57 protein-coding genes (2 of these 57 cut by a window edge) are annotated in these 57671 nt (G+C 58.4%); 24 read left to right on the top strand and 33 right to left on the bottom strand.

Annotation, left to right across the window (positions count from 1 at the left end):
- Positions 1–1252 carry the 5' portion of a 4Fe-4S binding protein gene (locus tag A8B84_RS10240; protein WP_064229098.1) on the bottom strand. The gene continues 728 nt to the left of window position 1, outside the view, so 1252 of the gene's 1980 nt are visible here — the first part of the coding sequence; the start codon lies at positions 1250–1252; its stop codon lies off the left edge, out of view.
- A 143-nt stretch (positions 1253–1395) separates the two neighbouring features.
- Here A8B84_RS10240 and A8B84_RS10245 point away from each other — a divergent pair, with 143 nt between their 5' ends.
- From A8B84_RS10245 to A8B84_RS10280, 9 genes are all read left to right on the top strand, one after another.
- On the top strand, positions 1396–1974 hold the full coding sequence (locus tag A8B84_RS10245) for a DUF3305 domain-containing protein (protein WP_064229099.1): 579 nt from the start codon (positions 1396–1398) through the stop codon (positions 1972–1974).
- The gene (locus A8B84_RS10250) at positions 1974–2618 is read left to right on the top strand and encodes a DUF3306 domain-containing protein (protein WP_064229100.1); all 645 of its coding nucleotides are present in this window, start codon (positions 1974–1976) and stop codon (positions 2616–2618) included. The genes A8B84_RS10245 and A8B84_RS10250 overlap by 1 nt, the downstream gene beginning before the upstream one ends.
- A 109-nt stretch (positions 2619–2727) precedes the next feature.
- A complete protein-coding gene (locus tag A8B84_RS10255) occupies positions 2728–3339 on the top strand; it encodes a molecular chaperone (RefSeq protein ID WP_064229101.1) in 612 nt (203 codons plus the stop codon).
- A gap of 40 nt (positions 3340–3379) precedes the next feature.
- Entirely contained in the window at positions 3380–3571 is a 192-nt protein-coding gene (locus A8B84_RS10260) for a twin-arginine translocation signal domain-containing protein (RefSeq protein ID WP_008177284.1), read from the top strand.
- A gap of 91 nt (positions 3572–3662) precedes the next feature.
- On the top strand, positions 3663–6548 hold the full coding sequence (locus A8B84_RS10265) for a formate dehydrogenase subunit alpha (protein WP_064229102.1): 2886 nt from the start codon (positions 3663–3665) through the stop codon (positions 6546–6548).
- A 15-nt stretch (positions 6549–6563) separates the two neighbouring features.
- Entirely contained in the window at positions 6564–7172 is a 609-nt protein-coding gene (gene fdh3B / locus A8B84_RS10270) for a formate dehydrogenase FDH3 subunit beta (RefSeq protein WP_064229103.1), read from the top strand.
- Between the two features lie 87 nt (positions 7173–7259).
- Positions 7260–8435, top strand: a complete 1176-nt coding sequence (locus A8B84_RS10275; protein ID WP_064229104.1) for a formate dehydrogenase subunit gamma — start codon at positions 7260–7262, stop codon at positions 8433–8435.
- Positions 8432–8557, top strand: a complete 126-nt coding sequence (locus A8B84_RS21985) for a hypothetical protein (RefSeq protein WP_264753899.1) — start codon at positions 8432–8434, stop codon at positions 8555–8557. The genes A8B84_RS10275 and A8B84_RS21985 overlap by 4 nt, the downstream gene beginning before the upstream one ends.
- Entirely contained in the window at positions 8541–8789 is a 249-nt protein-coding gene (locus A8B84_RS10280) for a sulfurtransferase TusA family protein (RefSeq protein ID WP_264753894.1), read from the top strand. Before A8B84_RS21985 ends, A8B84_RS10280 begins: the two co-directional genes overlap by 17 nt.
- Positions 8790–8816: 27 nt before the next feature.
- Here the strand turns inward: A8B84_RS10280 and nei are convergent, their stop codons facing one another.
- The 8 genes from nei to A8B84_RS10320 all read right to left on the bottom strand — a co-directional run bounded on the left by nei (position 8817) and on the right by A8B84_RS10320 (position 17398).
- Positions 8817–9662 (bottom strand): endonuclease VIII, encoded by an 846-nt coding sequence (gene nei, locus A8B84_RS10285; protein ID WP_064229106.1) that lies wholly within the window; start codon positions 9660–9662, stop codon positions 8817–8819.
- Positions 9663–9930: 268 nt separating this feature from the next.
- The gene (locus A8B84_RS10290; RefSeq protein WP_064229107.1) at positions 9931–10218 is read right to left on the bottom strand and encodes a hypothetical protein; all 288 of its coding nucleotides are present in this window, start codon (positions 10216–10218) and stop codon (positions 9931–9933) included.
- 156 nt (positions 10219–10374) lie between these two features.
- The gene (locus A8B84_RS10295) at positions 10375–10773 is read right to left on the bottom strand and encodes a RidA family protein (protein ID WP_064229108.1); all 399 of its coding nucleotides are present in this window, start codon (positions 10771–10773) and stop codon (positions 10375–10377) included.
- 14 nt (positions 10774–10787) lie between these two features.
- Entirely contained in the window at positions 10788–11555 is a 768-nt protein-coding gene (locus A8B84_RS10300; RefSeq protein ID WP_064229109.1) for a DUF3726 domain-containing protein, read from the bottom strand.
- The gene (locus A8B84_RS10305; protein ID WP_064229110.1) at positions 11552–13282 is read right to left on the bottom strand and encodes a hypothetical protein; all 1731 of its coding nucleotides are present in this window, start codon (positions 13280–13282) and stop codon (positions 11552–11554) included. Before A8B84_RS10305 ends, A8B84_RS10300 begins: the two co-directional genes overlap by 4 nt.
- Positions 13283–13285: 3 nt before the next feature.
- On the bottom strand, positions 13286–14905 hold the full coding sequence (locus tag A8B84_RS10310) for a BCCT family transporter (protein WP_064229111.1): 1620 nt from the start codon (positions 14903–14905) through the stop codon (positions 13286–13288).
- Between the two features lie 37 nt (positions 14906–14942).
- Positions 14943–15944: a membrane dipeptidase gene (locus A8B84_RS10315; RefSeq protein WP_201257887.1), complete on the bottom strand. Its 1002-nt coding sequence runs from the start codon at positions 15942–15944 to the stop codon at positions 14943–14945.
- 11 nt (positions 15945–15955) lie between these two features.
- Complete coding sequence (locus tag A8B84_RS10320) at positions 15956–17398, bottom strand: aldehyde dehydrogenase family protein (protein WP_064229112.1); 1443 nt, start codon at positions 17396–17398, stop codon at positions 15956–15958.
- A gap of 124 nt (positions 17399–17522) precedes the next feature.
- On the opposite strand from A8B84_RS10320, the gene A8B84_RS10325 reads away from it, so the two are divergent.
- The 3 genes from A8B84_RS10325 to A8B84_RS10335 all read left to right on the top strand — a co-directional run bounded on the left by A8B84_RS10325 (position 17523) and on the right by A8B84_RS10335 (position 19918).
- Positions 17523–18410, top strand: coding sequence for a LysR family transcriptional regulator (locus A8B84_RS10325; RefSeq protein WP_064229113.1), 888 nt, complete (start codon positions 17523–17525; stop codon positions 18408–18410).
- A 144-nt stretch (positions 18411–18554) separates the two neighbouring features.
- On the top strand, positions 18555–19505 hold the full coding sequence (locus A8B84_RS10330) for a hypothetical protein (protein ID WP_064229114.1): 951 nt from the start codon (positions 18555–18557) through the stop codon (positions 19503–19505).
- A 92-nt stretch (positions 19506–19597) separates the two neighbouring features.
- Positions 19598–19918 carry a hypothetical protein gene (locus A8B84_RS10335; protein ID WP_064229115.1) on the top strand — a complete coding sequence of 107 codons (321 nt, stop codon included), beginning with the start codon at positions 19598–19600 and terminating at the stop codon, positions 19916–19918.
- Between the two features lie 12 nt (positions 19919–19930).
- On the opposite strand, the gene A8B84_RS10340 is transcribed toward A8B84_RS10335, so the two are convergent.
- The 6 genes from A8B84_RS10340 to A8B84_RS10365 form a co-directional block, all read right to left on the bottom strand.
- Positions 19931–21733, bottom strand: coding sequence for an AMP-dependent synthetase/ligase (locus A8B84_RS10340; RefSeq protein ID WP_064229116.1), 1803 nt, complete (start codon positions 21731–21733; stop codon positions 19931–19933).
- On the bottom strand, positions 21730–22539 hold the full coding sequence (locus tag A8B84_RS10345; RefSeq protein ID WP_064229117.1) for an ABC transporter ATP-binding protein: 810 nt from the start codon (positions 22537–22539) through the stop codon (positions 21730–21732). The genes A8B84_RS10340 and A8B84_RS10345 overlap by 4 nt, the downstream gene beginning before the upstream one ends.
- An 8-nt stretch (positions 22540–22547) precedes the next feature.
- Positions 22548–23756, bottom strand: a complete 1209-nt coding sequence (locus A8B84_RS10350) for an ABC transporter substrate-binding protein (protein WP_064229118.1) — start codon at positions 23754–23756, stop codon at positions 22548–22550.
- A 71-nt stretch (positions 23757–23827) separates the two neighbouring features.
- Positions 23828–24871: a branched-chain amino acid ABC transporter permease gene (locus A8B84_RS10355; RefSeq protein WP_064229119.1), complete on the bottom strand. Its 1044-nt coding sequence runs from the start codon at positions 24869–24871 to the stop codon at positions 23828–23830.
- A 1-nt stretch (position 24872) separates the two neighbouring features.
- Entirely contained in the window at positions 24873–25751 is an 879-nt protein-coding gene (locus A8B84_RS10360) for a branched-chain amino acid ABC transporter permease (RefSeq protein ID WP_064229120.1), read from the bottom strand.
- Positions 25751–26566 (bottom strand): ABC transporter ATP-binding protein, encoded by an 816-nt coding sequence (locus tag A8B84_RS10365; RefSeq protein WP_064229121.1) that lies wholly within the window; start codon positions 26564–26566, stop codon positions 25751–25753. The genes A8B84_RS10360 and A8B84_RS10365 overlap by 1 nt, the downstream gene beginning before the upstream one ends.
- 251 nt (positions 26567–26817) lie before the next feature.
- On the opposite strand from A8B84_RS10365, the gene A8B84_RS10370 reads away from it, so the two are divergent.
- A complete protein-coding gene (locus A8B84_RS10370; protein ID WP_064229122.1) occupies positions 26818–27612 on the top strand; it encodes an enoyl-CoA hydratase/isomerase family protein in 795 nt (264 codons plus the stop codon).
- Here the strand turns inward: A8B84_RS10370 and A8B84_RS10375 are convergent.
- Positions 27592–28770, bottom strand: coding sequence for a GGDEF domain-containing protein (locus A8B84_RS10375; protein WP_227512787.1), 1179 nt, complete (start codon positions 28768–28770; stop codon positions 27592–27594). The genes A8B84_RS10370 and A8B84_RS10375 overlap by 21 nt on opposite strands.
- Before the next feature lie 152 nt (positions 28771–28922).
- Here A8B84_RS10375 and nfsA point away from each other — a divergent pair, with 152 nt between their 5' ends.
- On the top strand, positions 28923–29660 hold the full coding sequence (gene nfsA, locus A8B84_RS10380) for an oxygen-insensitive NADPH nitroreductase (RefSeq protein ID WP_064229124.1): 738 nt from the start codon (positions 28923–28925) through the stop codon (positions 29658–29660).
- Positions 29661–29663: 3 nt separating this feature from the next.
- On the opposite strand, the gene A8B84_RS10385 is transcribed toward nfsA, so the two are convergent.
- The 4 genes from A8B84_RS10385 to A8B84_RS10400 are packed head-to-tail and all read right to left on the bottom strand — an operon-like array spanning position 29664 to position 35432.
- On the bottom strand, positions 29664–32480 hold the full coding sequence (locus A8B84_RS10385) for an FAD-binding and (Fe-S)-binding domain-containing protein (protein ID WP_064229125.1): 2817 nt from the start codon (positions 32478–32480) through the stop codon (positions 29664–29666).
- Positions 32477–33148: a LutC/YkgG family protein gene (locus A8B84_RS10390; RefSeq protein ID WP_064229126.1), complete on the bottom strand. Its 672-nt coding sequence runs from the start codon at positions 33146–33148 to the stop codon at positions 32477–32479. Before A8B84_RS10390 ends, A8B84_RS10385 begins: the two co-directional genes overlap by 4 nt.
- Positions 33145–34596 (bottom strand): LutB/LldF family L-lactate oxidation iron-sulfur protein, encoded by a 1452-nt coding sequence (locus tag A8B84_RS10395; protein WP_064229127.1) that lies wholly within the window; start codon positions 34594–34596, stop codon positions 33145–33147. Before A8B84_RS10395 ends, A8B84_RS10390 begins: the two co-directional genes overlap by 4 nt.
- A complete protein-coding gene (locus A8B84_RS10400) occupies positions 34593–35432 on the bottom strand; it encodes a (Fe-S)-binding protein (protein WP_064229128.1) in 840 nt (279 codons plus the stop codon). The genes A8B84_RS10395 and A8B84_RS10400 overlap by 4 nt, the downstream gene beginning before the upstream one ends.
- 217 nt (positions 35433–35649) lie before the next feature.
- Between A8B84_RS10400 and A8B84_RS10405 the strand changes: the two genes are divergently transcribed.
- Complete coding sequence (locus tag A8B84_RS10405) at positions 35650–36426, top strand: FCD domain-containing protein (RefSeq protein WP_064229129.1); 777 nt, start codon at positions 35650–35652, stop codon at positions 36424–36426.
- Between the two features lie 33 nt (positions 36427–36459).
- On the opposite strand, the gene A8B84_RS10410 is transcribed toward A8B84_RS10405, so the two are convergent.
- The 4 genes from A8B84_RS10410 to A8B84_RS10425 form a co-directional block, all read right to left on the bottom strand.
- Positions 36460–37200 (bottom strand): ParA family protein, encoded by a 741-nt coding sequence (locus A8B84_RS10410; protein ID WP_064229130.1) that lies wholly within the window; start codon positions 37198–37200, stop codon positions 36460–36462.
- 167 nt (positions 37201–37367) lie between these two features.
- Positions 37368–38123 carry a putative 4-mercaptohistidine N1-methyltransferase gene (locus A8B84_RS10415; RefSeq protein WP_064229131.1) on the bottom strand — a complete coding sequence of 252 codons (756 nt, stop codon included), beginning with the start codon at positions 38121–38123 and terminating at the stop codon, positions 37368–37370.
- Positions 38124–38160: 37 nt separating this feature from the next.
- On the bottom strand, positions 38161–38991 hold the full coding sequence (gene eutC, locus A8B84_RS10420) for an ethanolamine ammonia-lyase subunit EutC (protein ID WP_064229132.1): 831 nt from the start codon (positions 38989–38991) through the stop codon (positions 38161–38163).
- On the bottom strand, positions 38984–40387 hold the full coding sequence (locus tag A8B84_RS10425; RefSeq protein ID WP_064229133.1) for an ethanolamine ammonia-lyase subunit EutB: 1404 nt from the start codon (positions 40385–40387) through the stop codon (positions 38984–38986). The genes eutC and A8B84_RS10425 overlap by 8 nt, the downstream gene beginning before the upstream one ends.
- Positions 40388–40462: 75 nt before the next feature.
- Here A8B84_RS10425 and A8B84_RS10430 point away from each other — a divergent pair, with 75 nt between their 5' ends.
- Entirely contained in the window at positions 40463–41239 is a 777-nt protein-coding gene (locus A8B84_RS10430) for a crotonase/enoyl-CoA hydratase family protein (RefSeq protein WP_064229134.1), read from the top strand.
- Here the strand turns inward: A8B84_RS10430 and A8B84_RS10435 are convergent.
- Positions 41205–42077, bottom strand: coding sequence for a hypothetical protein (locus tag A8B84_RS10435; protein ID WP_064229135.1), 873 nt, complete (start codon positions 42075–42077; stop codon positions 41205–41207). The two genes, A8B84_RS10430 and A8B84_RS10435, sit on opposite strands and share 35 nt — an antisense overlap.
- A 70-nt stretch (positions 42078–42147) precedes the next feature.
- Between A8B84_RS10435 and A8B84_RS10440 the strand changes: the two genes are divergently transcribed.
- From A8B84_RS10440 to A8B84_RS10450, 3 genes are all read left to right on the top strand, one after another.
- Positions 42148–42804 carry a metallophosphatase domain-containing protein gene (locus A8B84_RS10440; RefSeq protein WP_064229136.1) on the top strand — a complete coding sequence of 219 codons (657 nt, stop codon included), beginning with the start codon at positions 42148–42150 and terminating at the stop codon, positions 42802–42804.
- A gap of 121 nt (positions 42805–42925) precedes the next feature.
- Entirely contained in the window at positions 42926–44755 is a 1830-nt protein-coding gene (nadN, locus tag A8B84_RS10445) for an NAD nucleotidase (protein WP_064229137.1), read from the top strand.
- 136 nt (positions 44756–44891) lie between these two features.
- Positions 44892–45899, top strand: coding sequence for an LLM class flavin-dependent oxidoreductase (locus A8B84_RS10450; protein WP_064229138.1), 1008 nt, complete (start codon positions 44892–44894; stop codon positions 45897–45899).
- Here A8B84_RS10450 and A8B84_RS10455 read toward each other — a convergent pair.
- The gene (locus tag A8B84_RS10455; protein WP_082905142.1) at positions 45896–46447 is read right to left on the bottom strand and encodes a glutathione peroxidase; all 552 of its coding nucleotides are present in this window, start codon (positions 46445–46447) and stop codon (positions 45896–45898) included. The two genes, A8B84_RS10450 and A8B84_RS10455, sit on opposite strands and share 4 nt — an antisense overlap.
- A 139-nt stretch (positions 46448–46586) precedes the next feature.
- Between A8B84_RS10455 and A8B84_RS10460 the strand changes: the two genes are divergently transcribed.
- The 5 genes from A8B84_RS10460 (at position 46587) to A8B84_RS10480 (ending at position 50796) form a co-directional block, all read left to right on the top strand.
- Positions 46587–47126: a YqiA/YcfP family alpha/beta fold hydrolase gene (locus A8B84_RS10460; protein WP_064230058.1), complete on the top strand. Its 540-nt coding sequence runs from the start codon at positions 46587–46589 to the stop codon at positions 47124–47126.
- Between the two features lie 141 nt (positions 47127–47267).
- A complete protein-coding gene (dctP, locus tag A8B84_RS10465) occupies positions 47268–48296 on the top strand; it encodes a TRAP transporter substrate-binding protein DctP (RefSeq protein WP_064229139.1) in 1029 nt (342 codons plus the stop codon).
- A 108-nt stretch (positions 48297–48404) separates the two neighbouring features.
- Entirely contained in the window at positions 48405–48998 is a 594-nt protein-coding gene (locus A8B84_RS10470) for a TRAP transporter small permease (RefSeq protein WP_064229140.1), read from the top strand.
- Between the two features lie 35 nt (positions 48999–49033).
- The gene (locus A8B84_RS10475) at positions 49034–50317 is read left to right on the top strand and encodes a TRAP transporter large permease (RefSeq protein ID WP_064229141.1); all 1284 of its coding nucleotides are present in this window, start codon (positions 49034–49036) and stop codon (positions 50315–50317) included.
- A gap of 38 nt (positions 50318–50355) precedes the next feature.
- Complete coding sequence (locus tag A8B84_RS10480; protein ID WP_064229142.1) at positions 50356–50796, top strand: universal stress protein; 441 nt, start codon at positions 50356–50358, stop codon at positions 50794–50796.
- 4 nt (positions 50797–50800) lie between these two features.
- Here the strand turns inward: A8B84_RS10480 and A8B84_RS10485 are convergent, their stop codons facing one another.
- The 7 genes from A8B84_RS10485 to A8B84_RS10515 form a co-directional block, all read right to left on the bottom strand.
- Entirely contained in the window at positions 50801–53062 is a 2262-nt protein-coding gene (locus A8B84_RS10485) for a GGDEF domain-containing protein (protein WP_064229143.1), read from the bottom strand.
- 76 nt (positions 53063–53138) lie between these two features.
- Entirely contained in the window at positions 53139–53447 is a 309-nt protein-coding gene (locus A8B84_RS10490) for an antibiotic biosynthesis monooxygenase family protein (protein ID WP_064229144.1), read from the bottom strand.
- A gap of 62 nt (positions 53448–53509) precedes the next feature.
- A complete protein-coding gene (locus A8B84_RS10495; RefSeq protein WP_064229145.1) occupies positions 53510–54361 on the bottom strand; it encodes an ABC transporter permease in 852 nt (283 codons plus the stop codon).
- A gap of 16 nt (positions 54362–54377) precedes the next feature.
- Complete coding sequence (locus A8B84_RS10500) at positions 54378–55238, bottom strand: ABC transporter permease (RefSeq protein ID WP_064229146.1); 861 nt, start codon at positions 55236–55238, stop codon at positions 54378–54380.
- A complete protein-coding gene (locus tag A8B84_RS10505; protein WP_064229147.1) occupies positions 55235–56329 on the bottom strand; it encodes an ABC transporter ATP-binding protein in 1095 nt (364 codons plus the stop codon). The genes A8B84_RS10500 and A8B84_RS10505 overlap by 4 nt, the downstream gene beginning before the upstream one ends.
- Positions 56330–56334: 5 nt before the next feature.
- Positions 56335–57414, bottom strand: a complete 1080-nt coding sequence (locus tag A8B84_RS10510; protein WP_064230059.1) for an extracellular solute-binding protein — start codon at positions 57412–57414, stop codon at positions 56335–56337.
- A 157-nt stretch (positions 57415–57571) separates the two neighbouring features.
- Positions 57572–57671, bottom strand: the 3' portion of a protein-coding gene (locus A8B84_RS10515) for an extracellular solute-binding protein (protein WP_064229148.1). 941 nt of this gene lie beyond the right edge of the window; the window shows 100 of its 1041 coding nt (coding positions 942–1041); the start codon falls outside the window, past its right edge — the gene reads right to left on this strand; the stop codon is at positions 57572–57574.

A 57671-nucleotide genomic window follows, 5' to 3' on the forward strand; every position in this document is an offset into this window, starting at 1 on the left:
TCAGTACCTCGGCGTAGCCGGCGCCGAACGCCGCCATGATTTCCGCGTGGCCGATCCGGTCTACATGCTCCAGCCCCATCGGGATCAAATCATCGGCAAGGCCATTATCGTACCTGGCCAGGTTGGCAATGGCATCGTTACCCGCACCCAGAGTGTGGAACACCAGGCGTGGAGATTCGTGGGTATGCTCACGATAGACCTTTGCCATCACTTCCGCGACCTTGGTCAGCGCCTCGAATGGCGTCTCATTCATGGTCACCGCAGAGGTGGGACAGACGGCGGCACAGGAGCCACAGCCGGCGCAAATGTCCGAATCAATCTGAATATGGTCGCCAAAGGAAAAAATGGCTTCCGTCGGGCAGACATCCAGGCAGCGGGTACACCCGGGTTTGTTCGCCCGGGAGTGCGCACAAAGGGACTCTTCCAGTCGGAAATACACAGTTTTCTCGAACTCACCGACCATTTCCCGGGCCGTCAGGGCAATCCGCTCCAGCTCACCGGATTTTTCCGGGTCGGCCCAGAAGTAGCCGTTGCGCTTCTCGTGGCTGGGAAACGCCGGGGCGCCGCCACGAAGATCGATAAATACATCGCACTCACTGCGGGCGGTGGGCTTGGCTGCTTCATAACCCAGTTCACCGCGCCCAGCCGGATGCAGGGGTTGCAGGTGGGCAAACTCCAGCTTGAAGTTGCCGAGTGCGCCGTAGGCGCCCGTCAGCTGGCCTTTGGCCACGTCGTAAGCGGGGGATGGCAGCTGGATGGGGCCGGCATCGTTAACAATACAGGTAACACCCAGCTCGTCCTGCACCAGCTCGGCCATCCGGATCGCCTTCTCGGTGGGACCAACAATGCAGCACACGCCGCTGGACTGAATGGTTTTTGCAGGTGCCATTGGCGCCGGCAATTGGGCGGCGGCGATCAGCGCCGCCTGCTTCGCATGCAGGCGCTCGGGCTTTGCATCGGGCGCACTCCAACCGGCGCGATCCCGGATATCAATGGTATGCAATGGCGCGGAATGCTGGATCTCAGCGTAAACGTCCTCCGCGAGCCGCTCGAACAAGGCCGCCTGCTGGCCACAGGCAATAAGCACGTCGTTACTGGCGCCCAAATGCTCGGCGGCAATGCTCATTTCGCTGCCGCACAGCTGATCTACTGCGATCACCTGCTCTGCGCCAGCCGCTTTCTGAAGCGCCTCGGGATTGAAAGACTGTGATTTGTCACAGCTACATAACAGTAGGGTCTTGTATGCCGTCATCAGGAGTTTGACTCTTTCGTTGTTTTTTTACGTATACGTTTCCGTATCGCTTTTCGAGCATGCCACAGGCATTATCTTTTGGACAATTGGATAATCATTTGTGCCCTGCTAGTTTTACGCTATAACAAAAAAAGAGAAGCACCATGAGTAGTCGTACAGAACAGTGGAAACGCGAATTGAGGGTCGGCGCTGTCGTTCGCCGTTCTCCGGGCGTCACTCGCTGGGTAAAAGAAATCTGGAAGCCCGTTGCCGTTATACCGGGTGCACCTGATGCATTCTGGAAAGAACTGGTGCGCGAGGAAAACGTCGTCGATTACCACGCCGGCACCGTTACGATGGAGCTTTTCCGGGCCGATGTCGAAGGCTACCTGGTCTCGCTGAACATGGCCGTTCCATCCATCTGGATCATCATGGACAGAGATGTAACGAGCCAGTCTCCCTCCGGATGGGTCCTCAGCACCATCACTGCCAGCGCCCATGAGGCACTGGACGCCCTGGATAGCGGCGAAAGCATTGTCGAGGCGGTTCCCATTCCCGAGTCGATGGCGGCCTGGATCAAAGAGTTTATCGACATGCACTACATCGAGGAGCCGTTCAAGAAACGCCGCCGAGACGAGGTTCGTGTTGATGGCGCCGAGGATGCCAAGGGCGACCCTCGCATTCGCCAGGAAAGCGACGTTTACCGTGCTCCTGCGAACATCAAAAAGCCGAGAATTCAGTAATGGCCGAATCAAGACTCCAGCGCTGGGCGCGCAAAAAAGCCGAAGCCGGTAAGCGGCCAGAACCATCCCCGCCTCCGGTTGTCGAGTCCGAACCGACACCGGAAGAGCAAGAGCTCGCAATCAACGAGCAACTACCTGAACAGGAGTTGCTCGAGAAATACGGTCTTCCGGATCCCGAAGCCATCGAACTGGGCACGGACATCACCGGCTTCATGCGGAAGGAAATCCCGGAGTTCCTCCGCCGAAAGGCCCTCAGGGGCCTGTGGAAATCCAACCCGGTGCTTGCGGTTCTCGATGGCCTCAATGATTACGATGAGGACTACACACTGGCCTCGACAGCCGGCCAGGCAGTGACAACTTTGTACAAGGTTGGAGAGGGACTCGTCGACAAAGCCAAAAAGGCCGCTGACGTTGTGGAAGACCAATCGGGCAAGCAGGCGATCTCTTCGTTGGCAGATCCTGACTCGAAAACTGTTGAGGAACCGGAGCCCGAGGACAGCCCTGAGCTGGAGAACGGCCCCGAGCTGGCGGAGAAGGCGACACCGACGGAACCTCCCGAGCAACAGCTTGCACAAGAAGAAACCAGCCAGTTGGAAGAGGAACCGGAACCTCGGTTCCGTCCTCGAATGCGTTTTGACTATTAGCAGAATGCATTTCAGCTATTAGCAAATTAAAGGCCGGTCGGGCCACTATTCTGAGTTATGTACTAGACTAGTGTGACAGACCGCAAATAATAATTAGAAGGAAGATGAGTTGAGTAATACTGCGGAAATCCCGTGCCCGCGTTCGGTCTCCGAAGAGGATCGTGCCCGGGCCCAGATCTATCAGTTGCTGGGCGTCCTGCTCGCAGACCCTCCCTCCAGTGAACTGTTACAGGGGTTGGCGTCGCTACAGGGCGACGAGAAGCCTCTGGGTACGGCCTGCAAAAATTTGGCCGCCCTTGCCGAACGTACCAACCCCTACGATGCCGAGCGAGAGTTCAACAACCTTTTTGTTGGCCTCGGCCGAGGCGAGCTGCTTCCCTACGCCAGCTATTACTTAACCGGTTTTCTGAATGAGAAACCTCTGGCGGAGCTGCGAACCGACCTCAGGTCCCGGGGTATCAAAGCCCGTAGTGACGTAAAAGAGCCCGAAGACCATATCGGCACCTTGTGCGAAGTCATGGCGGGCATCATCACCGGAGAGTTTCCCTGCGACAGCGGATTGCAATCGCAGAAAGCGTTTTTTGATGCCCACCTTGCCAAGTGGGCAGCACTGTTTTTTACCGACTTGGAAGAAGCGCAAAGCGCGGTTTTTTACGCGCCAGTCGGCTCGCTTGGGCGAGCCTTCATGGCGGTAGAAGCCGATGCCTTTGCAATTCAGTAACCGGGATCTGAAGGTCCCATAACCCAGGGGGAGGTGTCCAATGGACAACCCGAAGCGTGAAAACAGCCGTCGCCGTTTCCTGCAAATGGCCGCAGCCGCAGCTCCAGCTGCCGTTGCCATGACGGTTGCACCGAACGCCGCAGCCGAGGTCGTCAGACAAGACGCACCGAAAAGCCGCGGTTTACGGGATACCGAACATACACGTAAGTATTTCGAATCGGCTCGCTTTTAACGGGGATTTGAGTTGATCGAGGTTGCGAAAGGCCCTTGAGAGACTCAGCCATCCGGAAAAACGAGAATAATAAAAGAGAGAGGTATACGACATGTTAAGGAAGAAGACCAACGGGGTAGCGAAAGGCCCCCGTGCAGGCTCTTTGCTTTCTTCTCTCGCTGCCAAGACTCTGGACCGTCGTCAATTCCTGACAACGTCTGGCGTGGCAGTGGGTGGTCTGGCGGCACTGTCGCTGACATCGGGACGGGTTGAAGCTGCGGCTCCGGAAACCGGTGGCGGAGAAGTGGTCGTCAAGAAATCGGTCTGTACGCACTGTTCGGTCGGCTGCACAGTAGAAGCCGAAGTTCAGAATGGCGTGTGGACGGGCCAGGAACCTGGCTGGGACAGCCCCTTCAATTTGGGTGCTCACTGCGCCAAAGGCGCATCCGTTCGGGAGCATGCCCACGGCGAGCGTCGTCTCAAGTCGCCCATGAAAATGGTCAACGGCCAGTGGCAGAAGATTTCCTGGGATACCGCCATCAACGAAATCGGCGACAAGATGCTCGAGATCCGCGAGCAAAGCGGTCCCGATTCGGTCTACTGGCTGGGCAGCGCAAAGTTCAACAATGAGCAGGCCTACCTGTTCCGTAAGTTTGCGGCCTACTGGGGCACCAACAACGTGGACCACCAGGCCCGTATCTGCCACTCCACGACCGTGGCCGGCGTAGCCAACACCTGGGGCTACGGCGCAATGACCAACTCCTACAACGACATCCACAAGTCCAAGGCGATCTTCATCATCGGGGGCAACCCCGCCGAAGCTCACCCGGTCTCGCTGCTGCATGTACTGAAGGCGAAGGAAGAAAATAACGCGCCGCTGATCGTCTGCGACCCGCGATTCACCCGTACAGCGGCGCATGCCGACGAGTTTGTGCGTTTCCGCCCGGGCTCCGACGTTGCTCTGGTGTGGGGTATTCTCTGGCACATCTTCGAAAACGGCTGGGAAGACAAAGAATTCATCCGTACCCGTGTGTACGGCATGGAAGACATTCGTGAAGAAGTGAAGCGCTGGAACCCCGAAGAAGTTGAACGTGTAACCGGCGCACCGGGCGCACAACTTGAGCGTGTGGCCCGTACTCTGGCCAACAACCGGCCCGGCACGGTTATCTGGTGTATGGGTGGTACCCAGCACACCAACGGTAACAACAACACCCGCGCCTACTGCGTACTCCAGCTGGCCCTTGGCAACATGGGCGTAGCCGGCGGTGGCACCAACATCTTCCGGGGCCACGACAACGTTCAGGGCGCTACCGACCTTGGCGTGCTCGCCGATACCCTGCCCGGCTACTACGGTCTGGCCGCTGGCTCCTGGGCTCACTGGGCACGGGTCTGGGAAGAAGATCTCGACTGGCTGAAAGGCCGCTTTGCGGTATGGGACAAGGATGGAAAGTCCCGGGCAATGATGAACGAGAAAGGTATTCCGGTATCCCGCTGGATTGACGGTGTTCTGGAAGCCAAGGAAAACCTGGAGCAGCCGGACAACACCCGGGCCATGGTGCTGTGGGGCCACGCGCCCAACTCCCAGACTCGGATGACGGAAATGAAGGAAGCCATGGAGAAGCTCGACCTGCTGGTTGTAGTGGATCCGTTCCCGACCGTTTCTGCCGTTCTCCACGATCGCAAGGAAGGCGCCTACCTCCTGCCCACCACCACGCAGTTCGAGACCCATGGTTCGGTAACAGCGTCGAACCGTTCTCTGCAGTGGCGTGAAAAGGTTGTAGAGCCTCTGTTCGACTCCAAGGTCGATCACGAAATCATGAAACTGTTTGCGGACAAGTTCGGCTTCACCGATCGCATGTTCCGCAACATCGCCATTGATGGCAATGAGCCGTCGATTGAGGACATTACCCGCGAGTTCAACCGTGGTATGTGGACCATTGGCTATACCGGCCAATCCCCGGAGCGCCTCAAGAAGCACATGAAGTACCAGCACCACTTCGACAAAACCACCCTGCGGGCGGTTGGCGGACCTTGTGATGGTGACTTCTACGGTATGCCGTGGCCTTGCTGGGGCACTCCGGAGATGAACCACCCGGGTACAGCCAACCTGTACGACATGTCGTTGCCTGTCTCCGAAGGCGGCCTGACGTTCCGGGCCCGCTTTGGTGTTGAACACAACGGCCAGAATATCCTGGCAGACGGTGTTTACTCCAAGAACTCGGAAATCAAGGACGGCTACCCTGAGTTCACCATGCAGATGCTGATGGACCTGGGCTGGGATGGCGATCTGACGGCGGAAGAGCGAGCCAGCATTGAAGCAGTGGCCGGCCCGGCAACAAACTGGAAGACAGACCTGTCCGGTGGTATCCAGCGCGTGGCCATCAAGCATGAGTGTGCGCCGTTTGGTAACGCCAAGGCCCGTGCCATTGTCTGGAACTTCCCGGATCCGGTGCCGCTGCATCGTGAACCGTTGTACACGAACCGTCGTGACCTGGTGGCAGACTACCCGACCTATGAAGACAAGACCTTCTGGCGGGTACCGACCCTGTACGAGTCAATCCAGAAGAACGACTTCAGCAAGGAGTTCCCGATCATTCTCACCTCCGGCCGTCTGGTCGAGTACGAGGGTGGCGGTGACGAAACTCGCTCAAACCCCTGGCTGGCAGAACTGCAGCAGGATATGTTCATCGAGATCAACCCTCGCGACGCCAACAACCTGAATGTCCGCGACGGCAATGACGTCTGGGTATCCGGTCCGGAGGGCGCAAAGATCAAGGTCAAGGCCATGGTCACCGAGCGTGTCGGAGAAGGCGTGGCGTTCATGCCGTTCCACTTCGGCGGTCATTACCAGGGCAAGGACCTGCGGGACAAGTATCCCAAGGGCGCTGACCCCATCGTTCTCGGTGAATCCACCAACACTGTTCAAACATACGGGTACGACTCGGTCACGCAGATGCAAGAGACCAAAGCCACCCTGTGTTCGATCATGCCGGCATAACAAGAGGTGTAGACCATGGCACTTGAAGGACAAGCAAGAGCAAAATTCCTTTGCGACGCCGAGCGCTGCATCGAATGTAATGCGTGCGTAACGGCCTGTAAAAACGAGCACGAGGTCCCCTGGGGAATCAACCGTCGCCGAGTGGTAACCATTGAAGATGGCAAGCCAGGAGAGCGTTCGATTTCGGTAGCCTGCATGCACTGTTCAGACGCGCCCTGTATGGCCGTCTGCCCGGTGGATTGCTTCTACCAGACCGAAGACGGTGTTGTGCTGCATTCCAAAGATCTGTGCATTGGCTGCGGCTATTGCTTCTACGCCTGCCCGTTCGGCGCACCACAGTTCCCGCAAGCGGGCAACTTTGGCAGCCGGGGCAAGATGGACAAATGCACCTTCTGTGCAGGTGGTCCTGAAGAAGACAATTCCACAGTTGAGTTCTCCAAGTACGGTCGTAACCGTATCGCCGAGGGCAAACTGCCGATCTGTGCGGAAATGTGCTCAACCAAAGCCCTGTTGGCCGGTGACGGCAACGAGGTAGCGGACATCTATCGTCAGCGTGTTGTGAACCGTGGTTTCGGTTCCGGCGCCTGGGGATGGGGCACAGCCTACGAGAAGAAGGGTGCATAAACTGGCCTGACTCATACGGGGCCCTTCGGGGCCCCGACGTCGGTCAAGGCAACAATTTCTTCTTGTTGATTCCGTTGGAGTGCTCTAATGAAAACAAAACTTTTTAGTGCCGCCATGCTCGTGCTGGCGACGCTGCTCTTCAATCCTGTCTGGGCACAAGAATCCCCGACGGTTGATCGCACAGCGACCGGGGGAGCCCAAACCCTCGAAGACATAATGCGCCGCCAGAAACAGCTGGAGACGGACGATTCCTTCCGGTCTGAAAACCTGGGCAATCCCGCAGACGCGGCACCGATTACAGACCAACTGGGTACCAGGGGCGGGGTTTCCGACTCTGACAACTGGCGCGCAATCCGCTACAACGAGATTGAACCCACAACGCAAGTGAGGGGACCAGCGGCTGACGTCCTTATTCAGGATGGCGGCATGCCCTGGTGGAAGCTCCGGGAAGGCCCGATGATTACCTACGGCGGCGGTGCCCTGCTCGCAATCATTGGCCTGCTCGTGGTGTTCTACTTCGTTCGCGGAAGGATCATGATCGATGGCGGTCCTGCTGGTACCACCATTGAGCGCTTCAAGGCCGTTGAACGTTTCGGACATTGGCTGTTGGCGGGATCGTTCATAGCACTCGGCATTACGGGGCTATTAACCCTGATGGGGCGGAGCTTCCTGATTCCTGTGATCGGGCATGATGCGTTTGCCACACTGGCCACCGGCTCCAAATGGCTGCATAACAATGTCGCTTGGGCCTTCATGCTGGGCCTGGTTATGACCTTCGTAATGTGGGTTGCCCACAACATTCCCAACAAACTGGACTGGCAGTGGATCAAAGCCGGCGGCGGTATCTTTACCAAGGGCCACCCCTCTGCCAAGAAGTTCAACGCTGGCCAGAAGATCATTTTCTGGACGGTGATGATTCTGGGCGTCTCGGTTTCCCTGTCCGGGCTATCGCTGCTGTTCCCCTTCCAGATGCCGATGTTTGCCGACACCTTCGGGGTCATCAACAGCATCCTGGGAACCAGCTTCCCGACGGACCTGGCGCCCCATGAAGAGATGCAATACGCCAACATCTGGCACTCGATTGTGGCGTTTGTGATGATGCTGGCCATCATTGCCCACATCTATATCGGCTCGGTTGGTATGGAAGGTGCCTTCGACGCCATGGGCAACGGTCAGGTGGATCTTGAGTGGGCCCGCCAGCACCACGATCTTTGGGTCGCTGAAGTCGAGGCTAAACAGGGCAAAGGAGAGTCGTCATCGTGAAAGTCATGATTTCCGCATTTGTCGCAGCTCTGGTTATTGCCTTTGCGGCACCGGTGGTTCTGAACCAGTTCGGCTGGTCTTCAGCGCAGCAAACCAGCACTGAGAGTGTGCGCCTTGACTGATAAGTCCGAGGTATACCAGATCGACGCCGTCGGTCTGGTATGCCCTCTTCCGATTCTACGCTTCAAAAAACGGACCAGAGACCTGCCCAGCGGAACACAGGTCGACTTTCTTGCGGATGACCCCACCGGCCGCCAGGATCTTCAGTCCCTGTGTGACATAACGGGGCACCGTATTGAATGGATGCGGGAAGAAGAGGCGGGCGTTACCCGCTATCGTATCTGCCTGGCCTAGTTCGGAAATACCGGCAGATTCCGACCATCAACTCAGCTCAACTCCCTGACAGACCGGGCAGAAATAGAGGCGACGGCTGGCCATCATGGTTTTTACAAGGGCTGAGGCGCAGTCATGGCAGCGTTCGCCATCGCGGTTAAACACCATGTGACGACGCTGCCCGAACGTCCACCCTTCCTTTTTAAGCCGGTCTGCACGCTCGGGAGGATTGGTGATGCCCTTGAGCTGATAGGTTCGCTGCACCAGAGTCAGGATGGCCTCGGCCAATTTCGACTGCTGATCGGCGTCCAGATCACGGGGCCGTGCCCGGGGTGAGACACCCGCTTCAAAGAGGATTTCCGAACGGAGGTAATTACCGATTCCGGCAACGAACGCCTGGTCCAGCAGCAAACCACCCAGGTTCCGGCCCCGGAAACGCTTATCATCAAACACCGCCAACAGTTGAGCGACGCTGACATCCTGATTGAGAGGGTCCGGCCCCAGCCGTGACAGATAGGGTACCTCATCTAATTCATCGGGCCGAACCAGTTGGATGTCGGAGGCACTGTACAACCGGGCCGCTTTCTTCGGACCGATAATGGCAAATCGCAGTTGCCGATTTGTACTCGGTTCCTGATCGGGTTTGCCCATGCGCCACTTGCCATACAGCTGGTTATGGCTGTAAACGCACCACGGCCCGTCTTCATCTGTGGCCTCAAAAAACACCAACACGGCTTTGCTCCGGGCCTCCACCCTCTCAACTTTGCGTCCCCGAAGGGCACTCTCGAAAGGTTTCAGGTGTTCAAAGGCAAAGAACACAGATTGCGCTGTCTTGCCGCCTACAGCCTTGTCGATTTCATCGACCATGCGCCGTATTTCGGGACCCTCGGGCATACTCGTTTCCGCTCCTGACAAGTCTCTCTGAATCACAGGTGAGCTAAACCCTACGTTGCTTACAGCAATTCGGAGTTGTCGGGTCACAAAGTTTTGTCATGAGCCGGGACGAGAGGGGGCCAGCGGAGTGGCTGCCGGCTTCAGGTCAGTGCGATTATCTTGGCAAATTCATGGCTGTAATGGAGCGATATGGTCTCCACCACAGACATGAACAATGGCAGGATTTACTGGTCAAGCGACAGCGTTGCTACACCCAGTTTCAATAACCTTAACTCTTGTCTCCCGGACCGACCAGATCAGAGAGCTTTTCGCGTAGGGAATCAATATTGTCTTCGCCGCTTTCCTTGAGCTCATCCAATTTTTTGCGGCCATCCGAGATCTTTTCTTCAACCGAGCGCAACGCATCCGAGGCGCTCTGCTGGATATCCGCGCTGGCCTTCTCGTTCTCGGCTTCTGCTTCTTTGGCTTTGGCCTTGGCTTTCAGGGAATCGGCCTGCTTTTCCCACTCTTCCAGTTGTGTTTCGGCTTTTCTGATCAGTTCGTCTTTCAATGACATAAGTGCTCTCCCTTGAGGAGTCGATGAATTGCCTACAACTCCGTACTTGGGCGAGCAATCTGGAAAAACAACCCACAAAGCCGATCGACAGCTGATTGCGTGGCCGCTATCTCGGAAAACCACGAGCCGTCCACATCGGCCCACCGATTCTGACAGTCAGGATGCGGGCCCGGTAGCCGCGTACGCCACAATCTCCACTAGCATCTCCTCCCGTGCGAATCCCGAGGCTATGATCGCAGCCCGATTCGGATAGGGTTCCTGAACGTACTCGGCATAAACCTGATTTACAGCGGCAAGGTGATTCCGATCGGTCACGTAGATGAGAGCCTGGGTCAGGCTTGCCATGCCACCGCCTGCACACTCCAGGGTGTGTTTGAGGTTTTCCATGGTTTGCCGGGCCTGGGCTTCGATTCCGCCTGCCACCACCTGACCGCTGGCGTCGATTGGTATCTGGGCGGTAAAGAGAATGCCGTTCGCGCTTACCGCCCATTCAAGGGGAGCTTTTGAGCGAGGAAGCTGGGTAGCAATGGGGGTAATCGTACTGGTCGCATTCATGGTTGCTTCTCTGTTCAGTCGTTATCACTGGTACCTGCACCGGCACCGCTCCGGGAAGCATCGGTTGCCTCAACCAGCAGTCGGTCGGCCAGGGATTTCAGGTTGTGCCAAAGTTCGTCATCAACATCCATGCCCTCCACCAGCGCCCTGTCTCTCTGTCTTTCGAGATCTTCTTCGGTCTGGCGCATCAGATTGGTCAGCTCGTATTCCGAGCGCAGGCTTGGCAGTAAATCAACATGGTTCGCCATGATCAGGGTAATGCCATCGTTCTTCTCGGTGTCATCCGGCGTATTCTCAAGACTGTAAAGACAGATCTCAGGCACTGGGTGACCAGCCTTGAAGCCGACCACCAGCTCCGTCAGGGGGTCGTGGGCATTGCGCCAGAATGCCGTGACATTCATGCCCCGGCGGGCAAGCCGCGACAGGTAGCCAATAATCAGGATGCGATTGTGACAGTGGCGAACCTTGGTAACCGACAGCCCTCGGCCCCGTGCCCTGGCATATCCCAGCTCCACAGCAAGGCTCGCGTTCCCGAGAATACTGTGGTTGTGGGCATCAAGAACACTGAAGTCTTCATCCTGGTAGACCAGGGTTGGCGATTCGTTATGATCTTCAGCCAAAAGAAACCTGAGACCTTTTTTCAGCGCTTCGACCCCGCCCAGGCCATGAGCCTCCATCCAGGCGACCATTTCGGCCGCGTCAATGGCATCACCCTCGGCAAAGCCGATTCCGATAAATGCTTTCCGGCCTATGCCCTGCAGTTCGTTGAAGGAGACTTTCATGACAGGTTCAGCTCCGGTTCCACGGGAAAGCTCCAGTCGTCGAGCTCAGCGAGTCTCGCCTTGTCTGTGCCATGGTCACTGAAGAGTTCGCAAAACAGCGGTGCACCCTGGAACAGGGTTACCCGGACCCAACGATCGGATTTGGGATCAAACCGGCTGGCACCGAAGAACGACAGCTTCGTTCGCAGCAGATGCATGGGCTTCATGTCCCGGTGCCACAGGTTGGCCTGGATCTCACCGTAGGGTGTGGCGGCCATGGTCTGGATCCTCCGCACACATTCTTTCTGCCGGGGATGGGCCATCAGAAACTCGACCACCGAACCCCGGGGGCTCCGGTCAAGAAACGCATCCAGCAGCTGATGGGTGCGATGAATCCTTGGCCCGATGGCAAGGGGCATCTCTTTTTCCGCGCCCGGTTCGCAGGCGCGCACGCCCAGTCTTGGCTCTTCCTTCTCGGCAGAGCGGTACCAGAACCAGTACTGGTGGTCCGGATTCTTGGGGTCGTAGTCCAGCGCCCAGCCAAACCGGGCCTCAATTTCCTGCTTCAGCGTTGCTGCCCGCATTTCCGGCTGCAGTTCCAGTATTTCCTCACAGCCGAGCTCATCCTCCACCGCATCGATCAGATCCGGGTACAACTCGATCAACAGGGTATTGATCAGTTCCTGGGCCTCCAGTGAACACTGCTTGTCGGCCCAGGCCAGCAGATCGCTCCACAGGGTCGGAGTGGCCGGGGTTCTTTCCAGCCATTCGACAACCGAATCAATGGAGACAACAGTCGCCTCATTGCGCCGGGTCTGCTCGGCATCCTCGGTGACAGTTTCCAGAAAGTGCCTGTGGGCCCTTTTTAGCAACGCCAGAAGTTCACGCCGGCTGGCGTCATCGGGCAATTGTTCACGGGCATAGGCCAGAGCCCGCTCACGGCAGTAGACCCACTGCTGAATCAGTTGAGGGTGGTTGATCAGAAACGGCGCCATACCAAGCCCGGTGGAATTACCAATCCCCAGGTAACGCTGCAAGGATGGATGCAGGGCAACAGCCCGCTCCGGCGAACGATTCCTGGCAAGATGCTCAACCTGTTGCACTGAGAAGTGGCGCAAGAGGTAGACCGCAAACATCTGCGCCGAGAAGGGCCGGTTGAAATCCGGGTTGTTCTGCAAGCGTGCGTAATCCGCAATGCCGAACTTGCCGTTCCCGTAGACAGCGGTTGTGCGGTACAGGTAACCGACCCGTGTCAGCCAGGCCGGGTCGGGCTGCTGACCCGAGGCCAACGCATCAACAAAGTGACCAAAGTTCCTGAGGCTCTTGTTGGCACGCGACAGCACCAGCAATCGAGGATGCTGACGGCCCGCCTCCTGCAGCGGCACATTTGCCGCCATCTGCTCAAGAAGACTGTCTTCCACTTCCCCTTCCAAAAGGGCAAAGGTGACATCCCAGGCCTCCGCGATCACACGGTCAGACCGGAGTTCCGGATCCAGATGCTGTGAGAACACTACACCATGATAGGTGTGGTTCGGGGTGTTCAGACGGTAGATCACAACCCCGTGACCCTCGGCATCCAGGTCAAAACGAACCGTGGTAACTGTCCAGTCTTCCCGTGCCATCTGGCGAACCAGGCTGCGGCAAAAACTCAGACGACTGGCGTGAAGGCTCCCGAGCCGGACCAGGTTCATCACCTGGTCGGCCGGTCGGAGGTGGAGCTCGGGCTGTGCATCTAACGGAGTTGCCATGTTTCAGACTCCTGAACTCTCGGACGAGCCCGTGGTAGCAACAACCAAAGCCACTTCACCCTTGGGCGGAACGATGCCCTGCTCACGGGCCATGGCGTAGGCAGATTTGGGGCCGATATACAGCGATGGCAGCAGAATCAATGACACCGGGATGGCCGTAATCACAATGAACTGCTGCAGCGCACTGATCTGCCCCGCCCCCATATACAGCAGCACTGCTGCCATCAGCGCCATGGCGACGCCCCAGAAGGCACGCACGATTGGTTCGGGCTCATCATGGCCGGCGCTCACAACGGCAATGGCGTAGCTCATGGAATCGCCGGTAGTAGCGACAAAGATAGTCGTAAGCAGCAGAATCGCCAGCGCCATCATGGCTCCACCAGGCAGAGCTTCGGCAATGGTGAGTGTGGCAACATCGAACTGGAAGTTGTTGAGGGCCTCGGTCAGATCGATCGCGCCGGTAATCTGGTAGAAAATCCCGGAACCACCAAGCAGGGTGAACCAGATGGTGGTGGCAACCGGCGCCATGACGCCAACCGCGAGAATCATCTGGCGGATGGTGCGTCCACGGGAGATCCGGGCGACAAAGATTGCCATCAACGGTCCATAGCCCAGGAACCAAGCAAAGAAGAACACCGTCCACCACTGCATCCACCAGCCTTCAGCGGTGCCCGACGTTACCGTGGCCATCGCGAAAAAGGAGCTGATGTATTCGCCAAAGCCCTGGGTGTAGGCATTGGTCAGGAAAAGCGTCGGGCCAAAGATGAAGATGACGGCAGCAATGGCCAGGGCAAGAAACACGTTGAAGCGACTCAGCAGCTGAATTCCCCGGTGAATACCGGTCATCGCTGAAGTCACATACACACCGGCAAGGACACCGAGAATGATCAGTTGGGTGCCATAGCCTTCGGCAAAACCGAACAGCTCATGCAGACCAAAGCTGACCTGGGTGGCAAGAAAACCGATCGGGCCAACGGTGCCGGCAACCACCGCGATTACACAGGCAGCGTCCACGCAACCGCCGACCCAGCCTTTCATCACCCGATCACCAAACACCGGATACAACAGGGTTCGCGGTTGCAGAGGCTGCCCCTTCACGTAGTGGGCGTGGGCCAGAACGATGGCAGACAGTGTCCCGAGAATTGCCCAGGCCAGAAAGCCCCAGTGCATGAAGGACTGGGCCAGCGCAGGCGCCACCGCCTCGGCTGTGGCTGCTTCCGTATCGAATACCGGAGGCGTAACAACGAAGTGGTAAACCGGCTCACCCGCCGCGAAGAAAACGCCACCGCCGGCGAGCAGGGTGCACATGATAATGGACAACCATTTGAAGGTGCTGAGCTCAGGCGTATCAAGATTGCCCACTTTGGCACTGCCTGCAGGCGAAATCGCTACTCCCATCGCAATCAGGAAGGTGAGCAGCAACAGGAGCTGGAAGTAAGAGCCGAGATATTTGGCGGTCCAGGCGAAGCCGTCGCTTATCAGCCCCGCCGTCCACTGAATGTCGTACAGAGATAGGCCGAGAAAGAGCAGGATGAAGCCCACGCTCAGGCCCAGGACAATTGGATCGCCGAAGCGCTTGATGCCCGTTTCCGGGATAGCTATGGAGCTGGCTGAGTTTGTCATGACGATTACCTGTTGTTGTTTTTGGAACAGTGTGTAATCAGAACGCGGCGTTTACGGCGGGCCGCGTGCCCTCGGTTAACTGCTTGAGCCAGTTTCGGCCCATGATTTTGTCAATTTCCTCGTGGTTGAACCCCTTCTGACGGAGGCCCTCCACAATATTCGGAAAGTGACGGTTGTCGCTGAACCAGGACAGCGGAGAAGGCCATCCGGCATTCGACTGGCTACCCTCGCCGTAATCCATGGCTTTGGTCCAGCGCCCGTTACGCATCCACGTCAGCACCGATTCCGGCTGGGCCTGGCAAAGGTCCGTACCCATGCCGATGTGATCGATCCCCATCAGCTCGGCGGTATCGGCCACCATGCCGCAGAATTCGTCCAGCGTGCAGTCAGGCCCGTTCCTGAGGTGGAACGGATACACTGAAAAGCCCAGAATGCCGCCGCTTTCGGCGATAGCGCGCAACACCGTATCGGACTTGTTGCGCTTGGCAGGGTGGAAGCTGGCCGGATTGGCGTGGGAGATAATGACCGGCCGCTCTGACAGCTCAATCGCTTCCAGCGTGGAGCGCTCCGCGCTATGAGACATATCGATCAGCATCCCCACCCGGTTCATCTCCCGGATCGCCTGCCGGCCAAACCGGGTAATGCCGCTGTCTTCTGCTTCGTAGCAGCCACAGGCCAGAAGACTCTGGTTGTTGTAGGTAAGCTGCATGATCAGCAAGCCCAACCGGCGCATGATGGCCACCAGGTCGATATCGTCCTCAATCGGCGAACAGTTCTGGGCCCCGAAGAAAATACCGACCCGGTTTGTTTCCCTGGCCAGTTCGATATCGCTGGCCTCAAAAACCGGCATGATCAGGTCGGAGTGCTCCTCGAAGCGACGCTGCCACTCGCCGAAACGCAGAAGGGTTTCCCGGCAATTTTCGTGGTATACGAGCGTGGCGTGCACTGCATCAACGCCGCCCTCCCGCATTTGTTCAAAGATGGCTCTCGACCAGTTGGAATACTGCAGGCCATCAATGGTTAGCACAGACTTTGACATGGCTGCAGACCTCAGGCCTTGGTGTAACAGGTTTTGATCACCGTATAGAACTCACGGGCATACTGGCCCTGTTCCCGGGGCCCGAAGCTGGAGTCCTTTCTGCCACCGAACGGCACGTGATAATCGGTGCCAGCAGTCGCCAGGTTCACCATTACACAACCGGTCTCGGCCCGGGCCTTGAAGTCAGAGGCGCGTTGCAGGGAGCGGGTAATCAGGCCGGCGGTGAGGCCGTAATTGGTATCGTTCAGAGTCGCCAATGCCGCGTCGTAATCCGGAACCCGAATGACACAGGCAACGGGACCGAACACTTCATCGCGGTTGATGCTCATGTTGTTGGTGGTGTTGGTGAACAGCACCGGCTGCATGTAATAACCGTCTGCATCCACGTTGACGTGGTCACCACCGAAGGCCATGGTCGCGCCCTCTTCCAGCGCCACGCTGACCCAGCGTTGATTGGCTTCCAGCTGGCTCTTGCTGGCTATCGGGCCGATAGCGGTGCCGTCGGACAGAGCCGGGCCAACTTTTGCGCCGGCCAGCTTCGCCGTCAGCTTCTGCACGAACTGGTCGTGCACCGAGTCCACAACGATCAACCGCGAGGATGCTGTACACTTCTGTCCGGAGCCCGAGTAGGCGCCGGCAAAGGCCGCCTCCACCGCCAGATCCAGATCGGCATCGTCGAGAACGATCAGGGCGTTCTTCGACCCCATCTCCAACTGACATTTCACCAGGTTGGCGGCAGTAGCCGACGCTACCCGCTGACCGACCTCAAGGGATCCGGTGAAGGTAATTGCCTGCACATGGGGGCTGGTGATCAAGGCTTCGCCGGCTTCGCGACCACTACCGGTCACCAGATTGAAGGTGCCGGCTGGCAGATTCTGGCGGCTGATAATTTCAGTCAGAGCCCAGGCACTGGCCGGGACCAGATTGGCGGGCTTGAAGACCACGGCATTGCCAAACGCCAGGGCGGGCGCAATCTTCCAGACCGCGGTGGCCATGGGGAAGTTCCAGGGGCTGATAACGCCAACCACACCGAGCGGCTCACGACGGGTTTCGATTTCAACGCCGGGTCGCACCGAAGCGACCCGATCGTCGATCTGCCTGAGCACTTCAGCTGCGTAGTACTGGAAGAACTGTCCGGAGCGATAGACCTCCCCCTTGCCCTCTGCCAGGGGCTTGCCCTCTTCTCGCGACAAAAGCTCGCCAAGCTCATCTTTGCGGGCAATCAGCTCATTGCCAATCGCCATCAACACGCTGTAGCGGGCTTCAAGACCGGTTTCTGCCCAGATTTTCTGCCCAGCCTGTGCGGCACTGATCGCTTGCTTCACCTGCTCGGCACTGGCCTGGTCATAGTGGCCGATTGTGTCGCTCAGGTCTGAAGGGTTCTGGTTGGGCTGGGCAGCATGGGCGCCTGCAACCCACTCGCCGCCGATATAAAGTGCGTGTGAATTTGGCATGGGTTCCTCCTTATATGATCCCCCAAGCCTAGACGCTCCAGATAAATAAGGATAATCAAAAATATCGTGTTTTTAGTAAGTTTTTCTTATACTTTAAAGAAGAAACAGACTGGGGTACGTGCACATGTCGATCGAGCTCAAGATTCAGCCTCTACGCTACGTATTGGCGGTACGGGACGAAGGCAGCTTTCACGGCGCAGCACTGAAACTCCATCGGAGCCAGCCGGCGCTATCCATGGCCATTCGTGATCTGGAAGAAAAGCTTGGGCAGCCCCTGTTCGAGAAGACTCACAAAGGGCAATTAACCCCGTTTGGCGATTATTGCCTGCCCAGATTCCGGGAGCTGATCAACCAGCACGACCGGCTGGCAAAAGAGCTGCAACAGATGGCCAAGGGGCATCAGGGGCGGGTGACACTGGCCACGGTACCCTCGGTTGCCAGCCGGTTGATGCCTGAATTCCTCGCCGCCTTTGTTGCCGAATATCCGGACATCAACATCAATCTTCATGACGAAAACGCAGAATTCGTCTGTCGACTGGTGGCCAATGGTGAAGTGGATCTTGGAATCAGCAGCATGTGGGTCCAGGACGAAGCCCTGAAATTCAGTCCACTGTTTGAAGACAACGTGGGCGTTGTCATGCGCAAGGACCATCCTTTGGCGGGACGCCGTAATCTGAAATGGCAGGAGCTTACAGAGGAGCGCTTTATTGCCAACGGCACCTCCCGGCTCCTCAAGCACACGGCCGCCGCCAGTCTGGTCGACAACAACGACTTCTTTATCTCCAACATGATTTCCCTGCTCGCCATGCTGGAAGCCGGCAGCGGCATCACCACACTCCCTCGCCTCGCCTTCCCTGTGGCCAACGAAAAGCTGTGCTTTGTTCCGCTGAGTGACCCGAAACTTGTGCGCCAGATTGGCATCATCAAGCAGGCCTCTCGCTCTCTGTCGCCCTCCGCCCAGGCTCTGGAAAAAATGATTCATGCCGAATTGGCTGGCATGGCGATTTCCTGAAGCCAGAGTGCAGTTCAGCCCTTTGTCACTGCGAACAGGAGTTTCTCCTGGCTCGCTTTACCTGATTTTTACACCCTGTTGACGGAGCCATCCGGAAAACCCTGCGATGATTCCGAACAACAGGATCCAATTCAGGAGTGGTTTATGGCAACCAGCAAAGCCGTGCTAATACTCAGCGTTCTCGTGATGGCGCTGACCGGCTGCAAAGTCACTACTTCAGACGATCATCATTACCCGGATTCCGGTGGCTTCGTTTCCGGCCTGTTCTACGACGCACGGGATACGGGCCGGCACTACCCCACGAACTCCTGGGCATTAGCCAGCGACGCTGAAGCCTGCCGGAACGAACCTCTGTATTTCGAAACCCATAGCGGTCGGGTTCGGGTCTATGGATCTCCAGCCTACAGCGAGACCTCGTTCCGGGCTGCCGCCTCGGAGCTTGAACGGCGGATCGACGGCGTGCTGAGCCGGTTCCAGTTAAGCTGGTCCGATTTTGTCGAGGACCGAAGCGCTGCTGCCCCCTACCCCCGACAGGTGGTCGGCTGCCTCAGCCCCAACGTGTCTCACCGTGAGTTTGTATCGGCCTCATTGGCCGCCGTGGCGTTCAACCCGTATTACGGCCAGTGGCCCTATGAGACCGGCCAGATTATGGCCCACGAGCTGGCCCATTTCGTCCAGGAAAACCTTTCCCGATACGATACCAGTTACAGCCTGCTTCCCTACTGGTTTGCCGAAGGGCAGTCCGTTGTTGTTGCGGGCGAACCCATTGCCCCGGTCTACCAGCACTATGACTACGACCCTCTCTGGGATGTGACTCCGATGGACGCTGCAAACACACCGTATCGCTTCGGGCATTACGGTCTGGCCTACCGCTACCTGGAAAAGGCCAACGGCGCCCTGGCCATGACAGTGTTGCTGGAAATGATGCAGGTGCTGGACTGGGACGGCGGTTTCCATGGCGAGGTCAGCACGGGAGAGTCCCGGGCCTTTGTGGAAGCGTTCAATTCAGCAGGTCTGGTGGACCACAGGAATAACTATTTGAGTTTCCAGCGATTTCGAAGTGACTACCACGACCTTCTGAACAGCAGTTATTAAACAACCTCGCCCTGAACTGGATTAAATCTGTCCAATCGGGGATAATTTCGGCCGTTTTTTTAACCAGCTGTGTCGTTTGGTAGTCTCTGGTCATGACCATTTTCAGTGCTCTTCAATTAATTATCTTTTCTGTTCTGTTGCTCAACACCGTGCACCTGATGCCGGCCTTTGGTCGTTTGCTCAAAGGTGCAGAATCGGCATTCCAGTCCGGGTATCTCTGCGCCATGCTCACCATGCGTCTGGCCCGCAATATCCTGGGCCTGATCCTGGTAACCGCCAGCACCGCGCCCAACCCGGAAATCCACGCCCTGGTGCCCAAGGGCATCCTGTTGTTCCTGGTTCTGGCGGTACTCAATGCCGCACTGACCCAGTACATGGAACGCATCCGGGTGGAAGAAGGCGCCCGTTTCTAGGCAGCCTCACTCTCAGGCGTAAAGCGATTCGATCACGTCGGTGTATTTCTCGTAGATGTTGCTCCGGCGCACCTTCATGGTGGCCGTCACTTCATCATCGTCGTGATCCAGTTCTTTGGTAAGCAGGTGGAAGCGCTTGATCTGCGCCACCTGCGGTAACTGTTCATTACCCCGGTTCACCTCGTTCTGGATCAGTTCGTTCACCCGCTCTTGCTCGGTCAGGCTCCGGAAGGTGGTGTAGGCAATCCGCTCCTGCTCAGCCCATTTGGCCACCGTGTCGAAATCAATCTGGATCAGCGCGGACACATATTTTCTGGCCTCCCCTATCACAATGCACTCTTTGATATAGGGACTGGCCTTGATGGTGTTCTCGATTTCCGTCGGTGACAGGTTCTTGCCGCCAGCCGTGATCATGATGTCTTTCAGGCGGTCGACAATCTTGAGCTGGCCGTCCCGCCACTCGCCCACGTCGCCGGTATGCAGCCAGCCGTCTTTCAGGGTTGAGGCGGTGGCCTCGTCGTTCTTGTAGTAGCCTTTGAACATGCTGCCACCGCGCATGATGATCTCGTTGTGCTCACCGAGCTTTACCTCGACACCGGAAACAGCTTCCCCCACCGTTCCCAGATGCACGTCATCAAGCGGCTGGGCCGTGGCAACACCGGTGCTTTCCGTCTGGCCATAGACCTCCACCAGGGGAATGCCAATGGTCCGGAAGAATTCGAGAATGCCCGTGGATATGGGGGCCGCCCCGGTGAGCGCAATGGTGCATCGGCGCAGGCCGATAAAGTTCTGCAACGCGCGGAGCACCAGCCAGTAGCTCACGCTGTACAGGCAGCGTTCCTTCAGACTCCACTGCGGCCTGGGCTTCGTGGCCATCGGTGAACAAACCCGAATGGCCCAGTTGAACAGGGCCTGCCGAAACCGCCCGGTCTCCTGGATCTTGATGTAAATGGAAGAATGCAGCTTCTCCCAGATCCGAGGCACCCCCAGGAAAAAGGTCGGCGCAATTTCCCGCAAATCTTCCTGAATGGTCCGCAGGCTCTCACCAAAGCTGACCGTACTGCCCACATACACCGGCGCAATATTGGTAAAGGCCTGTTCTGCCACATGGCACAGGGGCAGGTAAGAAAGGCTGGATCCGTGTTCATCGGCCTGCAACAGCTCAATCAGTCCCGGCGCCGCCGCATGCAGGTTCTGCCAACTGATCATGGCGCCTTTCGGTCGACCGGTGGAGCCGGAGGTATAGATCATTAGGGCGGTGTCATCCATCTGCTGGCCATCCAGCAGCTCATCCACCAGGCCGGGATGCTGCGTTTCAAATTCCCGGCCGCGGGCCTCAATGTCCTCAAACGCCGATGGCGGCTCGGGGTAATAACGCAGGCCTTTCATATCAATGGCAATGCAATGCTTCAGTTTGGGCAGATCTGGCCAGGCCTCCAGAACTTTGTCGGTCTGTTCCTGGTCTTCGCAGATCACAAATTCCGCGTCGCTGTGGTCCAGCACGTAGGCCACCTCGTTCCAGGGGCTGGTGGGATAGACGCCGACACAGATACCCTGCACCAGGCCGATGCCCATCTGGCCGATGACCCACTCCACCCGGTTTTCCGAGATGATGGCCACATGGCCGCCCGGTTCGAGCCCCATGGCGCGAAGCCCCAGCCCGAAATGCCGGGCCCGTCGGTAGTAATCCTGCCAGGAATAGGCCTGCCAGATACCGAAATCCTTCTGGCGCAGGGCCAATGCGCCCGGACGCTCCCGGGCGTGGGCACGCAACATTTGAGTGAGGGTCAGATCAGGAATGGAAGGTGTTGTCATGACAGCCACCGTTTACGGCGTTTGTAGTGCTTGATGTCGCGATAGCTGCGGGTTTCGCCTTCCTTGCCGCCCACACCCAGATAGAATTCCTGAACATCCTCATTGGCCGTAAGCTTGTCCGCCGGGCCGTCGATCACGATCTTGCCGTTCTCCATGATGTAACCGTAGGAGGCAATGGCCAGCGAAACCGCCGCGTTCTGTTCCACCAGAAGAATGGCCGTGCCCTGTTCCCGATTGATTCTCGCCACGATGGTAAAGATTTCCTCCACCAACAGCGGCGCCAGGCCCAGGGACGGTTCATCCAGCATGATCAGGTCGGGCTGGGCGATCAGCGCCCGTCCAAGGGCCAACATCTGCTGCTCGCCGCCGGACAGGTAGCCGGCCAGCTGTTTGCGTCGTTCCTTAAGGCGGGGAAAGTAGTTATAGACCAGCTCGTAGCTGTCATTGAGGGACGGCTTGCTGCCACTGAGCGCGTAAGTGGCGGCAATCAGGTTTTCCTCAACGGTGAGGTCTTCAAACACCCGCCGCCCTTCCATCACGTGGAACAGCCCGCTACGCACCAGTTTTTCAGGCGGTGTGCCCTTCACATCCTGGCCCCGGAAACGAACCTCGCCGGCGGTCACCTCACCGTCTTCCAGGGTCAGCAGTCCGGAAACGCTTTTAAGAGTGGTGGATTTGCCGGCACCGTTGGAGCCGAGGAGCGCTACGATGGCACCCTTCGGCACCCGCAGTGACAGGCCCCGAAGGACCTGCACCGACTTGTTGTAGACCACCTCGATATTATCGATTTCCAGTAAGGCTTCCATACAGCCCCTCAGTCGAGGTGGATCCAGTCCGATACCGGCTCATACCGGCCTTCTTCGGCATTCACCCGCCAGATTCGACCCACCGGGAAGGACATGTCCCGCACGGTAACCGGAATGCCGATGATACCGCCGGTGTCCCAGTCCTCAATGGAGGCCAGGGCTTCAGCCATGTTATCTCCGGTCAGTTCCTTACCGGCATCCAGGGTGCGTTTGACCACTTCTGTCCACACCATGGCATTAAACCAGGCCTGCATGTAGCCGGTTGGGCGGTAGCCCGCTTCCGGGTCGCTCTTCTCGGCCTGGGCACGAAGGGCGTCCAACATCGGGCCGCCTTCCTCGCTGTCGTAGTAGTTGTAGGGCATCACACCCATGTAACCGTCGGCATCCGCGCCCATCTTGTCGATGATCAGCTTGTCGGAGGACCAGAAGGTACCCATGAACTGGGTGTCCAGGCCCATCTGACGCATCTGCACCATGAACTCGTTGATCGGTGACAGCACGTAGCCGTGGAACACCACGTAATCCGGGCGCACCCGACGCAGCTTCAGGACCTCGGCCGAGACGTCCACGCTGCCGGGCTTGGTAACGATCTCTTCCACCACTTCAATGCCCAGCTCGGCGGCGCGGGCTTTGCCATTCTCGATCGGGTCCTTGCCGAATTCGGTGTCACTGTAGACAAAGGCCACGTTCGGCATGTCCCCGCCTTCACCCTGGGAGGCGATGTACTCGAGGATGATCCCGAACATCTGACTATAGTTGGGGCCCGGGATGAACTGATAGGGGTATTGCTCGTTATCGGTCAGGGCGGTTGCGAAGGAGGCACCGCTCATCAACGTGTTGCCCTGGCTGTTGAGCTCCGAGGCAATGGCTTTCATGAAACCGGTGCTGTCCCCGTAATAGGTGGCCGGGGAACTGCTACCGGAAATCTTCTTGAAGGCTGCAACCGAGCGGTCTACTTCATAGGCGGTGTCTTCCATCACATATTCCACCGGGTGGCCATTGATACCACCCTGGCTGTTGATCCAGCTCGTGTAGTCGGTCAGCCCGGCGTGGATGTGAATACCGGCGAAAGCAAAAACACCGGAGAGCGGAATGGAGCCGCCAAACACGATGGGCTCTTTATCCTGTGCCATCGCCGGAGCGGCGACTGTCAGCGCAGCGACCAGGCTACCCAGCCCGGCAAGCCGGCGACCTTTTTCGAGGATGTTTCTGAACATGTTTCTTCTCCTTGCTGCTTCTTGTTGTTGGTGGTGCATGGGCTCTGGGTACCAGGCCCCTTGAAACACGGTTAATTCTTGAATGGCCACAGGCGGAAGAAACGGCGGATACGGTGCCAGATCTCCGCCAGGCCATGGGGTTCAAAGATCAGAAAGCCCACGATCAGGGCACCAAAGATGATTTCCAGCATTGGCGACATGAACACCGGGGCGTTGGGATAAAAAGGCGTCAGCGCGGCGGTCAGCAGTTTCAGGGCTTCCGGTACCAGGGTCATGAAGGCGGCTCCGAGAATGCCACCCAGCAGATTACCCATGCCACCGACAATCACGGCCGCCAGATAGAAAATGGACATGGAAAGCGGGAAGCTCTCCGGCGTGACTACCCGATAGAAATAGGCGAACAGACCGCCGGCAACCCCGGCATAGAAAGAACTGAGGGCAAAAGACATCAGCTTGTAGCGCAGCAGGTTAATGCCCAGGATCTCCGCTGAGATATCCCGGTCGCGGATGGCGATAAACGCCCGGCCGATCCGGGTTCGGAACACATTCCTGGCCGCCAGCACCATCAGCACTGCCAGCGGTACGATGATGAAATACATGCTGAAATCGCTCTGGAACGTGAACCCAAACAGGTGCGCCGGCTCCAGGCTCAGGCCGCCCATACCCCCGGTGACCGATTCCCACTCGGCAAAGATGAAGTGCAGGAACACGCTCGCCGCCAGAGTGGCGATGGCCAGGTACAACCCCTTCACACGCAGCGACGGCAGCCCCACAAGAATCCCGACGGCGGCGGCCATCAGGCCGGCCAGCACCAATGTCACCGGGAATGGCAGTGCGGTATTAATCGACAGCCAGGCCACGGTGTAGGCCCCCACACCCATAAACCCGGCTTGGCCCAGGGAAATCAGCCCGGTAAAACCGGTCAGGATGTTGAGGCCCGTGGTACTGATCACCGCTATGCCCACCAGGCACCCCAGGTACAGCAGATACGAGTCCACCACAAAAGGGAATACCAGCAAGATCAGCAGGAAGAATCCCAGCCACAGTTTCTGGGTCTGGCTGGTCCAGATTGCCTCATCGGCCTCGTAACTCTGTTTTGCGTCACCGATGCGCATCTTACACTCGCTCTATTTCGTGGGTGCCGAACAGGCCGTAGGGGCGGATCACCAGGATAATTGCCAGCACCAGAAAAGTTGCCGGCATCCGGTACTCGCCGCCGAGATAGGCGCCCGCCACGGTCTCCAGCCAGCCGATAAACACGCCGGCCACCAGGGCGCCGAGAATGCTGTCCAGACCGCCAACGATGACCACCACCAACACACTCAGGCCGATGATCCCGAATTGCGGGCTCAGCCCACCGGTGGCCGCCACCAGCACCCCGGCAAGGGACGCTGCAAGAGAGCCGAACACCCACGCCATGTTGAAGACCCGGCGCACGTTGATGCCCATGGAATAGGCGGCCGCCTGATCCGAGGCAGTGGCTCTCAGGGCAACGCCGCCCCGGGAGAACCGGAAATAAAGCAGGTAGATGATCAGCAGGGCGGAACCAATGAGAAAGCCATAGGCAATTTTGGGTGCCAGATACAATTCACCAATGAACACCGGTTCCCGTGGCAGGAAATTGGGCAGCAGCTGGGGATCGGCCGTCCAGATGAATTCCACCAGCCCCACCAGGATGCTGGCGATACCGATGGTCACCATCACCACGGAAATCGGCGACTCCCCCAGCATGGGCCGGATCATGGTCTTTTCGATGACGCCCCCAAGAATACTACCGCCTATGACCGCCATGGGCAGGGCAATCCAGGGTGAAAGTTCCATGCCACCGGCAAAGGCCAGGAACAGGTAAGCCGCGAACATCATGATCTCGCCGATGGCAAAATTGATGACCCTCGTCGCTTTATAGATGATGACAAAGCCCAGGGCGATCAGCGCATACAGGCCACCCATGGCCAGCCCGGCCAGGCTGATTTCGCCGAAGAACAACCAATCCATCAGGCGGCCTCCCCTTCGGCATTGAGCTTCTTGCGGAGGCTATCGATGTCGCTGTTGCCGAGGTACGCCTTGATAACCTCGGGATTGTTCTGAACATCCGCCGGCAGGCCCTCGGTGATCACCTGACCAAAATTCAGCACGGCAATGTGGTCGGAAATATCCATTACCATGCCCATATCGTGTTCCACCATCAGTACGGTAATGCCCCACTCTTCCCGGATATCGAGGATGAACCGGGCCATGTCCTCCTTCTCTTCTCGGTTCATACCCGCGACCGGCTCATCCAGCATCAGCACTTTGGGTTGCATTGCCAGCGCCCGGGCCAGTTCAACCCGTTTCTGAAGGCCATAGGAAAGGCTCGCCACCGGCTGACGGCGAATGTGGTCTATCTCCAGAAAATCGATGATCCGCTCTTCCACCTCCTTGCGGACGTCCATTTCCTCACGCCGGGCCGGGCCGAAATAGGCGAGCGCGCTGAGCAGGCCGCTTTTCATATGCACATGGGCGCCCAGCTTGATGTTGTCGAGTACGGTCATACCCCGGAACAGGGCAATATTCTGGAAGGTTCGGGCCAGGCCCAGTGCGGCCCGTTTCGGCGGCTTGATACTGCCCGGTAGCGGCTGCCCCTGATAGCGGATGGTGCCCTGCTGGGGTTTGTAGAAGCCGGAGATGCAATTGAATAGCGAAGTTTTACCAGCACCATTCGGGCCGATAATGGTCGTTACGGTATTCTCAGGCACCCGAAAACTCACGTCCTGCAGCGCCTTCACACCACCAAACGACAGAGACAGGTTGCTGATTTCAAGGATGCTCACACTACCTCCCGGCACCCCTGGCGCCGGGTAAACAGGCACGCGAACACGCCCTGCCGATACCCATCTCACGCCCGAAGATGATTGTATTTTTTGTTGTTTCTTATCGCCGGGGGTTAGCCCCGATCCAGATTTAAAGTAGTCCATTCAGGCAACATTAGGCAAACCGCTCTATCCTGTTACCCGACAAACAACAATGATCAGTACGCAGGTTTCGGATCTTCAGACCTGCAGCATCGGGAGGGCAATTGACCATGACAGACGCGCTGGTAACCACCGCATTCGATACCAAGACCGGAGTGGCCAGATTAACCTTCAATCGCCCTGAAGCCCTGAACGCCATCAATGTGCCCCTGGCAGAAGCCTTTCTCGGGGCAGTTCGGGAGATCAATAAGCTTTCCGGTGTTCGCTGTATCGTTCTGACAGGCACGGGGCGAGCGTTCATGGCCGGTGGCGATGTATCCAGCATGGCCGGCACGTCGGAGCAGGCAGGGGCAGCCATCAGCGCGATCCTGGATGCCGTTAATCCTGCCATTCTGCTACTTCGTAGCATGGACGCACCGGTTATAGCTGCGGTCCGGGGCGTAGCCGCCGGCGCAGGGCTGAGCCTCACCCTGATGGCAGATCTGGTGATCGCCGAGGAAGACGCGAAATTTCTGGTGGCCTACAACGGTATTGGCGCGGTTCCGGATTGTGGCGGCAGCTGGGCCCTGGCTCACAAACTCGGCGCTGGCCGGGCCGCGGAACTGATGTTGCTGGGGCGCACCCTGAGTGCCGTGGAGGCGAAGGACTGGGGCATGGTCAACGACATTGCCCCGGACAGCGAATTCGAGAAGCAGCTGAATCGCATGATCGAAAAAGTCGCCCAGGGGCCAACCCGTGCCTTCGGTGCCTTTCGCCAACTGATCGATCGTGCCAACGGTGACCGGTTGGCCGCCCATCTGGAGGCAGAGCGCGCGGCCTTCCTTGAAATGACCCGAACCGAGGATTTTGCCGAGGGCGTGTCGGCGTTTCTGGCCAAACGGCCGTCAGGGTTTCGCGGCCGCTGACGCTGGCACAAATACAGCGCGATTTCGACCGTTGCGTTTTGCCCGGTAAAGGGCTTTGTCCGCTGAAACCATGATGTCCTGGAAGTTGCCATGCTCCTGTGTAAGAGAGGCGCCTCCGATGCTTGCAGACAGGTGGACCGGAATACCATCGACTTCTCGGCCAGCCTCAGAAATTCGTTGCAACAGACGCCCGGTTACGGCCTCGATCGCCTCACGGTTGTTGTTGCGCAGCACGGCAGCAAACTCCTCCCCGCCCACACGTCCAATGATGTCGTCATCCCGGAGTTCGGCTTTCATCAGATTCGCCACGATTCGCAGCACCTCGTCGCCAGTAGCGTGCCCCCAGCGGTCGTTGATCTGCTTGAAGTGGTCCAGGTCTATCATGAGGACAGTAATCAATTTTCCCTCTTCCCGGGCTTTTTCAAACGCCAGGTTGCCCTCCCGGTAAAACGCCCGGCGATTGAACAGCTGGGTAAGCCCGTCCCGCTCCGCCAGCGCGACCAGAGCCTGTTCGGCACGGGTAAACGCCAGCAACGGAAGCGCCATGGCCGTAGCGCTCACCAGCAACAGGTGGTTAACCAGAATCAGTTTCAGCAGCCCCTGAAGGTCCAGCTGCGTGCTTCCGCTAACGGACACTGCGATCACCAGCACCTGGGCCATCATCAGCGTACCGTGAACGCCGAACAGCGTTTGCAGAATGCGAAGAGGCAGTCTGGGCCTGCGCTCAATCGACCCCAGCCGGTAGATCGCAAGACTGAAGACCAATGCCGAGAAAAGCGCAGTCAGGAATCTGGCAACAAGCGGATCCCATCCAGTACCGACAGCCAGGCCGAAAAGATAAAGTAGAGAGGCACCATAGATTATACGGGACGACCTTCTGGTGCCCACTATTGGCACACCCATCAGTGCGTGTATTCCTGCAAGGACCAACAACGGGGAACCACCAAGAACGAGATGGGCGATAAAAACGAAAATCCCTGGGGCGTCGGCCAGCTCATTGGCCACCGCGAGCGCGGTACCGATTACGAAAGTCAGACAGGCGAGTGCCCAAAGCAGAAAACAGCCTTCTCGGTGGCGCAGGTGGTAGATCGCCCACAGCATCCCTCCGATCAGGAGGTTAATCATGACCGACGTGACCAGCAGCGTTGACAGGTGCATGTTCAGGTCCATAAACGCACGGCATTCCAGGCTTTATAATGGGTTTTTCAGCGTATCAGCTTAACTTCTGCGCCGGCGCACCTGCTATGTAGCGTTTGGTATGATAATTGTCACAGATTGGCGCGACATCCATGAACTCACTGCGAGACCCCATGAATCCAACCATAGAACTTCTTAAATCCCACCGCTCTATTCGTAAATTCACCGGTAAAAAAATTCCGAACGAAATGCTCAGGGAGCTGATTCGCGCCGGCCAGTGCGCCGCCACCTCGAATCATGTGCAGGCCTACTCGATCATTCACGTGATTGATCCGGACAACCGCCGTAGAATCGCCGAACTGGCCGGTGGCCAGAGCTACATTGCTGACTGCTCCGACTTTCTGGTGTTCTGTGCCGACATGCGGCGCTCCATCGACGCGGCGGGTCGTGCCGGGGCCGACGTGGTGCGCGGGATGACCGAACAACTGCTGATTGCCACCATCGACACCAGCCTGATGGCCCAGAACGTGGCCATCGCAGCAGAGTCCGAGGGGCTCGGGCTGTGCTATATCGGGGGCATACGGAACAACCCGGCGGAGATCAGCGAGATACTGCGGCTGCCGGAGCATGTCTATCCGGTGTTTGGTATGTGCCTGGGGTACCCGGACCAGAATCCGGAGGTGAAGCCGCGACTGCCGGTGGAGGCCATTCTCAGGGAAGACTATTACTCCGACGCCCGAGACGAAGAGCTGGTCGCCGGGTTCGACCGCACCATGAACGAGTATTACCGGGAGCGAACCGGCGGCAACAAGGACACTACCTGGTCCGAGCAGCTCAAGCCGCTGTTCACCTCGAAACTGCGACCGCACATGCGCGACTTCCTGCGCAAATGCGGCTTCGAGATGAAATAACCACTACGGAACGGCTTTCGGCCTGGTCACCCGATCCACCAGATATACCAGGCCGTGGTAGTCAATACCGCTGTGCCGGCTGAGCCCGATCTCGCAGGTACGGCTGGTGGATATGCCTTCCTCACAGCCGGCCGTCTGATCTGCCAGTGTTTTCAGAGAATGGGCGTTGAGCTCGGGCACGTTGAAGCCTTTATCCCCGGCAAAGCCACAACAATGGATGCCCTCGGGTACCACCACCTGAATGCTGCAACGCCGGGCGACATCGATCAGCCCGTCCGACTCACCCAGGTGCTGGGTACTGCAGGTGACGTGCACCGCCAGCGGGGTCTGCTCCGGCTCGAAATCCAGACGCTCGTAGAGATGATCGCGAATGAACCGGACCGGATCAAACAGCTTCAGGCCGGCCTCTTCGGCGGCTTCGCGGATCTGCAGGGTGCAGGGGCTGGTGTCGCAGTAAATCGGATCGACGCCATTGCGGCTGGCCCGCAACAGCGCCGAAATCAGTTCGTCTTTCTTGGTCGCCGCCTGGTCCGGATAGCCTTTGGAGGCGAACGGCTGGCCACAACACAGGCTGTCCAACGCCTCCGGATACACCACCTGGTATCCGCCCTTCTCCAGCAACCGCCGGGTGACATCAATCAGCGGCTCCTGTGCCTTATCGCCCCGCGCCGGACCCATGGTCCGGGACACACAGGCAGCCAGATAAACCACCCGGGGCCGACCATCTGACGGATCCTGCGCCGCGGGCGAAACAAAACGCACCGGCTGGGGCAGGCTCGGATCCCACTGGGCCACCCGACCACCAGACACCTTGCGAACGCCAGCACTGAGGCGGGTCAGCAGCGGCGCGCCCAGCAGTCTTTCCGCCGTGGATGCGCCGGCCAGAACAAAACGGGTCGCTTTCAAAGCGCCGGCAAAATGCTTCGCCAGCTGATTGGCCACAGACTGGCCGGTGGCCTTCTCGCTGCGCAGCTTGCGCACCAAATCACCGGTATTGATGCCCACCGGGCATCGCTGGGCGCAGAGGCCGGTCGCGGCACAGGTATCCAGGCCGTGGTACTGATAGGCTTTTTCCAGTTCGGCAGTGTCTTCACCGGCACGTCGGCGGGCCTGGATGTCCCGCCAGATCACGATGCGCTGGCGCGGCGACAGAGTCAGCCCCTCCGACGGACACACCGGCTCGCAGAAACCACATTCAATGCACTTGTCCACCAGTGGATCGGCCTCGGGCAGTGGCTTCAGGTTCTTGAGATGGATCTGTGGATCTTCCGAGAGCACCACGTCCGGATTGAGCAGGTTCTCAGGGTCCAGCAGTCGCTTGATCTGCCACATCAGCTGCCAGGCATCATGCCCCCATTCCAGCTCCACGAAGGGCGCCATGTTGCGACCGGTGCCATGTTCCGCTTTCAGAGAACCGCCGAATTCCACGGCAACGAGTTGTGCCACATCCTGCATGAAGGCTTCGTAGCGAGCGACTTCCGCGGGGTCGTCAAAGCCCTGGGGAAACACAAAATGCAGGTTGCCCTCCAGGGCGTGGCCAAAGATGATCGCGTCGTCATAGCCATGCTTCACGAACAGCGACTGGAGGCGGGTGACCCCCTCGGATAGCTGATCAATCGGGAAGGTCACATCCTCGATGATCACGGTCGTACCGTTCGGTCGCACCGCACCCACGGCGGGGAACGTGCCCTTACGAATGGCCCACAGTTGATCAGACACTTTGGCGTCGCGGGTGAAATCGACCTGCTGCTCCAGTGGGAACTCAGCGAGGGCCTGCCTGATTCGGGTCAGCTGTTCATCCAGAATCTCCGAAGATGACGCCCGGGTCTCCACAAGCAACGCGCAGGCATTCTCCGAGACATCATGAATCCAGTCCGGCAGGCCGGGCTTGTCCTGAACCGAGCGCAGGCTGCGACGGTCCAGCAACTCCACGGCCGCGACCGGTTGTGAACGCAGCACCGACGCCGCCCTGCAGCAGCTCTCCGCATCCCGAAACACCAGCAGGGCCGTGGCCTTGTCGGGGTACTCAGGTACGGTGTTGTAGGTCACTGCGCTGACAAAACCCAGGGTGCCCTCGGAGCCCACCATCAGGTGCGTGAGAATCTCGAGAGGACAGGTAAAATCCACCAGGGCGTTCAGGGATAACCCGGTGGTGTTCTTCAGCCGGTATTTATGGCGAATGCGCTCCGCCAGCTCCGGATTCTCCCGGGTGTTAATGGCCAGCTTTTTCAGGGCCGCGAGCAAATCACCGTGGCTGTTGCGAAACGCCGAGACGCTCGCCGGGTCCTCGGTGTCCAGCACGGCCCCATCCGCCAGAACCAGGCGCATGCCGGCCAGGGTGTGATAGCTGTTCTGGGCGGTACCGCAGCACATGCCACTGGCGTTATTGGCAACAATGCCACCGATCTTGCAGGCGTTGATGGACGCCGGATCGGGACCGATCTTGTAACCCCGTGGCGCCAGCCAGGCGTTGGCCTGGGCGCCGATCACGCCGGGTTGCAGACGAATCTGGCGGCCTTCGGCGCGGATGTCGTGCCCGTTCCACTGGTCGCCCAGGACGATCAGGATCGAGTCGCTGATGGCCTGGCCAGACAGGCTGGTTCCGGCGGCCCGGAAAGTCACCGGCACCTTATGGTTGCGGGCGATGGCCAGAAGATCGACAACCTCTGCCTCATCCTGAACCCGCACCACCACCTTGGGAATCAGCCGGTAAAAACTGGCGTCGGTTCCGAACGCAAGGGTGGACACCGGATCGTTAAAGACCCGGTTTTCGGGAATCCGTTGCCGGATTTCAGCCAATACCGTTGCAGTAAAACTCATGCGTCCTCCAGAACCAGCACAATGAGCTCACGGGGGCCGTGGGCACCGTAGGCCAGCACCTGCTCGATGTCTGCGGTCTTGGACGGGCCGGACACCAGCAAGACATTTGTGGGCAGCCCGGCCGCCCAGTCCTGAGCCACCATCATGTCATACAGATTGTCGTGAATCTCGCTGGCCTTGAGCAGGGCAATGTGTACCGGCGGCACCAGACTCATCAGCCGCGGTTCGTAGCGATCCGGCCAGAGCACGACCGTGCCGGTGGCGGCGATCCCACCCAGGGTGCCGGTCAGGCTGGCCTCCACATTCCAGAACAATTCTTCTTTCCAGGCTTCCACCGGCTGATCATAAGCCAGTAACTCGACGTTCTGCTCCGTGGCCTCGAAGTAAGCCTGCAGCGCCCGGCCATGTTCTTTCGCCGGCGCGAACAACAGGTTGGCGAGGTTGCGTTTGTTCAGAAGTTCGGCCACCAATTCCGGCCAGTTGTCAGAACGGCACTGATGCACTTCAGTGTGAACCGCTTCCATGAGGCTGCGCAACCGGGCTAGCCGGTCTCCCGGCGCATAGCGCCAGGGCCTGGTCACCAGCTGCTCGTCGAACTCGTCAGGGCGGGGTGTTGTGCCGGCAAGGCTGTCTCTCAACTTACCAAGAATATTACCGCGGGCGCTCATGAGGACCGACCTCCGTTCTGATCAAGATGCCTGGCCGCCAGATCATGCAGGGAACGGCGGGCGGGCACCGGTGCGCTGTGATTCTCGGTCCAGGGGCCAGCCTTTTTCGGGGCCAGCGCCCGGAAGCGGGTCGCGGCCCAGAGAAAACTGCGATACAGCGCCGGCCGGGTGTTGAGCATCTGCCAGCCACGCCAGATCCAACGTTCCGTCCGGGAATACTTGGCGCCGCCACCTTTCACCTGCTGCGGCTGCTCCGGATCCTTCACATTTTCCTGGCGCAAGCGTTGCAACAATTCGGGGATCGGTATTTTCACCGGGCACACGTCACCGCAGGCTCCACACAGAGAGGAGGCGCTTGGGTGGTCCGGCACCTTGTCCAGCCCCGCCATGTGCGGCGTGATGATCTTGCCGATAGGGCCGGGGTAGACCTCGCCGTAGGTGTGGCCACCCACCCGGGTATACACCGGGCAGTGGTTCATACAGGCGCCGCACCGGATGCAATTCAGTGTCTGGCGCATCTGGGCATCGGCAAAGGCGCCGGTGCGGCCATTATCCAGCAGTACCAGGTGCACCTCTTCAGGGCCGTCCAGTTCGTCGGGCTTGCGGGGGCCGGAAATCAGGTTCACGTAGGTGGTAATGGGCTGACCAAGGGCCGAACGGGTCAGCAAGGACACCAGTGGCACCACATCCCTCAGGTTCGGCACCACTTTTTCGATGCCCGTTACCGCAATATGCACCGGTGGCGCCGTGGTGCTCATGCGCCCGTTACCCTCGTTTTCCACCAGCAGCAAGGTGCCGGTTTCGGCGACCGCGAAGTTCACTCCGGAAACACCCACATCCGCTTCCATGAATTTCCGTCGCAGGGTCCGCCGACCGATCCGGATCAGCTGATTGACGTCTTCGGTCTCCGGCTCCCCCAGCTTGTCGTGGAACAGCTTCGACACCTGCCGGGCGTTCTTGTGAATCGCCGGCATGATGATGTGGGAGGGCTTTTCGTTATCAAGCTGGACAATGTACTCACCCATGTCGGATTCCAGGCATTCAATGCCCCGCTCCGCCAGGTAGTCGTTCATCTCCATCTCTTCGCTGACCATGGACTTACCTTTCACCACCTGGCTGCCCTTGCGGGCTTCGATGATGCCGTGCACCAGGTTGTTGGCTTCCTCGACGGTCTCCGCCCAGTGAACCTTGACGCCATTTTCAGTGAGCTTCTGTTCAAGCTGCTCCAGCAAGTCTGGCAGACGGGACAACGCACCAGCCTTGATACGATTCCCCAACTCCCGCAGGCCTTCGCGTTCGTCGGCGTCCGGAAAAGCGTTGGCCCGCTTGGTCATCAGCGAGTCCATTGCCACCCGGAAATTGTTGCGCAGCTGCCCGTCCGCAAGGGCTTCTTCGGCGCGGCCCCGGAAATCCGGGGTCAGTTCGGTAACCGGAATACGCTGGCTCATACCACCTCCCCTGCACTGGCACCATTGATCCGCTCCCAGAGGAAACTGGCCAGATGCCGACCCCGGAAGCTCTCTTTCTGTTTCTCCAGGGAACCGTTGATGTTCATCAGACAGCCACCATCGGCGGTGACCATTTCCACCGCACCGGAGTCCATCAGCGAGCGGGTCTTGTCTTTGACCATGGCCCCCGAGACTTCCGGCATACGCACCGAGAAAGTGCCGCCAAAGCCGCAGCATTCGCTTTCATGGTCGTGATCGACGCGCTCGACCCCTTCAAGCTGTTGCAGAAGCTCGCGGGCATGGAGGTGGGTGTTCATTTCCCGGCGCGCAGAGCAGGAGGTGTGCAGGGCGATCTTGCTGGGCGCGCCCCGGTCTGCCAGCTGCACCTTGCAGACTTTCAGCAGGAATTCGGTCAGCTCAAAGGTGCGCTCGGCCAGCGCTTCCACCCGCCTGAGCGTGCCGGGCTCGTCGGCAAACAGTACCCGGTAGTGATGCCGGAACATACCGGCACAGGAACCGGACGGCACCACTACCGGCAGACCCGATCGATCGAGGATATCCAGCTGGGCGCGGGCCACGGCTTTGGCCTCATCCCGGTACCCCGAGGTCCAGGCGGGTTGCCCGCAACAGCTCTGCTCCTGTGGGAAATTCACGCGCACACCTTCCCGCTCCAGCAGACGGATGGCGTCCAGCCCGGCTTCCGGGAAGAACAGATCCACCACGCACGTACCGAACAGCGTGACCGCTTCCGGCTTCTCCGGGTACTGCCGGTCCGGTTCCCGTTCGGGCGATACCCGGGTGGCATTGGGGGCGGCATCGTAAAACAGCTGGCTCATTGATTGCGCCTCAAGACAGTCTCAGACAGACAAACTTTAATTTGGTAATACCAATTGACATTACATAATAACCAAGGTATTCGAGACCGGCTGCCGATGTCAAAATTTTTAACGGAGGACTTCACTCTGAGCATCGAAAATACGTCGGCGCTTGGCCTCGGACTTGCTCTGTGTTATTGGTATTACCAATAAATTCTGAGACAGGAAATTCTTTCTTATGGACGTCGGGCATATCGCGCCTCGCAGACTCGCGGACACCATCGTGGAACAGCTGGAAACCATGATTCTGGAAGGCGCCCTGCAACCGGGCGAGAGGCTTCCCCCGGAACGGGTTTTGTCAGAGCAGTTCGGGGTGTCCCGCCCTTCCCTGCGGGAGGCCATTCAGCGGCTGACCGCCAAAGGCCTTTTGATCAGCCGTCAGGGCGGCGGCAACTATGTCACCGAATCCCTCGGTGGCAGTTTCAGCGATCCGCTGATTCCTCTGCTTGAAAACCGGCCAGACGCACAGCGGGATCTGCTGGAATTTCGCCGAACACTGGAGGCAGACTGCGCCTATTACGCAGCCCTACGCGCGACGGAGGTCGACAGGGCACACCTGAAAACCGCCTATGAGGCGCTTCAGGCCTGCTATAGCAAAGATAGAGATCGGGATCTGGAAGCCGAGGGCGCCGCCGATGCCCGCTTTCATCTGGCGATTGCCGAAGCCAGCCACAACGTCATTCTTCTGCACACCATCCGAAACCTGTTCAACATGCTGAAAAGCAACGTGGTTACCAACATCGGCGGCATGTATCGAAGAGAGGCGGAAACCCGGCAGGGGCTGGTGGAACAGCACCGGATGCTGTACGAAGCCATCACCGAAGGACGGGCCGAGGAGGCCCGGGAGCTGGCCGGCAAGCACATCCAGTATGTCCAGCAGGTGCTTTCAGAGCGCAGTGAGAGTCACCGCCGACTGGAACGATCCCTGCGGAGGGACAAGCTCGCACGATCCTGACTTGCTCGATCCTGGAAGGAAGCGATCAGGGTCTCAGAGCAGTCGATTGATCTCCTTCCATAACCTGCGATAGGCATCGGCGGCCACCGAGCTGGGCGCCAGCAGCTCCACCGGTGTGCCTTCCTCACCCATCTTCTCCACCACACTGGCGTTCGGGATGATGGTCTTCAGGCCTTTGGGCAGGATTTCATCCTGCGCGTTAATCAGCTCCCGATGAAGACCCTTCCGGCGGTCTGCCATGGAATAAAACGGGTGCAGCTTGCCCGGCTTCAGCTTCTTGTCCTTGGCGAACTCCAGCAACTGCTTCCAGCTGTTCAGGGACAGCCAGGTGGGAATCACCGGCACAAACACCTCGTCTGCCGCTTTCAGAACCTGTTCGGAAAGGCGAGACAGCGAAGGCGGGCAATCCAGTATCACCAGGCTGGTTTCTTCGGACAGCGGCGCCAGCCACTGCTTGATCAGATTGCTGCCATCCTCCTGGTCCAGTTTCACATCGAGATTACGGAAACTGGTGTGGGACGGGATGAAATCCAGGTTTTCGTAGTCGCTCTCGTGAATGAATTCGGCGATGGGCGTCTTACCCTTGAGCAACTGCGATAACTTGTGCCCTTTCACCTCGTCAGCACCGGCCAGATACCAGCTGGAAGCACCCTGGGGGTCCAGATCCCACAGCAAGGTTGGATACCCGGCCTGGCTCGCCAGATAGGCGATGTTCACGGCAGCGGCGGTTTTACCAACACCGCCCTTCAGACTGTAAAACGCTATGGTCCTCATCCTGTCAGATCCTTTTCTCCAGGCATAAAAAAACCGGGGAAGTCCCCGGTTAAAGCATTCACACGATGCACAACACAATGCATGTCGTCCTGATGAGTTCTCAGGCTAAGCTCTTCCGGTGACAGTTTGATGACAGCCTCCAGGCCGTCCTCAAAATTTTCGCATCCTTACTGACTTACTTTCTCCCAGACTGTCAGCTCGGAGAAGCTGTGCTGGAACTTGTTCCTTGTCTCCCTGATGACAAACGGCAGGCTCCAGGGTTCAAACAACAGCCGGAAATGGGGCGCCAGCATTTCCTTGAGGCCGTCGAACGTCGAGAAATCTTCACCGTCCTTCTTGAACCCGCCAACCCAGTGTTCCTTCGGCGTGTACTCCTCCAGCCAGGTATAAGGTGAGGCAATCACCAGAAGCCCGAGCTCGTTGATCCGCTCATGGATGGTCTCCAGAAACAGCGATGGCTGGTACAGCCGATCGATCAGGTTTCCCGCGAGTATCAGATCATACCCGGTGAACTGCGATGGCAGATCGCAGGCATCGCCCTGGTGAAAGGCCACACGGTCAGCGGCCTCTTCCAGCCCGATGGACGCGAGGCTCTGGTCCTGGAAGGTCACGAGCTCGCCCTCTTCTGGACGGGCATAACGCACGCGTTTGTCCCGGGCCACTTCCTGGCACTTGTTGACGAACGCGTTGGAAAAATCGATGCCGTCCACATGCCGGAAATGCCGGGCCAGCTCAAAGCTGGTTCGGCCAACGGCGCAGCCAATATCCAGCGCACGATCCAGGGGCCGGCCATCCATGGCGTGCATGGCGGCATCCGCCAACGCCTTGGGGAAGTTGGCCTCACCATGCCACCGTTCGCCAAAGTGAAATTCCAGATATTGGGCGAGGGTGGTGTCGTTCTCATAATACGCGGCTTGCTGCAATGGAATTCTCCTGACCTGAATGGTTCAACGGCTACCTCTAGCGTAACAGGAAGTTGCCAATACCCTGTTCAATAACGGTCTCTTCCGACCGGTCCTTGAGCGGCACCCCGGAAACCTTCTGTCGGCGCGCTTCCCTGAGCAGGTACATCAGACGCCTGCTCGCCTCCCCCCATGACAGTCCCGCCAGCCGGATATTCGATATGCAATTTCGGCTGGCATCGGTCAGCCCTGGTCCTGGCTGCCAGGTCAGGTAAAGTCCCAGACTATCCGGAGAGCTCAGGCCCGGGCGCTCGCCAATCAGCACCACCACGCAACGGGCGTTGAGGCGGTGGCCAACATCATCCCCGATCGCAACCCGTCCCTGAGAGACAACAACCAGCGGGGCCAGTTCCCAGGACTGATCATCGGCTTCGATGTCCGTCAGCAGGGCCTCCAGAAAGGCAATGGCGTTTTGCTGAACTCCATAGGAAGAGAGTCCGTCTGCGATCACCAAAGCCAGATCAGCGGGTGAAGCACCGGTGTGGCCCCGCCGATCCAGCTCCTCAGATGACTGGCTACTGAGTCTGCGGCCAAGATCGGGGCGCTGAAGATACGTGATTCGGTCGCAGGCCTGGCTTTGCAGGTGAACCGGATCGTGTCGTAAAAGCGTTTTCCTGCTCCCGGTCAGTTCTTCCAGACCAGCCATCAGCCGATCCGTGTCCAGCGGCAGGTGCACGGCATCGCGGGCCTGGGCATGGGCCAGCTGAAACGCCAGCATCTCCCGCGTGGGCAGGCTGATGCCTGCCCGGCCAAGTCCAATCCGGGCATCGGTCCAGGCCGACAGCGGGCGCCAGGGATTCTCGGTGACAACCGGCTTACGCTCAGGCATTGTTCTGGCCCTCCGGTAACCGGGCCAGGCTTTCCCGGAAGGCGTCCGGCAAAGCATCTGCGGGCACCTTGCCTTCGGTATCCCGGAAAATCTGCATCCTGGTCAGCCACTGCTCGAATTCCGGTGCCGGTCGCTTGTCCAGAACGCGGCGCAGATACAGTGCATCGTGAAACGAGGTGGTCTGATAGTTCAGCATGATGTCGTCCGAGCCGGGTATACCCATGATGAAATGACAGCCGGCCACGCCCAGCAGGGTGAGCAGGTTGTCCATATCGTTCTGATCGGCCTCGGCGTGGTTGGTGTAACAGATATCGCACCCCATGGGCAGGCCCAGCAACTTGCCGCAGAAATGGTCCTCCAGCCCGGCCCGGGTAATTTCCTTGCCATCAAACAGGTATTCCGGGCCGATAAACCCGACCACCGTGTTCACCAGAAGCGGCTCGAACTTGCGCGCCACTGCGTACGCCCTGGCCTCGCAAGTCTGCTGGTCCACACCGTGATGGGCATCGGCCGACAGCGAGCTGCCCTGGCCGGTCTCAAAATACATCACGTTCTGACCAACGGTACCCCGATTCAGCGAGAGCGCCGCATCCCGTGCCTCGGCCAGAGTGGCCAGGTCAAACCCGAAACTGCGGTTAGTCGCCTCGGTACCGCCTATGGACTGGAACACCAGATCCACAGGCGCCTTCTGTTCGATGGCTTCCAGGGTATTGGTTACGTGGGTGAGCACACAGGACTGGGTGGGAATCTCGTATTTTCGGATCACCTCATCCATCAGTCGCAACAGCCGCACACTCTGGGCCACGTTGTCCGTGGCCGGGTTGATCCCGATCACTGCATCGCCACTGCCATACAGCAAACCGTCCAGGATGCTGGCTGCAATGCCGGTAATATCGTCGGTCGGATGGTTGGGCTGGAGCCGGGTCGACATCCGGCCGGGCAGGCCTATGGTGCTGCGAAATGCGGTCTGGACCCGGCATTTGGCCGCCACCAGAATCAGGTCCTGGTTGCGCATGATCTTGGACACAGCCGCGGCCATCTCCGGAGTAATGCCGGCCCGGACGCTAGCGAGCATCTCCGGCGTGGCAAGGTCGCTGAGCAGCCAGTTCCGGAAATCCCCGACGGTAAGATGGGCAACCGGCTCGAACGCCCCGGGATCATGATCGTCCAGAATCAGACGGGTGACTTCATCCTGCTCGTAGGGGATAAGCGCTTCGTTCAGAAAAGTTTTCAGGGGCAAGTCCGCGAGGGCCATCTGGGCCACCACCCGTTCCTCGGCGGTGTGTGCGATGACACCCGCCAGGCGATCACCGGAGCGCGCCGGAGTGGCTTTGGCCATCAATTCCGCCAGCGTTGCGAACTGCCATCGCCGTTCACCCAGACTGTACCGATACATTGCCCTCTCCCTGAGACCGTTGTTCTACTATCTTAGGTGAATATCACCGAGACAGATCAACGGCAGGATAATGCGATGACCGAAAAAGCGGTTCTGACCAGCATCAACGATGGCATTTGCACCATCACCCTCAACCGACCAGACAGGCGCAACGCCGTCGACGGCCCCACGGCCGATGCCCTGCGCCGGGCATTCACCGAGTTTGAAGAAAACGATGCCCTCAAGGTGGCGGTCCTTTATGGCGCCGGGGGCAATTTCTGTTCCGGCGCTGATCTGGAGGCCATCGGCGATGAACAGCGGCGGAACCGGATTGATCCCCACGGCACGGGTCACGGCCCGATGGGCCCGACGCGCATGCACTTTTCCAAACCTGTCATTGCGGCTGTTTCAGGGTACGCCGTGGCCGGAGGCCTGGAGCTGGCACTGATGTGCGACATGCGGGTAGCGGAAGCTTCCGCGGTGTTTGGCGTCTTCTGCCGACGCTGGGGCGTCCCCCTGATCGACGGCGGTACCGTGCGGTTGCCCCGCATTGTCGGCCATGGCCGGGCCATGGACATGATTCTGACCGGCCGCCCCGTCAACGCCGAGGAAGCCCTGGGGATGGGACTGGCAAACCGGGTGGTGCCCGACGGGACAGCACTGCAGGAAGCGCAGGAACTGGCGGCGAACATTGCCGGATTTCCCCAGCGGTGCCTTCGGGCCGACAGGGCGTCCGCCATTCATCAATGGGATCTTGATAACAAACAAGCCCTGGAAGCCGAGGGGGCTGCCGGCTACCCGGTGGTTTTCGAAGAAGCTATCACCGGGGCCCGAAAATTCAAGGAGGGAGCTGGCCGTCACGGCCAGTTCTGAGCAGGCCCGAGAGCCAATCGGTCAGGTGAGAATAAGCGTCCAGATCCAGCACGAATTCCTGCCCCCGAGCGGCACAGGTCAGATAACACCAAGGCGGTTCCAGATACCAGCGGTCCGGCTTGGTGTGATAACTCAGGGGCGGACGGTCCTCGCCCGGATAAAACGCGGCGGGCAGACGCCACCGGGTGGGCAGCCGGCTTTGCGGATCGGTCAGGACCAACTCATCCCGCAGTTTCGGGAACACACCACTACCGGCAAAGACCTCCGCGCCGGTTGGCAACTGGCAGGCATGGGAGGACTCATAAAGCGTGTTGCCCGCGTCCGGCTGACCATGGAAGTGGGGATGGTATCGGGCCCAGGGCAAGGCGCCGGGCGCCAACTTGTCAATGGCGTGGATCTGGCCCACATGCAGCCAGCCCCAGATGGCATGGAACGGTCGTGATCCGGGCACAAACCGCCAGCGCCGGTTATGCATTTCAGCGCGGCGGAAAACCCCGAAGAACAGGAACAGATCTCCGGGCTCAACTCCCTGATTGCGCAAATGCCCCTGCGCCGAACCGGTCTGGCCCAAAACCGGTCGCCAGCCCTCTTCTCGCGGGTAGGCATCAGCCATCAGATCCGGGTCCAGGTGGGCGCCATGGCCGCCACGAATTCGGCCACCGGAGAGATCCCGGGCGATCTTGCCCAACCTGCGCTTTTCGAACAGGACATCGTCATAGCGGATTCGGGACTGGGAGTCCGGAATCGGCAACACACACAGGGCGTCGTCCGGTAGCACCGGGCTGGGACAACCGCCGGCGGAAGAATCGAATCCCTTCCGGCTCAGAATCAGTCGCATGGCATCACTCGAAAAGCATGAAGGCTGAACGGGCGGTAAATGCTATCGTAGAAAAAACAAAAATGCGCGAATGCCACTGACCGGAACCGCCAACACCATGAGAATTGTCTGCATCTCCGACACCCACAGCATGCACCGCCAGATTGAGGTGCCCGAGGGTGACCTGCTGATCCACGCCGGCGACTGCCTGGGTGTCGGTACCCTGGACGAACTGGAAGATCTGGATCTCTGGTTCGCTGAACTTCCGCACCGCCACAAGATTCTGATTGCCGGCAACCACGACTGGTGCTTTCAGGATGAGCCGGCCGAGGCCCGGGAACTGGTCCGCCACGCCCATTACCTGCAGGACAGCCCGGTGGAACTCGAAGGTCTCAAGTTCTGGGGCAGCCCTTGGACACCGACGTTCTTCAATTGGGCGTTCAATCTGGAACGGGGTGATGCCCTCGCCGAGCGGTGGGCACAAATCCCCGAAGACACCGATGTGTTGATCACCCACGGCCCTCCCGCCGGCATTCTGGACAAAATTATCTCACCCTCCGGCATCGTTCGCCCCGGTTGCGACCACCTGGCTGAACGGGTGGCCAGACTGCCCCTGAAACTGCATATCTTCGGTCACATCCATGAGGGCTACGGTCAGGAACAGATTGGGGACTGCCTCCACGTGAATGCCAGCACCTGCAATGGCAGTTTCAAGCCACTGAACCCGCCAATTGTAATCGACCTATAATCCGGCCTCGCCCGACGCCAGGCGAACATTCGTTCTTTTCTTTTATCCGAAACAAAATCATCACGGGGCTGCAACCAAAGTCAGCGATGCTTCTCGGGATAATTCGAAAAGGAGTAAGGACATGTTCCGTAAAACAGCCTGGCTAGCCATCCCGGTTTTTGCACTCGTCGGGTGCAACAGTGATAACGACAATTCCAGCGGTTCGGATAGCGCCGCTTTCACCATGAACATCCTTCATATCAATGACCATCACTCGAACGTGGAAGAAGGATCACAGGCCCTGACCATTGCCGGCCAGGAGACAGAGTTTACCGCTGGCGGCTTCCCGAGGGTTTCTGCCAAAATTGCGGAACGCGAAGCCGAACTGGACAACGTTCTCAAGCTGCATGCCGGGGACGCCATCACCGGCACCCTGTATTTCACTTCGTTCGAGGGCGAGGCAGATGCTGAACTGATGAACCAGGTATGTTTCGATGCCTTCGCCCTGGGCAATCACGAATTCGACCGTGGCGACGAAGGACTCAAAAAGTTCCTGGACCTGCTGGACAGTGGCAGCTGTAACACACCTGTTCTGGCGGCCAACGTAAAGCCCCAGGTCGGTACACCGCTGGCTCCGTTTGCTGAGGGAGATTACATCCAGCCCTACACGATCAAGGAGATGGGCGGTGAACAGGTTGGTATCATCGGCATCGACATTGCCAACAAAACCCGCAACAGCTCCAGCCCTGCCGACACCACCGAGTTTCTCGACGAAACCGAAACCGCCCAGGCCATGATTGATGAACTGGAGGCCGCTGGCGTCAACAAGATCATTCTCCTGACTCATTACCAGTTCAGCAATGATCTGGTTCTGGCAGAAAACCTGACCGGCGTCGATGTCATCATTGGCGGCGACTCGCACACCCTGCTGGGTGATTTCGCCGATTATGGCCTGACTGCCGGTGGCCCCTACCCGACCGAGCGCACCAACGCCGATGGCGACAGAGTCTGTGTCGCCCAGGCCTGGCAATATTCGCGAGTGGTGGGCGAGTTGAGCGTGACCTGGAACGCAGATGGCACCGTTGAGTCCTGCTCCGGTACGCCCCACCTGCTTCTGGGTGACACCATCGTTCGGGAAGATGCCAACGGTGACGAATACACTCCGGAAGGAACAGAGGCCCAGGCCATTCTTGATGCCATTGCCGCAGATCCTCAGCTGAGCATCGTCGAGCCGGATGCCACGGCTTCACAGATCCTGGCCTATTACACAAACCAACTGGACACCTTCCGCAACCAGGTGGTCGGCACAGCTACCGAAGACTTGTGTCTCGAACGCATCCCGGGCCAGGGCCGAAGCAACCTGCCCAGCTGCGAAGGCACCACCGATGATCGCGGTGGCGACATTGCCAACCTGGTGGCGCAGGCATTCCTTTTCCTCAGCAAGAATGCGGACGTTTCAATCCAGAACGCAGGTGGAGTGCGCACCGATATTGCCGCCGGAAATATCACTATCGGCGACGCCTACACGCTCCTTCCCTTCGCCAACACCCTGGTTGACCTGACCATGACGGGTGAGGAAATTCGACAGGTACTCAACGAGGCGGTGGATTTTGCCCATGCCCCGGACGGATCGACAGGCGCGTATCCCTATGCGGCAGGCCTGCGGTGGGACGTAGATATGACCCGTGCAAGTGGTGAGCGTCTGTTCAATATTGAGGTGAAATCCCGAGACGAAACCCAGTGGCGCCCGCTGGATGACACTGAAAGCTTGAACGTTGTGACCAACAGCTTTACCGCTGGGGGCCGCGATGGCTACATCACCTTCGGAACGGTTTCTGACGACGGTCGTGCAGTTGACACCTTCCTCGACTACGCCCAGTCGTTCGTGGACTACGTTGCCGAGCAGGGCACCCTCAGCAAGCCAGCGATTGGGGAATACTCAACCCAGTCCTACATTGCTCCTGCAAACTGATCTTCACCCGACCACAAAGAAAATCCGGCGATCAGCGCCGGATTTTCTTTTCCTCATTTACCCGCTAATCTTGAAACACCCGCCATCCGGCGCCATCGTTGCACTCTCGTGAAATCACTTCTCCAACGGGAGCTCCATGCCTGACTGTCCTGATTACTCTTTGCTCGAACTGGCCTCCGTCCGCGAAGGCGACTCGGTAGGAACTACGCTTGCCAACAGCGTGGCCTATGCCCAACGGGCTGAACGCCTTGGCTTCAAGCGATTCTGGCTGGCCGAGCACCACAACATGGAAGGTATCAGCAGCTCCGCCACGTCAGTCCTGATCGGGCATATTGCGGGAAAAACAGAAACCATCCGGGTCGGTTCCGGCGGTGTCATGCTCCCGAACCACCCGCCGTTGGTCATCGCCGAGCAGTTCGGAACGCTTGAGAGCCTGTATCCCGGACGGATTGATCTTGGGCTGGGCCGGGCCCCCGGTACGGACCCGGTAACCGCGAGGGCCTTGCGGCGCGACGGCCTGGGCGCGGAACAGTTTCCGGAGGATGTCGCCCGGCTGCAGTCCCTGCTCGGGCCCCTGCAGCCGGGGCAGCCCGTGAAGGCCATACCCGGCGCCGGCACCAACGTGCCACTCTGGCTGCTGGGTTCAAGTCTTTACAGCGCCCAGCTTGCCGCGATGCGAGGCCTGCCTTACGCCTTTGCCGGGCATTTCGCGCCCCGACTTTATCGGGAAGCCCTGAGAGTCTATCGCGACAATTTCCAGCCTTCTGAACAGCTCAAAAAACCCTATGCCATGCTCGCTCTGCCAGCCGTTCCCGCCGACTCGGTACAGGAAGCCGAGCATCTGGCCACAACCAGTTATCAGCGGATTCTCGCGCTGTTCCGGGGCCAGCCGCTCTGGATGAAGCCGCCCGTGAACACCATGGACGGACTCTGGAACGCTGGCGAAAAAGCCAGCGTGAAAGATTTTCTCGGACTCCAGCTGCTTGGGAATGCTGAGGCTATCCAGCAACAGCTTGAGCAGATTCTGTCCGGCATTGAGGTTGATGAACTGATGTTTACCGTGGACATCTACGATCCCGGGAAACGCAGGCATGCCCTCGATATCCTTGCACAAACCAGAAAGGCCGGGCAGGCAGTCTCTTAAAGCACAGATTCCACCGCATCGATCAGCTCGGGATCCTGAGGGCGAACCCGGCTTGGGAATGACTCCACTACCGTGCCAGATCGATCAATCACGTACTTGGTGAAATTCCAGCGCGGCGGCTGGCTCTGTTCGTTGATGGCCCGAAACACCGGGTTTGCCTCGGGTCCAGTGACCGCACCCGGGGCAATCATGGTGAAGGTCACCCCGAAATTCTTGAAACAGACGGTGGCCGCTTCGGCTTCCGAGTCTGCCTCCTGCCGGAAGTCGTCGCTGGCAAAGCCGACCACAACCAGGTCCTGCTCCGAATATTGTTTATGCAGAGCCTCTAGGCCCTCAAACTGGCCCGTGTAACCGCAGCGGCTGGCGGTATTGACCACCAGCAAGGGCTTGCCGGCAGCCAGGTCGCAGAGATTTACGGTATCAGTGGAGTGCAATTTGCGCTGGTCATGATCAAGAAACGCCGGGCAACTGTCTGCAAGCGCCACAGGCGCACCCATCAGGCCTACAACCAATGCCGGAATCATCAGACTCTGTTTCAGCTTTTTCATGGATCCGCTTTCCCTGTTCAGTCTACTTTATTCAATACGCCCCGACCGGATCGTTGGCTCAGCCAACAGGGTGGACAGGACCAGTTCGGCTGCTCATCATCCGGAGGAAACAGCATTCAGCGCAGGAGCCCGTTACATCATGACCGACATCCCGATCCACGTCTTTCTTTCCCACGGCCTGGAAAGCGGACCTGGCAGCACCAAGATCCAGGCCATGAAAGCTGAGGCCGAAACCTTCCCGAACATCAAGGCCCACGCGATCGACCACCGCAGCAGCAAGGATCCTGCTACCCGTTTGGCGCAAATGCGCGAGGCCATGGCGCAATGCGGCGCCGATCCTGCACACAGCATTCTGGCCGGCTCCAGCATGGGCGGTTGGGTGTGCGCCCAGACCTGCTCGGAAACTCCGGTTCTGGGCTGTTTTATTCTGGCGCCAGCCCTCGCCATGGCCCGGTATCCTCAGTCCAACCCCGTTATCCAGGCCCGCCACTGCCAGATCATCCATGGTTGGGATGATGACGTGGTACCGGTCGCCCCCGTGCTGGATCTGGCGCGCGATCAGGGCCTTCCGATTCTGGTTCTTCCCGATGGCCACCGGTTGGAAAACAGTCTTGATCGGGTCGTCAGCGAGTTCCGCGAATTCCTTCAAACCTGCCTTTCAGATATGAATCAACCGTGATTTCATGAACTTGCGAAACCGCGAAATCCAGCTTCGCTGAAATGATTGTTTTGGCCATTTTCTTGCGAAAACCACTTTGTTTTGCCAGTCTTTATTAATGTAACAATACATTTCGGTAAAAAAACGAACGGAGAAAACCCGATGAGCAGCATGAGCAAGTTCAAAAAACTGGCCGGAATTTCAGCGTTCGCGTTCGCTGCGATGACCATGGCGAACTCTGTCAACGCCGCTAACTGGCGCTATGCACACGAGGAATACGAAGGCGACGTCCAGGATGTATTCGCATACAAGTTCAAGGAATACATCGAGGAAAATTCCGACCACACCCTGCAGGTCTATCGCTTCGGCGAGCTGGGTGAGTCCGACGACATCATGGAACAGACCCAGGCGGGCATCCTCAACTTCGTTAACCAGTCTCCCGGCTTTACCGGTTCCCTGATTCCCGAAGCCCAGATCTTCTTTATCCCCTACCTGATGCCGACCGACATGGACACGGTTATCGAGTTCTTCCGGGAAAGTGAAGCCATTAACGAGGACTTCCCCAAGCTCTACGCGGAAAAAGGCCTCGAGCTCCTGAAGATGTACCCGGAAGGGGAAATGGTTGTGACCGTGGACGAGAAGGTCACCAAGCCAGAGGACTTCAACAACAAGAAGATCCGGGTCATGACCAACCCGCTTCTGTCCGAGACCTACTCTGCCTTTGGCGCTACACCGACCCCGCTGCCTTGGGGTGAAGTGTACGGCGCTCTGCAGACCAATATGATCCAGGGTCAGGAAAACCCCATTTTCTGGATCGAGTCCGGCGGTCTGTACGAAGTGTCTCCGAACCTCGTCTTTACCAAGCACGGCTGGTTCACCACCGCCATGATGGCCAACCAGGATTTCTACGAAGGCCTGTCTGACGAAGACAAGAAGCTGGTGCAGGACGCCGCCGACTTCGCCTTTGAAGAAATCATCGTGCACATCGATGGTCTTGCCGACGAGGCCCTGGCCAAGATCCAGAAGGCCAGCGATGAGGTCACCGTTACCCGCCTGACCGACGAACAGATCGAAGCCTTCAAGGCCCGCGCGCCGCAGGTGGAAGAGAAGTTCATCGAAATGACTGGCGAGAGCGGTAAGGAACTGCTGAACCAGTTCAAGGAAGACCTGAAAGAAGTTCAGAACAACTGAACCTGAAGGGACCATTCCCGCCGGCCAATGCCGGCGGGAAGCTGTACTAACCCCGCCCCGCCGGGGACTTCCTACCGGCCGGGAGCGACATTCTCTGGAGCAAACCCCATGTCCGAGAATTCCCCGGATCTTGAAGACGATACCGGCATCTACGAGTCCGGCCTGCCCGGATTTCTGGGAACCATCGATGAAATAATTGCCAAGGTCGAGGCATTCATGCTGGCCGTTGGCGTCATCCTGATGGCAATCAATACCTGTGTGAATGTTATTGCGCGGTATGTTTTCGGCGAAGGCCTTTTCTTCTCCGGTGAAATCAACCGGATTCTCATTATCCTGATCACCTTTGCCGGCATCGGCTATGCGGCGCGCCATGGCAGGCACATCCGGATGTCTGCAATTTACGACGCCATTCCGGTCAAGGGGCGAAAAGTGCTGATGATCATCATCGCCCTCTTCACCTCGGTGGTCATGTTCTTCCTCTGCTATCACTCGTTCGAATATATCCAGACCCTGTACAGCCGAGGCCGCATTCTGCCTGCCTTGGGTTTCGAAATCTGGTGGATATATATCTGGGTGCCGATCGGCTTTGCCATTACGGGAATTCAATACTTCCTCACGGCCATCAAGAACTTCACCAGTAAGGACGTGTACCTTTCTACCGGGGTTGTAGACGGTTACGCGGATACCGAATCGGAAGTATGAACCCTGCAGCTGACATTAAGGAAGGATAAGAAATCATGGCAACTATAATGATGTTGATCATGATCGGGTTGTTGCTGCTGGGCTTCCCGATGATGATTCCACTGATCACCGGCGCCGTGGTCGGCTTTGTGATGATGTTTGATGGCTTCGGCCAAATGGGTACCTTCGTCCAGCAGATGATGGGTGGTATCCGGCCCGCCTCTCTCATTGCCGTCCCCATGTTTATTCTCGCCGCGGACATCATGACCCGCGGTCAATCCGCTGACCGCTTGATCAACATGGTCATGGCGTTCATCGGCCACGTGAAAGGCGGTCTGGCGATAAGTACCGCCACCTCCTGCACCCTTTTCGGTGCCGTATCAGGTTCTACCCAGGCAACGGTAGTGGCTGTTGGCTCGCCCCTGCGGCCAAAACTCCTCAAAGCCGGCTACTCGGATTCGTTTTCGCTCGCACTGATTATCAACTCCAGCGACATTGCCTTTTTGATACCCCCGAGCATCGGTTTCATTATCTACGGGGTTATCTCCGAGACGTCCATTGCGGAACTGTTCATTGCGGGTATCGGGCCGGGCATCATGATTCTGCTGATGTTCTCGATCTATTGCCTGATCTATGCTCGCGTCAACGACCTCCCAACCGAGGAGAAGGCGACCTGGGGTCAGCGAGCGGTAGCCATGCGTGAGGCTCTGTGGCCCCTGTTCTTCCCGGTCATTATCGTCGGCGGAATATACGGGGGTATCTTCAGCCCGACAGAAGCGGCGGCCGTCTGCGTGCTCTACGCCTTCCTGCTTGAATTCGTGGTGTTCCGGTCACTCAAACTTGCCGACATATATCGTATCGCCAAGTCCACCGGTTTGATCACTGCGGTCGTATTTATTCTCGTCGCCGTGGGCACCGGCTTCTCCTGGATTATTTCCTTTGCCCAGATTCCCCAGGCTATCCTGGACGCAGTCGGAATCAGCGACATGGGCCCGATCGGCGTGATGATTACCATCTGTATCGCTTTCTTTATTGCCTGCATGTTCGTTGACCCGATCGTGGTAATTCTTGTTCTGACGCCAATTTTTGCACCAGCCATAGAAGCCTCGGGCATCGACCCGGTACTGGTCGGCGTTCTCATTACACTGCAGGTAGCCATCGGCTCGGCAACTCCGCCGTTCGGCTGCGACATCTTTACCGCCATCGCGATATTCAAGCGCCCCTATCTTGAGGTTATTCGCGGCACGCCGCCGTTCGTAATCATGCTGATAGCCGCTGCCGGGCTATTGATTGCGTTCCCACAAATTGCGTTGTTCCTGCGCGACGTGGCCTTCAGGTGATCTGACCACCCTGAAGGGTGAATACAAAGGAGAGCGACATGTTCAAACGGATTCTGGTGGCAGTAGACGGCTCGATGACCTCCTTCGATGCTCTGACCAAGGCCATAGAGTTGCAAAAACTGACCGACGCAGAGATTTACCTCCTCTGCGTTTACAAGCACCACAGCCTGTTCGAGGCGTCACTGTCGATAGGCCGCCCGGATGACATGGATATTCCGGACAAGGTGTTATCGGAATACGCCAAAGAGGTGGTCAATCATGCCAAGGAACTGGCCAAGGAACGCGGCGCCACTCACGTGAGGGGCTTCGTAAAGGCTGGCAGGCCCTCAAGAGTTATCATCGATTTTGCCAAAGACAAGGGCGCAGACCTGATTGTCGTGGGCACCAAGGGAACTCACAGCGACAAGGATGGCATGTTCCTTGGGAGTGTTTCCCACCGGGTGGCTTCCAATGCCAAATGCCCGGTTCTGGTGGTGTAACCGTCTAACCAGAGACTTCAACCCGATTACGGCCGGCTTCCTTGGCGCGATAGAGCGCCTTGTCGGCCAGGGTCAGAATTTGTAACGGTTTCTCACCGTTGTCGGGCCAGTTGGCAACACCCACCGAAACCGTGAGCATCCCAAGATCCCGTTCCCGATGGATAATTGGCACAGCCCGGACTGCTTCACACAGCTGGTTCGCTTTGTCCCTGGCGTCGTCCGATGTTGCTCCGGGCATGACCACCACAAACTCCTCACCGCCATATCGGCAAACAATGTCACTCTCCCGGAACTGCTTCTGCAGAATGCCAGCGACTATCTTCAGGGCGTCGTCTCCGGCTTCGTGGCCGTGGGTATCGTTGAACCGCTTGAAGTGATCTATATCGACAATCAGCAGGGATAGCGGCAGGTCGTTGCGCTGTGCGACAGCGCTTTCATGCTCGAAAAGCTGATCGAAGTAGCGACGATTTTTCAGACCGGTGAGACCATCCTCGTAGGAAAATTTCTGCAACTCTTCCCGCAGGGCAATACTGGAGAGGGTGATACTGATTCTCTGAATCGCCTGATCCAGCGCCGCAAGCAGACGGGCCGAACCATACTCGCTCTCTGCCTTACCGAAAACGCCATCTCCCTCCAGCAGAAGAATGCCTTCGGTTACGTTGCCCGCACTGGCCGACTCCACATTCACCCAGAAGCAAAGTGTGGCATTCTCAGTTTCTCTATCGCCCCCTTCAGCCCCCTGCCACTGTCTGAGTTGCGGCAACCTGGAGGGTTCCGGGAGGCCTTTGCGGGCGTCCAGCAGCACTGGCAACGGGACCGGGCGGCTGAAACCCCAAACAGCGACCCGATCATACCGGTCGCCTGAGCCCCTTTGATAGAAGGCACCTTTGAGTGGGCTGCAGATATCCGGGAGCGCCCGGACAAGCAGCGCGAACGCCTGCTTCAGGCCCAGACAGTCCTGTAGTTCGGTAATCACGTCGCCCAGAATCCGGTTTTTCTCGTTTTCAAAGGTCAGCATCCGGACCCGCGCCTGCTCACGCCGGGCCAGGGCCTCCGCCTTGGCGGTACGTTCGGCTACCTTTTCTTCCAGTGACACGTTCAGCCGCTTGAGGGCCTCCTGGGTTCCCGCGTAGTGCCATAGTGAAATAACAACCACAGCCAGAGAAAACAGGAGCATCCCCCAACTGACCGGAACCCGGCCCCAGGGAAGCACGCCATGAGCCACCGCCATATCCACAATCAGCAGCACACAGAAAAAGCCGAATGCCAGCAGCAGAACCTGTTGCTCCCGCAGCATCCGACGGATACGACGCAACACCACGGCAAAAATGATAACCAGAGAGGCAAGAAACAGGGCATCAAATGGCGGGAAAGTCGACGAGAGGTCAAACACTCCTGCCAGAGCTCCGAGCAGCGCACCCGTAAGGTATACAAGATGGACTTTCCAGATCAGGTTGATCACCCAGGGGCGATGATTGGTCAGCCATTGCTCGAGCAGCAGTGCCAAGGCCACCGGCAGCATGTAATAGGAACCGGCGGCCAGGTAATCCCACATCAACGGCTGGTAGGCAATCAGCAGACTGGCCTGGCTTTCCGAGACCAGCATCAGGGCGGAAGCCAGTGTGAACAGCGAGATAGTCGCAAAGGTTTTCTTTTCTGCCTGCAGTAACGCAAAAATGATCGCCAGCAGCGCAATCAGGGTGGCGAAGCCTGCAATCACCAGGGCTTCCAGGGAATTCTTGAGGATGTACAACACCAGATCCGGATGGTCCATGATGGAGACTTCACCCCACAGACCGATATCCGTGTAGTTGGAGAAGATCCGGAAATACACCGGCTTGCCTTCATAGTTCTCGGGAAGAACGATTTCATGCCAGGGCCAGCCCTCAAACCGGCCCCTACCCTGGGCATCAAACTCCCCATATTGGTAGATTTTTTCACCCTCGACCCAGACCTGAACGATCAGATCGACACTGAAGATGTAGAGGACGGGCTCCTGCCACTCGCCGGTTGGCAGGGTTACCCGGAACCAGACGTTTTCACGTCCTTCACGGCCGGGGGGATTGGAGGGGAAACCAATGCTTTGCCATTTTCCAGGTGCATCCTGCAACACCCACTCCGGAATACCGTCTTCGGTGAAAGGTGAGTCACCCCAGCGGTATTCCCAACCCTGGGTTACCGGCTGCGATGCTGCATGGGCCAAAGCGGGCATCAAGAGGGCCAGAAGCAGCGCGGTAATCAGGCGTAGCAGGCTAATCGATGGCATCAGGAAGGCAAACCTGCGTTTTGTAACGATCAGACCAGATTATAGCCCAGTCCCTGCGAAATCCAGAGGGCTGATGTCATTGCGGCTGTACCACCCATTCCGGGTCCTCAAACTCTCCAATGGGTTTGATGTCCACAAACGGCGCAGCACTGCGAATGATAGCGGCCACCTCAGGGTTATGCTGCCCTTCCATGGCATCCCGCTGTTCCTTGCTTTCCCAGGAGGCGATGGCAATCAGGGTGTTGGGGTCGCCAATCTTGCGGTGCAGTTCAGTGCCCCGGGCCCCGGGCGCCTGCTGGATAATTTCGCTCGCTCTCACCCAGGCATCCGCGTATTCCTCGGCAGTATGGCCTTCCCGGATATGCACTTCGAAAATAAACTTCATGAGACCTCCCGGCGACTGCCAGTTCAATCCGGTCGCGCATCCCGCGATTGCGGCGAACACCGTTAACGCGAGGAGCGGCCCATCACCAGCAACGCCAATAGCGCAGAGCCCACCATCAGCAACAGTGCCACCGCATTGAGCACAGGCGTCGACCCTTCCCGGAGGCGATTGAACAGGGCCACCGTCAGCGGTGTATCACTACCTGTCAGCATAACGGTGGTATTGAAGTTTTCAAATGACATCAGGAACGCCATGGCGGCCGCTCCGAAAATAGACGGCAAGAGCCAGGGCAGAGTCACGGTGAACCAGGCCACCAGTGGCGTGGCGCCCAGATTCAGGGCGGCTTCTTCCAGCTGGGGATCAAACTTGCGCAGGCGGGCCGCGATCACCAAAGTGCTCAGAGTCGCGATGAAGGTCACCTGCCCCATTACCACCAGAGTCATTCCGGGACGGAACAGATCCAGCTCGATTCCCCAGGCTGCCGAGATATCATTGGCCATGCCGCTGTAGAACACCAGTATGGACACCCCCAGAATGACACCGGGAATCACCAACGGCAGCAGCATGAGCAGGTACAGGAATTCCTTGCCCCGGAACTGCACCCGTTCAAACAACACGGCATTAACACACCCCAGGGCAACACTCACCAGAGTCACCCAGAAAGCGATCTTGGCACTGACCCAGAGCGCCGTAAGCAGGCCATCGTCGTGGAAGAGTCCGGTACGGCCCTCGCTGCCATCTGCGAAATACCAGTCCAGGGTGAAGCCTTTCCATGGCAGTGACGGGAAAGGCGCGTCGTTGAAAGCAAACACGGCCGTGACCAGCAGCGGCAAGGCCAGGTAAACGAAAAATGCCACCAGGTACGCCAGATAGAGGCTATCGAACAGACGGGACCGGGGTACGGAACGGATCATGGCTTCACCCCCACCTTCACCCCATCACCTTGCGCAACGACTGACCGGAGATTTTCAGCCCGAGCCAGACGATGACCGACGACAGTACCAGCAGCAGAACACCGAGTGCCGCGCCCTGTTCCCAGTTAAAACGGGTAATGAACTGGGTGAAGATCTGCTCGGTAAACCAGGCACTGTCCTTCCCGCCCATGAGCACCGGCGTCAGATAGCTGCCAAGAGTGAGCATGAACACCACGATGCAGCCGGAAACGATACCGGGCATGGCCCAGGGCACAACGATTTCGCGCAGCACGGTACCATGGCCGCCACCCAGGTCGTAGCCGGCTTCCACCAGGTTCTCATCCATGCCATCGAGGGTTGTCACCAGTGGCACCACCATGAACAGAAGGCCGTTGTAGACCAGGCCGATGATGACCGCGACGTCGTTGTAGAGCATTTCCACCGGCCCATCCACCCAGCCCAGTGCCTGTAGCCAGGAACTGAACAGACCGCTTTCACGCAACAGAATCATCCAGCCGTAAGTACGTACCAACTCACTGGCCCAGAACGGAATCAGGCAGGCCAGAAACAGAATTCCTTTGGAGCGGCCCCTGGCAAGACGGGCAATGTACCAGGCAATGGGGAAGGCGATGATCAGCGTCAGAAAGGTGGTGAACAGCGACATCACCCCGGTGCGTACAAACGTCCGCCAATAATAGGACTCGGTAAAGAAATTCTGGTATTGCTCAATGCCCCAGGCAATGGTGTCCCAGCTTTCCCGGACCTGGAACGATACCCGGAGCATTTGAAGGTGGGGCAAGAGCACCAGCAATACGATCCAGAGCAGGAACGGAGTGAGCAGCAACCAGAGGGATAAGCGACTGACCGATGACCTCACAGACTGTCGGCTCCAAAGACCCTGGCCAGGGCCGGATTCCAGGCCAGACGGATTGAACTGTCGGCAGACAGCCTGGGTGCCGAGCCATCCTGAGGCAAGCGGGCGTATACCGGTTGCCCACAGTTCTCTGCCTCGACCCGGCTGTTGGCGCCATCGAACAGGGTGGTGCGTACGTTCGCCTGCATCGATGAGAAGCCGGCACTGAGCGCATCCCCAGAAAGCAGCAGGGATTCAGGCCGGATATACAGTTCGGCCCGATGGCCGGTTCGAAGGTTGTCCGATGCCACCCTGCCCTGAACCAGCACACCATCATCCAGACGGATTTCGGCCAGATCATCCCGCACGGACACCAGCTCTCCGGACAGGCGATTGTTATCGCCGACGAACCCGGCGACGAACGGCGTGGCCGGTTCCCGGTAAAGCTCCTCCGGTGGCGCCACCTGATCAAACCGGCCGTCCCGCATGACAGCCACCTGATCCGACATCACCATGGCTTCCGACTGGTCGTGGGTGATATACACGAAGGTGGTTCCGAACTGTTTCTGGAGGTGTTTGAGCTCAACCTTCATCTGCTCACGGAGTTTCAGGTCGAGGGCGCCGAGGGGTTCGTCCAGCAGCAGTAGCGTGGGCTCCAGTACCAGGCAGCGTGCCAGGGCCACCCGCTGTCGCTGTCCGCCGGAAAGCTCCTGTGGGTTACGGTGCTCAAGATCTGGCAGGCCGACCTGCTCCAGCACCCGGGCAATGCGCTTACGGCGCTCTGCCAGCGGCATTCTCCGGCGCTTCAGCCCATACCCGATGTTGTCACCGACCGTCATGGTGGGGAACAGGGCCAGATGCTGGAACACCATGTTCACAGGTCGACGGTTCGGTGGCACATCGTTCATGCGCTGGCCACGGATGTGGATATCACCTTCATCCGGCTTGTCGAACCCGGCCAGGAGTCGCAACAGGGTGGTTTTGCCGCAACCGGAGGGGCCAAGAATGGAGAAAAACGTGCCCGCGGGCACGTCCAGGGACACGTGGTCCACCGCAGCATTGCTGCCAAAACGGCGGACCAGTCCCTCACAGAACAGGTCCGAATCCATTCCCATGGGGATCAGTTCGCGGCCTGGACGCGGTCCAACACCTGACCTTCCATGGTTTCCAGCCCCGGGGGAACCGGCGGATACCATTTGATATTGTTGATGGCGGCTTCGTCGAAGCTTGCGCGGTAGGCGTCCCGGAGATCGGCCTTCACAAACTCATCGGCACCTTTTGAGGCGGTAAAGTTGCCCGAGGCGTTGGTAATACGGGCGGCGATTTCCGGCTGCATCACGAAATTGATCCACTTGTAAGCGGCTTCTTCGTTTTCGCTGCGACGGGGAATCGCAAAGGTATCGATCCAGCCCAGGGCACCGGATTCGGGGGCAACAAACCGGATGTCCGGGTTCTCGGCGTTCAGCTTCCAGCCGCCGGCATCCCAGGCCATGGCCGCTTTCACTTCACCGGTACGCAGCAGGGCCAGCAACTGATCGCCACCGGTCCAGTAGGTTTTCACGTTGCTCTTGCAGTCAATCAGCTTGTCCTGGACCTTCGCCATGATCGACTCGTATTGGTCCCGGTCATCGTAGGCAGCGAACGGGTCCATCCCCATGGCAAAGGCGAAACCGATCAAGGTCGGTCGCTTGAGCCGGTAGCTGACCTGGCCCTCAGCGCCGGAATCACACAGGTCGGTGTAATCGGTCACGATATCGGCCACAGAGCTGTGCACGATCAGACCGCTGGTTCCCCACACAGAAGGCACACCATAGAACTTGCCATCCAGTTCAGTGGAATCCTGGGTCGCCTTGACCATGGACGGCTGCAACTGATCCGTGTTTACGCGACTGAAATCGATGGGCTTATAGATATTGAACTGGCGCTGAACGCCGACAATGCGGTCCTGGCTGGGTTGGGCCAGATCAAACCCCGCCCCGCCCGTGGCGCGGAGCTTGGAAATCATGTCTTCATTGTTGGAGAGGGTCACCTTCACATCGATGCCAGTCTCCTCCTCAAACTGGGCGACCACATCATCCGGGGCGTAGCCACCCCAGGTAATCAGGCGCAGCTCTTCGGCCAGGGTACTGCCGGAAAAGCCTGCAGTGGCAAGGGCTGCAGACAGCAAAAAAGCACGGTTCCGAGTCGAACGAGAGGGCATGATCATAACGTGTCCTTACTGATGGCAATTCCAGAAGTTTGCTAACCATTTGTTATCAGGAAGTTATAGACCATGTATTGCAGTTTTGTGAAACCTGATGCAAAAAAACGGAGGCCGAAGCCTCCGTTTTCTGTAGTGCCATGCAGTATCGACGAACTTAACGCCCGGACTTCAACATTTCCCAGTACTTGGCATAGACCTGCAGGGCGTCGTCGCCAATGTCGGTCTGGAACTCGGCATTGATCATGTCAGTCGCG

This window comes from Marinobacter sp. EhC06, from assembly GCF_001650915.1.
GTDB lineage: Bacteria > Pseudomonadota > Gammaproteobacteria > Pseudomonadales > Oleiphilaceae > Marinobacter.

Coding starts and splice junctions, on each gene's coding strand:
- A8B84_RS10245 (WP_064229099.1), top strand. CDS start 1,396: ATGAGTAGTCGTACAGAACAGTGGAAACGCGAATTGAGGGTCGGCGCT.
- A8B84_RS10250 (WP_064229100.1), top strand. CDS start 1,974: ATGGCCGAATCAAGACTCCAGCGCTGGGCGCGCAAAAAAGCCGAAGCC.
- A8B84_RS10260 (WP_008177284.1), top strand. CDS start 3,380: ATGGACAACCCGAAGCGTGAAAACAGCCGTCGCCGTTTCCTGCAAATG.
- A8B84_RS10265 (WP_064229102.1), top strand. CDS start 3,663: ATGTTAAGGAAGAAGACCAACGGGGTAGCGAAAGGCCCCCGTGCAGGC.
- fdh3B (WP_064229103.1), top strand. CDS start 6,564: ATGGCACTTGAAGGACAAGCAAGAGCAAAATTCCTTTGCGACGCCGAG.
- A8B84_RS10275 (WP_064229104.1), top strand. CDS start 7,260: ATGAAAACAAAACTTTTTAGTGCCGCCATGCTCGTGCTGGCGACGCTG.
- nei (WP_064229106.1), bottom strand. CDS start 9,662: ATGCCCGAGGGTCCCGAAATACGGCGCATGGTCGATGAAATCGACAAG.
- A8B84_RS10290 (WP_064229107.1), bottom strand. CDS start 10,218: ATGTCATTGAAAGACGAACTGATCAGAAAAGCCGAAACACAACTGGAA.
- A8B84_RS10295 (WP_064229108.1), bottom strand. CDS start 10,773: ATGAATGCGACCAGTACGATTACCCCCATTGCTACCCAGCTTCCTCGC.
- A8B84_RS10300 (WP_064229109.1), bottom strand. CDS start 11,555: ATGAAAGTCTCCTTCAACGAACTGCAGGGCATAGGCCGGAAAGCATTT.
- A8B84_RS10305 (WP_064229110.1), bottom strand. CDS start 13,282: ATGGCAACTCCGTTAGATGCACAGCCCGAGCTCCACCTCCGACCGGCC.
- A8B84_RS10310 (WP_064229111.1), bottom strand. CDS start 14,905: ATGACAAACTCAGCCAGCTCCATAGCTATCCCGGAAACGGGCATCAAG.
- A8B84_RS10315 (WP_201257887.1), bottom strand. CDS start 15,944: ATGTCAAAGTCTGTGCTAACCATTGATGGCCTGCAGTATTCCAACTGG.
- A8B84_RS10320 (WP_064229112.1), bottom strand. CDS start 17,398: ATGCCAAATTCACACGCACTTTATATCGGCGGCGAGTGGGTTGCAGGC.
- A8B84_RS10325 (WP_064229113.1), top strand. CDS start 17,523: ATGTCGATCGAGCTCAAGATTCAGCCTCTACGCTACGTATTGGCGGTA.
- A8B84_RS10330 (WP_064229114.1), top strand. CDS start 18,555: ATGGCAACCAGCAAAGCCGTGCTAATACTCAGCGTTCTCGTGATGGCG.
- A8B84_RS10335 (WP_064229115.1), top strand. CDS start 19,598: ATGACCATTTTCAGTGCTCTTCAATTAATTATCTTTTCTGTTCTGTTG.
- A8B84_RS10340 (WP_064229116.1), bottom strand. CDS start 21,733: ATGACAACACCTTCCATTCCTGATCTGACCCTCACTCAAATGTTGCGT.
- A8B84_RS10345 (WP_064229117.1), bottom strand. CDS start 22,539: ATGGAAGCCTTACTGGAAATCGATAATATCGAGGTGGTCTACAACAAG.
- A8B84_RS10350 (WP_064229118.1), bottom strand. CDS start 23,756: ATGTTCAGAAACATCCTCGAAAAAGGTCGCCGGCTTGCCGGGCTGGGT.
- A8B84_RS10355 (WP_064229119.1), bottom strand. CDS start 24,871: ATGCGCATCGGTGACGCAAAACAGAGTTACGAGGCCGATGAGGCAATC.
- A8B84_RS10360 (WP_064229120.1), bottom strand. CDS start 25,751: ATGGATTGGTTGTTCTTCGGCGAAATCAGCCTGGCCGGGCTGGCCATG.
- A8B84_RS10370 (WP_064229122.1), top strand. CDS start 26,818: ATGACAGACGCGCTGGTAACCACCGCATTCGATACCAAGACCGGAGTG.
- A8B84_RS10375 (WP_227512787.1), bottom strand. CDS start 28,770: ATGCACCTGTCAACGCTGCTGGTCACGTCGGTCATGATTAACCTCCTG.
- nfsA (WP_064229124.1), top strand. CDS start 28,923: ATGAATCCAACCATAGAACTTCTTAAATCCCACCGCTCTATTCGTAAA.
- A8B84_RS10385 (WP_064229125.1), bottom strand. CDS start 32,480: ATGAGTTTTACTGCAACGGTATTGGCTGAAATCCGGCAACGGATTCCC.
- A8B84_RS10390 (WP_064229126.1), bottom strand. CDS start 33,148: ATGAGCGCCCGCGGTAATATTCTTGGTAAGTTGAGAGACAGCCTTGCC.
- A8B84_RS10395 (WP_064229127.1), bottom strand. CDS start 34,596: ATGAGCCAGCGTATTCCGGTTACCGAACTGACCCCGGATTTCCGGGGC.
- A8B84_RS10400 (WP_064229128.1), bottom strand. CDS start 35,432: ATGAGCCAGCTGTTTTACGATGCCGCCCCCAATGCCACCCGGGTATCG.
- A8B84_RS10405 (WP_064229129.1), top strand. CDS start 35,650: ATGGACGTCGGGCATATCGCGCCTCGCAGACTCGCGGACACCATCGTG.
- A8B84_RS10410 (WP_064229130.1), bottom strand. CDS start 37,200: ATGAGGACCATAGCGTTTTACAGTCTGAAGGGCGGTGTTGGTAAAACC.
- eutC (WP_064229132.1), bottom strand. CDS start 38,991: ATGCCTGAGCGTAAGCCGGTTGTCACCGAGAATCCCTGGCGCCCGCTG.
- A8B84_RS10425 (WP_064229133.1), bottom strand. CDS start 40,387: ATGTATCGGTACAGTCTGGGTGAACGGCGATGGCAGTTCGCAACGCTG.
- A8B84_RS10430 (WP_064229134.1), top strand. CDS start 40,463: ATGACCGAAAAAGCGGTTCTGACCAGCATCAACGATGGCATTTGCACC.
- A8B84_RS10435 (WP_064229135.1), bottom strand. CDS start 42,077: ATGCGACTGATTCTGAGCCGGAAGGGATTCGATTCTTCCGCCGGCGGT.
- A8B84_RS10440 (WP_064229136.1), top strand. CDS start 42,148: ATGCCACTGACCGGAACCGCCAACACCATGAGAATTGTCTGCATCTCC.
- nadN (WP_064229137.1), top strand. CDS start 42,926: ATGTTCCGTAAAACAGCCTGGCTAGCCATCCCGGTTTTTGCACTCGTC.
- A8B84_RS10450 (WP_064229138.1), top strand. CDS start 44,892: ATGCCTGACTGTCCTGATTACTCTTTGCTCGAACTGGCCTCCGTCCGC.
- A8B84_RS10455 (WP_082905142.1), bottom strand. CDS start 46,447: ATGAAAAAGCTGAAACAGAGTCTGATGATTCCGGCATTGGTTGTAGGC.
- A8B84_RS10460 (WP_064230058.1), top strand. CDS start 46,587: ATGACCGACATCCCGATCCACGTCTTTCTTTCCCACGGCCTGGAAAGC.
- dctP (WP_064229139.1), top strand. CDS start 47,268: ATGAGCAGCATGAGCAAGTTCAAAAAACTGGCCGGAATTTCAGCGTTC.
- A8B84_RS10470 (WP_064229140.1), top strand. CDS start 48,405: ATGTCCGAGAATTCCCCGGATCTTGAAGACGATACCGGCATCTACGAG.
- A8B84_RS10475 (WP_064229141.1), top strand. CDS start 49,034: ATGGCAACTATAATGATGTTGATCATGATCGGGTTGTTGCTGCTGGGC.
- A8B84_RS10480 (WP_064229142.1), top strand. CDS start 50,356: ATGTTCAAACGGATTCTGGTGGCAGTAGACGGCTCGATGACCTCCTTC.
- A8B84_RS10485 (WP_064229143.1), bottom strand. CDS start 53,062: ATGCCATCGATTAGCCTGCTACGCCTGATTACCGCGCTGCTTCTGGCC.
- A8B84_RS10490 (WP_064229144.1), bottom strand. CDS start 53,447: ATGAAGTTTATTTTCGAAGTGCATATCCGGGAAGGCCATACTGCCGAG.
- A8B84_RS10495 (WP_064229145.1), bottom strand. CDS start 54,361: ATGATCCGTTCCGTACCCCGGTCCCGTCTGTTCGATAGCCTCTATCTG.
- A8B84_RS10505 (WP_064229147.1), bottom strand. CDS start 56,329: ATGGGAATGGATTCGGACCTGTTCTGTGAGGGACTGGTCCGCCGTTTT.
- A8B84_RS10510 (WP_064230059.1), bottom strand. CDS start 57,414: ATGCCCTCTCGTTCGACTCGGAACCGTGCTTTTTTGCTGTCTGCAGCC.